Consider the following 56525-nt stretch of genomic DNA (forward strand, 5'->3'; position numbering starts at 1 on the left):
CCCCGCAAGGGCGGACGCCGTTTCGTCGGTCAGAAGCCGTTCGCGCCGCAGGGCGCCTCGCTCAGCGCGCGGCCTGGGAGGGCCGCGGCACCCGCGCGATGCCGGTCAGCCGGTTCTCCTCGCGGAGGGTGCGCAGCCTGTTGACCTCGGCGGTCCACCGGGCGCCCTCAGGTGTGGCCACACCCTTGCGCCGCCGGATGCGGTCGTCGTAGGCCTTCGCGCCGAAGGCGGCCCGCTGGGCCGCCTCCGCGGCGCGCAGCGCGTCGGTCAGGGCGCGGTCGAAGGCCAGCCCCGCCGCCCGCAGCTCGGTGGCGCCGGCCCGGGCGTCCTGAGCGCGCCGCAGCTCCTGCTCCGCCTCGCGGGCCTTGTCAAGCAGCCGCGTGAAGCTCTTCCCGACCTCCTGGTCGGCGTGGTGGCGGACCTCCGCCTCCCGGCTCACACTCGGACGGAAAAACGCCATCGCCTGCCCCTTCTCGGCCCATCGCCGGTGATCCGGCGTTCGTTGCTCGCCATAGCGTACGCCGCCCGCGGGTGAGGTCGGGCGGCGGCACGGCGTGGCGCCCTTTACAAAGTAAGCCGTCATGCGGATCATGCCACGTATGCCTGCGAAACGACCTCCCGTCCCCCTGTCCCTCGAGCGCATCATCAAAGCGGCCCTGCACATCGCCGACGGCCAGGGCCTGCGCCGCCTGACCATGCGGCGCCTCGGTGACGCCCTCCAGGTGGAAGCGATGGCGATATATCACCACCTGCCGCGCGGCAAGGAAGCCCTCATGGACGCGCTCGCCGAGCACGTCACCACCGTCACGGTGGAGCCGTCCGGCACCCCCGGGTGGCAGGAGCTCGCCCGCACCTGGGCGCACGCGGGCCGGGCGGCGCTGCTGGAGCATCCAGGCGTGCTCGCCCTGGCCCTGACCAAGCCTCCCCAGGGCACCGCTCTCATGGCGATCAGGGAGCAGGCCGAGCAGCTGGCCGCCGCGGGCCTGCGCGACTCGGCGCAGGCGGTGCGGTCCCTGCGGGCGTACGTGATGGGCAGCGTCGCCGTGGAGATCCAGCGCTCGGGATGGGCGGCCGGCCCGGACGACGACGAGGAGCCCGGCACGCTCCCGATGGCCTCCTCCCGCCCCGAGTCCCGGGAGGAGGCGGCCGCCGCCTTCGAGCGCGGCCTGGACGCCCTGATCAGGGGCCTGACGCAGACGTAACCCATCGTTTATCTGTTCGGCGGCGAGTCGTGCTTGGACCGTTATCATCGGTGGGGCACGCTTGTGTCGCAGGTCACAAGGCCGAACCAGCCCTTCGGGCCCCCCTCGGACCCCCTATTCAAGGATCTAAACCGTCCCAACGGGCTATGTCGCCCGCGTGTGACCCGCAGCACACTTAGTCTGTAGGTGTGCGGCACCGCACACGCCAACCACACAGCGCTCGTCCCCGTCCGCGGGGAATCGGGGAGTCGAACGGGGCACGATGCGCCGCGCCGATGAACCGGCCGAGCCCCAGATCGAGAGAGAAATCCGGAGGCACGCCGATGTGCCCGCATGAGCCGTCCTGTCCGAGCACCACCGCGCCGGACCGCGAAGCCGCCCGCACGATCGCAGCCCACCCTGAGCAGGGGTGGAGCCTGTTGTGCAACGGCATCGTGCTTTTCGAGGACACCGGGGAGCTCCTGCCCAACGGCGTGGTCATCGCACCACACCGTCCCACCGACCTTGCCATCAGCGCCGCCTGAGATCAGCGAAACCGGGGGCAGAGCCAGTTCGCCACCACCTCGCCCACCTGGGCGGGGTTTTTGCTGAGTTCGTGACCCTCGCCCGCGAGCACCACCAAGGACGCCGCGTCCGCCGCGTCGGGCACGCCGAAACGGTCGCGGTCGCCGCTGACCGCCAGCACGTCCACACCGGCACCACGCAGTTCCCCGGCCCGCGAACGCTCGGGCCTGGCCGGTGGATGCAGGGGAAATGCCAGCGCCACCACGGCCTCGGCTCCGGCCGCCAGAGCCGTGCGGCAGGCCACCCGCGCCCCGTTGCTCCGGCCGCCCTGCACCAGAGGCAGGCCCGCGAACCGCTCCTGGAGCGAGGCCACCAGCGCGAGCCACGCCCCGTCCTGCTTGACCGGTGACCCCGGCGCACGGGCGCCCGCCACCCTGAACGGCTGCAGGACCCGCGCGACCGTACCCCCGGTCGCGGTCACCGCGTCGCGCACGGCGAGCAGGTCGGCGGACTCCACTCCCCCCGCCGACCCGTGGGTGAGGACGAACAGGAACCGTGGATCGGGCGCCTGGTCCACCTCCACGATCGCCGGCCCGGCCGGGGTCACGATCCGCATGGCAGAAACCGTACCCGCGAACGACCTCTCTCCTTCTCCGGGGGGATGCCCGTGCCTGCTCATTGTGGGAGATTGGGAGCGTGCCGGACAACAGACTCCCCCGCGACGAGCTTCGCGCCACCGTTGAGGCGCGCCGCGACCTTGGCCCCGATTACGAGCCCGCCTTGATCGAATCGTTCCTGGAGAAGATCGACGCGACGATCGACGCCCGCGTGCGATCGGAGGTCGCCGCCCAGAACGGCTACCAGGGCTACCCGGGCGCGCAGGGCCACCCCGGCCCGCATCCAGGCCAGGGCAAGCCGCACAAGCACGGGGACGGCACGATCCCGATCGCGCTCGGATCGCTGGGCATCGGCATCCCGCTGACCGCGATCGCCGCCGGGGAGGCGGGACCCGCCGGGCTCTTCCTCGCCTGGACCGGCATCATCCTGGTCAACATCGCCGCCGCGTTCGGCCGCCGCCGCCGCTGAGCACCGCACTCCCCGCCCACCCCGGTTGAGCGCCATGCCCTCTGGCCCGCATGCCCGCCACCGGCACCTTCTTAAGACATCGCTTAATCACCCACGCCTCCCCTGCCAGGCGAATTAAGCGAATGCTTAGGAGGCGATTGACAGTGCTTCCCCTGCGGGAGTCCACTTGGCTGCCGACCACGAGCCAAGGGGGTGTCGCATGCAGGTTCCGGCACCATTGGAGTACGAGCGTGCCACCAGCGTCGACCACGCCATCGGGCTGCTGGAACGGTTAGGGGGCTCGGCACGGCTCCTCGCGGGCGGCCACAGCCTGCTGCCGATGATGAAGCTCCGGCTGGCCACCCCGGAGTACCTGATCGACATCAACGACCTCCACGGCGAGCTCGGGTACATCCGGGTCGAACCAGAGCAGATCCGTATCGGCGCGATGACCCGCCACCGCGAACTGCTGGAGTCCGACGAGCTCGCCGAGGCGTTCCCGATCTTCCGTGACGCCGAGCGCGTCATCGCCGACCCCGTCGTCCGCAACCGCGGCACCCTGGGCGGCTCGCTGTGCCAGGCCGACCCGTCGGAGGACCTGTCCGCGGTGTGCACCACCCTGGGGGCGAGCTGCGTGATCCGCGGCGGAACCGGCCAGCGGGTCGTGACGATGGAGGAGTTCCACCGCGGCCCCTACGAGACGGCGGTGGACGACGGCGAGATGCTGATCGAGATCCGCCTCCCGCTCCGGCCCAACGGCGCCAGCGCGTACGAGAAGGTCGAGCGCCGCGCGGGCGACTGGGCGATCGTCTCGGCGGGCGCCGCCGTCTGGCTGGACGGCGGGGTGATCACCGACGCCCGGGTGGGCCTGGCCGCGGTGGGCCCGAACACGACGGGGCTTCCGGCGGTCTCCGAGGCGCTGCGCGGCAGGCCGCCGTCCGAGGACCTCTACGAGCAGGCGGGCGTGCTCGCCGCGCAGAGCTGCAGCCCGGTCACCGACATGCGCGGCAGCGCCGACTACAAGCGCCATCTGGCCATGGAACTCACCAAGCGGGCGCTGCGCCGGTCCGTCGCCAGGATCGAGGAGAGGGTCTGATGCAGGTTTCGATGACCGTGAACGGCCAGGAGGTCACCAGGGAGATCGAGGGCCGCCTCCTGCTGGTCCACTTCCTGCGCGACGATCTCGGCCTGACCGGCACCCACTGGGGCTGCGACACCAGCAACTGCGGCACCTGCGTGGTGTGGCTCGACGGCGAGCCGGTCAAGTCGTGCACCGTGCTCGCCGCCATGGCCGGTGGCCACGAGGTACGCACGGTGGAGGACCTGGAACAGGACGGCGAGCTGGATCCGGTGCAGCGGGGGTTCATGGAGTGCCACGGGCTGCAGTGCGGATTCTGCACCCCGGGCATGATGATGACCGCGCGGGCCCTGCTCGACCGCAACCCCGACCCCTCCGAGGGAGAGATCCGCGAGGCGATCTCCGGCCAGATCTGCCGATGCACCGGCTACGCCACCATCGTCCGCTCCGTCCGCTGGGCCGCCGCCCACGAAGCCGGCTCGCGGGCCGCCGCCACCGGGACCACGCCATGACCACCACCGGGCACCGTCCCGCCACCGGGTTCGAGGACAACGACCAGAAGCCGGTCGGCCACGGCCGGATGCTACGCAAGGAGGATCCGAGGTTCATCCGGGGCATGGGCCGGTACTGCGACGACATCCAGCTGCCCGGCATGCTGCACCTGGCGATCCTCCGCTCCCCCGTCGCGCACGCCCGCATCCTGAGCATCGACACCAGCGCCGCCGAGGCGCACCCGAAGGTCAAGGCGGTCGTCACCGGAGCCGCCCTGGCCGAGAAGGGGCTGGCCTGGATGCCGACGCTGTCGGGCGACGTGCAGGCCGTGCTGGCGACCGACAAGGTGCGCTTCCAGGGGCAGGAGGTCGCGTTCGTCGTGGCGGAGGACCGCTACGCGGCGCGTGACGCCCTGGAGCTGATCGAGGTCGAGTACGACGTGCTCGACCCGGTGGTCGACGTCCGCAGGGCCCTCGACCCGGGCGCGCCGGTCATCCGCGACGACCTGGACGGCAAGCGGAACAACCACATCTTCGACTGGGAGACCGGGGACGAGGCCGCCACGGAGGCGGTGTTCGCCTCGGCCGACGTGGTGGTCAGCGAGGACATCGTCTACCCGCGCGTGCACCCGGCGCCGATGGAGACGTGCGGAAGCGTCGCCGACTACGACCGCGTCGAGGGCAGGCTCACGCTGTGGTCCACGACCCAGGCGCCCCACGCCCACCGCACGCTGTACGCGATCGTGGCGGGTCTGCCCGAGCACAAGATCAGGGTCATCTCCCCCGACCTCGGCGGTGGCTTCGGGGGCAAGGTCCCGATCTACCCAGGTTATGTCTGCTCGATCGTGGCCTCGATCGTCACCGGCAAGCCGGTGAAGTGGATGGAGGACCGCTCGGAGAACCTCATCAGCACCGGATTCGCCCGCGACTACATCATGCGCGGCGAGATCGCCGCCACCAGGGACGGCCGGATCCTGGCCGTCCGCACCAGCGTGCTGGCCGACCACGGCGCCTTCAACGGCGTCGCGGCCCCGGTGAAGTACCCGGCCGGCTTCTTCGGGGTGTTCACCGGCAGCTACGACCTGCAGGCGGCCTACTGCAAGATGACGGCCGTCTACACCAACAAGGCACCCGGCGGCGTCGCCTACGCCTGCTCCTTCCGCATCACCGAAGCGGTGTACCTCATCGAGCGCATCGTCGACTGCCTGGCCTACGAGCTGGAGATGGACCCGGTCGAGCTGCGGATCAAGAACTTCATCCAGGCCGACCAGTTCCCGTACCGCACCAAGACCGGCTGGGTGTACGACTCCGGCGACTACGAGCCGACCATGCGCAAGGCCATGGAGCTCGCCGGCTACGACGACCTGCGCAGGGAGCAGGCCGAAAGGCGTGCCCGGGGTGAGCTGATGGGCATCGGCATCTCGTTCTTCACCGAGGCGGTCGGTGCGGGCCCTCGCAAGGACATGGACATCCTGGGGCTCGGCATGGCCGACGGGTGCGAGCTGCGCGTGCACCCGACCGGCAAGGCCGTGGTCCGCCTGTCGGTGCAGAGCCAGGGGCAGGGGCACGAGACGACCTTCGCGCAGATCGTCGCCGAGGAGATCGGCATCCCGCCCGCCGACATCGACGTGGTGCACGGCGACACCGACCAGACGCCGTTCGGCCTCGGCACCTACGGCAGCCGCTCCACCCCGGTGTCGGGCGCCGCGGCGGCCCTGGTGGCCCGCAAGGTCCGCGACAAGGCGCGCATCATCGCCTCGGGGATGCTGGAGGTCTCCGTCGCGGACCTGGAGTGGCGGAAGGGGTCCTTCCACGTCAAGGGCGACCCGTCGGCGTCGGTCACGATCCAGGACATCGCGATGAGGGCGCACGGCGCGGGAGACCTGCCCGAGGGCGTCGAAGGCGGCCTGGAGGCGCAGATCTGCTACAACCCGGAGAACCTCACCTACCCGCACGGCGCCTACATCTGCGTCGTGGACATCGACCCGGGCACCGCCCAGGTCAAGGTGCGGCGGTTCGTGGCGGTGGACGACTGCGGCACCCGGATCAACCCGATGATCATCGAAGGCCAGGTGCACGGCGGCCTCACCGACGGCGTGGGGATGGCGCTGATGGAGATGATCGCCTTCGACGAGGACGGGAACTGCCTGGGCGGATCGCTCATGGACTACCTCATCCCGACCTCGCTGGAGGTGCCCGACTGGGAGACCGGGTTCACGGTGACCCCCTCGCCGCACCATCCGATCGGCGCGAAGGGGGTCGGCGAGTCGGCCACGGTCGGCTCCCCGCCGGCGATCGTCAACGCGGTCGTCGACGCCCTCAAGCCGTTCGGCGTCCGCCACGCCGACATGCCCCTCAGCCCCTCGCGAGTGTGGGACGCCATGCGCGGCGTGCCGCGGCCGCCGATCTGACCGGAGCGGAGTACCCATGGTTTCCGGCATCCCGGCACGAATGAGGGAACTGGTCGCCGACCGCGTTCCCTTCGTCCACGCGGTCGTGGTCCGCGCGCAGTTCCCGACGTCGGTCAGCGCCGGCGACGACGCCATCATCCTGCCCGACGGGTCCATCGAGGGTTTCGTCGGCGGGCAGTGCGCCGAGAACTCGGTGCGCACGGCGGCTCTGGGTGCGCTCGAGGACGGCCACACCGTGCTGCTGCGTGTGCTGCCGGAGGGCGAGCGGGAGTTCCCCGCGTCCCCGGGCGCCCAGGTCGTGGTGAACCCCTGCCTGTCCGGCGGGGCGCTGGAGATCTTCCTGCACCCGCTGCTGCCGCCGCCGGTGATCTGGGTCGTCGGCGACTCGCCGATCGCCGAGGCGCTGGCCGGGCTGGCCGGGCACCTCGACCTGGCCGTTCGCCGGGGGTCGGACGCCGAGGGCCCGGTGGGCGTGACCGCGGCCATCGTGTCCAGCCACGGTCGCGGCGAGGCCGCCGCGATCCGCGCCGCGCTGGATGCCGGTGTGGGGTTCATCGGCCTGGTGGCCGGTCGCCGGCGCGGTACGGCGGTGCTCGCGCAGATGGACCTGACCGAAGCCGAGCGCCGGCGGATCCACTCCCCGGCCGGGCTGGAGATCGGGGCCCGCACCGCATCGGAGATCGCCCTATCGATCCTGGCCCAGATCGTCGCCGCCATCCGCACCGAAGAGCTCACGGCGGCGGCCGCCGCGTGGAGGCCCGGCACCGCGGCCGGCGCGGGCGCGCAGGTGGTCGACCCGGTCTGCGGCATGACCGTGACCGTCTCGCCCGACACGCCGCACCTGCTCGTGGACGGCGAAGACGTGTGGTTCTGCGGCCCCGGTTGCCGTCAGCGTCACGCCGGGGCAGGGGGGCGGAAGGACAGGTGACCGTCATGAGCCCGGTCCGCACCCCGGGCGCCCGATACCGTCCGGGACGGCCCGACCAGCCCTCAGCACGCCGGCCCGACCAGCCCTCACCACGCCGGCCCGACCAGCCCTCACCACGCCGGTTCGAACGGCCCTCACCACGCCGGTTCGAACGGCCCTCACCACGCCGGGGCGCCAGGAGCGGCGGGGCGCGGTGAGCCAGGCCTTCGCCGACGCCGAGGACGTCCGGCTCCGCCTGGACCAGGTGGACTACCTGGTGGGCGAGGGCACGGCCGCGGCGCTGTTCTTCGCCCTGACCCTCGGCCGGCCGCTGCTGCTGGAGGGAGAGCCCGGGGTCGGCAAGACCAGCGCGGCCAAGGCGCTGGCCCGCGCGCTGGCCACTCCCCTGATCCGGCTGCAGTGCTACGAGGGGCTGACCTCGAGCGAGGCCCTCTACGAGTGGAACTACCAGCGGCAGCTGCTCGCCATCCGTCTCGCCGAGTCGCGGCGGGACAGGCTGGCCGACGCCGACCTGTTCACCGAGGAGTTCCTGCAGGAGCGCCCCATCCTGCGCGCGCTGCGGCACAGCGGGCCGGCGGCGCCGGTGCTGCTGATCGACGAGATCGACCGCGCCGACGACGAGTTCGAGGCCCTGCTGTTCGAGTTCCTCGGCGAGTCGTCGATCACGATCCCCGAGCTGGGCACCTTCACCGCGCGACGGCGGCCGATCGTGGTCCTGACCTCCAACCGCAGCAGGGACCTGCACGACGCGCTGCGGCGGCGATGCCTCTACCACTGGATCGACTTCCCCCCGCCCGAGCGGGCCGCGGAGATCCTGCGCCGTTCGGTCCCGGCCGCGAACGAGACGCTGATCCGGTCGGCCACCCGGTTCATCGGCCGTGTGCGCCGGCTCGACCTGGACAAGGCGCCGGGCATGGCCGAGACCATCGACTGGGTGGCGGCGCTGTCCGCCCTCGGCGCCACCGACCTGGTCCGCGAGCAGGTCGTCCTGACGCTGAGCGCCATCGCCAAGACGCCGGACGACCGCGACGCGATCGCGGGCGCGCTCGACGGCGCCGGCCATCCCCATGGCGCGACCGCCTAACGTACGGCACAGGGAGAGCGATCCATGAAGATTGACACCGAGTTCACCGTGAGCGTCCCGATCGACCGCGCCTGGGAGGTGCTCACCGATCTCGAGGGCATCGCACCGTGCATGCCGGGCGCGCGGCTGACCGGGGTGGACGGTGACGTCTACTCCGGCAAGGTGCGGGTCAAGGTCGGTCCGGTGGTCTCCGAGTACGCCGGCACGGTGCGGTTCGTGGAGAAGGACGACGCCGGCCACCGCGCCGTCATCGACGCCAAGGGGCGCGACTCCCGGGGGGCGGGCAACGCCTCGGCGTCCATCACGGCCGCGCTCCGGGCCGACGGCCCGCGCACGGTCGTCACCGTGGACACGGACCTGAGGATCTCCGGCAAGATCGCGCAGTTCGGCAGTGGGATGATCAAGGAGGTCTCGGAAAAGCTGCTCCACCAGTTCGTGGACTGCCTGGAGGCCAAACTCTCGGCCGAAGCCCCCGCCACCACGCCCCTCACCTCCCCCACCACCCCCCAGCCGGACAGGGCACAACCGGACACCCCCCAGCCGGACACCGTAGAAGAGGACGCCGGACAACCGACCGCCACACAACCGACCCCCACACAGCCGGACGCCGCACAGCCGACCGCCGCACAGCCCGACGCCGTACGGCCGCTGAAGGTGGTGCCCCGTGTGGCCGACGCCGAGCCGGTGGATCTGATGAGCCTGGCCGGTGCGTCCGTCTACAAGCGGGTGCTGCCGGTCGTGGCCGCCGTCATCGTGATCGTCGCCGTCGTCGTCTATCTCCTTGTCACCTAGCCGGCCCCTCCCAGCGGCGCTGCCGCCGGGCGTCGATCGGGCCGCCTTCGCCGTCGCGCTCGCGGCCCGGCTCCGGCGGCACGGCGTGCCGGTGGGCCTCACCGGGATCGAGGACTTCGTGCGGGCCCTGGAGGCGTCCCCTCCGGACTCCCCCTCGCGGCTGTACTGGGCCGCCCGGATCAGCCTGGTGCGGCGGCGCTCGGAGATCGACGTCTTCGACGAGGTCTTCGCGGCGGTGTTCGGCGGCCCGCGGGCCGGCACGGACCCGCGCCGCCGTCCGGCGGCGGCCGTGGCCGCGGGGGACGACGCCTTCGCCTCCCTGCCCGTGCCCTCGGCCGAACCCGAGCAGGACGGCGGGCTGCCCTGGGTGACCCTGCCCCCCGTGGTCTCCGGCACCGAGGGCCCCGACGGCTCCGCCACCGTGCCCGAGCGGCTGCCCAGCGACCTCCTCGGGCGGGCCGAGGTTCCGTTCCAGGAACTCGACGCCCGGGAGATGGACCTGCTCGGCGCGTGGCTGCGGGCCGCCGTCGCCGGCTGGCCCACCAGGCGCAGCCGCGGGCTCGCGGCGGATCCGGCGGGCGGCCGCGTCGCGCTGCGCGCCACCGTGCACCGATCGCGCCGGACCGGCTGGGAACCGGTCCACCTGGTACGGGAGCGGCCCGTCGACAAACCGCGGCGCGTGGTCATGCTCTGTGACGTCAGCCAGTCGATGCAGGCGCAGGCGCCGGCCTACTTCCACCTCATGCGGGCTCTGGCGCTGGTCGCCGGCGCGGAGGTGTTCGCCTTCGCCACGTCGCTGACGCGCGTGACCGCCGTACTGGCGCACAAGTCGGCGTCCGTCGCCATCGAGCAGGCCACGGCGAAGGTCACCGATCGGTTCGGCGGGACGCGGATAGCGTCCAGCGTCCGGGACCTGCTGTCCTCGCACCACGGAGGGGCCGTCCGGGGCGCCATCGTCATCGTCGGCTCCGACGGGTGGGACAGCGACCCGCCCGAGGCCCTGGCCGCCGCGATGGCCCGCCTGCGCCGGCGCGCCCACCGCGTGGTCTGGATGAACCCGAGGGCGGCCGCGCCCGGCTTCGAACCGCGCGTGGGCGCGATGGCCGCGGCCCTGCCGTACTGCGACCGGCTGCTGCCGGCGGACACCTTCCGTGCGCTGCGGCGGGTCATCGACGAGATCTCCCTGGACCGGGACCGCGCCCGCCGGCCCTCGCGACGCGGCCCTGGTGAACGGGGTCCTAGCTCCAGAGGGTGACGTGGACGGAGGGGCGGAAGCGGCCGGCGCCGACGCCCGGGCCGCGGAGCATGGCCTGCGTCGCACGGGGGGTGGTGACGAAGCGGACCAGCTCGGCCGCCGCCGGCAGCGCGTCGCGTCCGGGGAGGGTCGAGGTGAGCCATACCCCGTCGAACCGGAGCGAAGGACCGGCGACGCGGATGAGGCGGCCTTTGGCCAGATCCTGGGCGACCGCGAAGGAGATCGTCGGCGCCACGCCATGGTTGCGCTTGACCTCCTCCAGCGCCGCCGCGTGGCTCTGGAAGATCTGCTGCTGCTCCTCCGGCACGTTGATCCGGCGCAGCATGGTGGGCACCACACCGATGTTCGCCGCGGCCGACGGGCCGAGCAGCCAGGTCTGCTCGCGCAACCGGCCGACGCCGACGTCGAGCCCGGCGAGCGGGTGCTCCGGTCCTGAGACGACGATCATCTGGTAGTTGAGGAACGCGTTGCAGGTCAGCGAGTCGTCCAGGACGCCCGGATGGGGGCCGATCGCCACGTCCACGGCCCGGGAGTGCAGCAGCGTGCCGAACCTGCGCGGATCGTGCACGCTGAGCTCCACGTCGAGGTCGGCGGCCCTGCCGGCGAACAGCTCGATCAGGCCCGGCGCCGCGTGCTCGGCGAACAGGCTCGACGCGGCGATCCGCAGCAGCCGCCGGCCCTTGCCCGCCTGGCCGACCTCGATGATCGTGCGCTCCTGGAGGCTCAGCATCTCTCCCGCGCGGCTCGCGAGCCGCAGGCCGCCCGGAGTGAAGGCCAGCCCGGACGCGGTGCGACGGAAAAGCTGATCACCCAGTTCCTTGCGCAGCTGGCCGATGTGGAGGGACACGGCAGCCTCGGACACCTCGAGCTCCGCCGCGGCCTGCTTGACCGACCCGAGGCGCACCACGGCCGCGAACGCGCGAAGCTGAGTGGGGGTCATGGAGGAAACGCTACTTCACCACCTGGATTCGGCGGTGCCCGCTTGTCGCTCGCTGTTAAGATCATGGCTCCGTGAGCGGCTTTGGGTCGGAGCGTACATGAATGATCCCCACCCGATCGATGATGGCCGACCTGGAAAGCCGGTACCTCGCAGGCCGTACGGGTCGGAAGCTCCGTTGTCCGGACATGGGGTGTCGGACGACAAGAGCGTTCAGGTGACGATCGGCGCCAACGGGCTGGTCGAACGCGTCGAGATAGACCCGCGCACGCTGCGCCAAGGTTCCGAAGCGCTGGCTGAACTGACGCGTGATGCGATGCGGCACGCCCAGGAAGACTACTTTCGCCGGCTCGCCCAGACCACGGCCCCAGAGCATGCGGAGAAGGCACGGGCCGCCAAGGAACAGCTGCAGCGGAGGCTTGATGAGATCGACGCGCGATATTCCGAGCGCATGCAGGAGCTCCACGCGCTGCTCGACAGGCTGTCCAGAGACCGTTAAGTCATCGATCCCGTGCGTCGTATGCCGCGCGTCCGTCACCGCCGCATAAGGAGACCTGGAATGGCCCCCAACGTCCCCGGCCAATTGGTATGGGATCCGGAAACCCTTCTCATGGGCTGCGAGGCGATATCCTCCGCGGCTCGCAGCATCGAGGTCACGACGGAGATGGGTCACCTTTCCTGGCGGGATCCCAGCGTCAAACAGATCAGCAGTGGCGGCACTCTGGAGTTCCGCCCCATCGACCGGCCCGCCTCCCATGAGGAGTTCATCGCCCAGGACGTCGCCAACAGTCTCCACGACCTGATTCCGGTGCTGACGAACGCATTGAAGAACCTCGCCCAGCAGGCGCAGTTCGGCTCCGATGGACTCAGGCGGATGGTCCAAACCCAGGCGGCCGTAGAGGACGCCAATGTCGCCGCCGTGTTCGGAACCATCGAGAAGACCCTCGATCGACCGGAAGGTCAGCCGTCATGATAGATCTCACGGAGCATCCCGAACTGGCCGATGTCGTCCGGCGGTGGACGGCCGACGGAGAGATGAAGTTCCACTGGCCGAGCGACAACGAGGAGGCCTTCAGCTTCGCAGCCTACTACTGGACGGCGCAGGACTGGGACCTGAAGGACGTGGCACTCGAAGCGTTCTCCGGCGGGTACGGGATGAAGATTCCCGAAGGCATCCAAGTGGCCGTCCGGCGGATGAGCGCCGCGAACGAGGGCGCGGCGTTCGACGCCTTCCTGCGTTACTGGGACTCCGTTCCGCGCCGGAACGCCAAGGACATCATGGACTCGTCCGTGGCGATCCATGGTGTGCTCGAGCTGCTGAGCGAGGGCATCCGCACGTACAAGCGGTTCGCCCTGGAGAAACTCCAGGTACTCGAAGAGGCGCTGAGCGAGAACCAGCGATGGGCGTGGGCCTCTTGGGTGCCCTTCGCCGGACCTGACGATGAAGAGATAGACAGCAACGCCAGAGCGCTCATCCGTGCCTTCGATGCCGACATGGCGACCGCCCGGCCGAACGTCGCCAACCTCGCAAGCCGGGCGCTCCAGACCGTCACCAAGGAGAGAGCGGTCTTCGAGCAGATCGCCAAGCCCATCCCGCAGAATCTCACCTTCGACCAGTAGCGACCGGCCGGGTCCGCGCCCGCCGGCGTAGGTGGCGAGGCTCAGTCGCCGTCCGGGTCGTGGCCGCCCTCGGCCCTCTGCCCGGCGGGGGGCGGCTCGTCGCGGTGCAGGCGCTGCCGCACCTGCTCGGCGACGCCCTGGTCGGGATGGTCCAGGCCGTACGTCCACACCGCCTCGGCGTCCTCGTCGCGCCCGCGAAGGGGCAGGGTGCGGGCCAGGAGCTCGATGGCCAGCGCCGCGCTGTCGGTGTCCTCGCCGCCCTCGGCGGCCACGGCGAACTCCCCGCAGGCCATGTCGAGGTGGGCCATGCCGAGCAGCACGCGCAGCCGTCCGGAGTCGGCCACCTCCGGCACCTCGAGCGCCTCGATCAGCACGTCGGCGGCCTCTCCCGGCTCCCCCTCCGCGAGCAGGTACTCGGCGAGGTGCTGCGCCGCCAGGGAGGCGTTCTCGGGATCGCGGGTGGCCAGGGCCGCGCGCAGCTCCACCTCCGCCTCCCGGTCGTCTCCCTGCTGGACGGCGATGCGCGCGAGCGCCATGTGGGCCGCAGGAAGGTAGGCCGGGGTGCCGACGCCGATCACGGCCTGCCAGGCGGCACGGGCCTGGTCGAGCATGGACTCGCGCTCGAAACCGCGTGCCAGGTGGCAGGCGGCCTGGGCGGCGTACTCGGGGTGGCCGGTGGCGAGGGCCGTGCGGGCCGCCGCCCTGGCCCCCGCCATGTCCCCGCGCTGCTCCTGCACGACGGCCAGGCCAACGGCCGCCTGGGCGCGGTGGGCCTCCTGCTCGTCGGCGACGAGCTCGGCGAAGATCTCGGCCGCCGCGTCCAGCCGGCCGCTCTCGGCCAGCCTTCGCGCGTCGTCGATCCGCCGCCCGGACTCGACCTCGTGCGCCGCCATCGGGACCTCTTCTCCGCATAGGAAACTTCCCGAGCCGAGCGACGCGGGCGCGCCGTCGCGCGCGACATATTATGCCGATCCGGCCGGGGTCCGAGGGCCGTCGCCTAGTCTTCGTATGCCTCCAGCGGCGGGCAGGAGCAGACGAGGTTGCGATCGCCGTACGCCTGGTCGATGCGGCGCACCGGCGACCAGTACTTCCCCTCCCGCAGGGCCGGCACGGGGTAGGCCGCCTCGGTGCGCGTGTAGGGGTGCTTCCAGTCGTCGGCCACCAGGCAGTCGGCCGTGTGGGGGGCGTTGCGCAGCGGGTTGTCGGCCCTGTCGTAGGCCCCGGAGGCCACCTTGGCGATCTCGGCCCGGATGGCGATCATCGCGTCGCAGAACCGGTCGAGCTCGGCCAGGTCCTCGCTCTCGGTCGGCTCGATCATCAGCGTGCCCGCCACCGGGAACGACATGGTGGGCGCGTGGAAGCCGTAGTCGACCAGGCGCTTGGCGACGTCGTCGACCGTGACGCCGGTCTCCTTGGTGATCTGGCGCAGGTCGACGATGCACTCGTGGGCCACCAGGCCCTCGCGGCCGGTGTAGAGCACGGGATAGTGCGGGGCGAGCCGCCTGGCCAGGTAGTTGGCCGACAGGATCGCCTGCTCGGTGGCCGCCTTCAGGCCGTCGGCGCCCATCATCCTGACGTAGGCCCAGGAGATCGGCAGGATGCCCGCCGACCCGAAAGGCGCGGCCGCGACCGGGCCCACCGGGCCGTCCTCCAGGGGGTGCCCGGGCAGGTAGGGCGCCAGGTGCGAGCGGACCGCGACCGGGCCGACGCCGGGGCCGCCGCCGCCGTGCGGGATGCAGAACGTCTTGTGCAGGTTGAGGTGGGAGACGTCCGCTCCGAAACTCCCCGGCTTGGCCAGCCCGACGAGGGCGTTGAGGTTGGCCCCGTCGACGTACACCTGGCCCCCGGCCTCGTGGACCTGGTCGCAGATCGCGGTGATGGTCTCCTCGAACACGCCGTGGGTGGAGGGGTAGGTGACCATGATGGCCGCCAGCCGGTCACGGTGCTTCTCGATCTTGTCGCTGAGGTCGCCGACGTTGACGTTGCCCTCGTCGTCGCAGGCCACCACGACGACGCGCATACCGGCCATGACGGCGCTGGCGGCGTTGGTGCCGTGGGCCGAGGAGGGGATGAGGCAGACGTCGCGCTCGTTCTGGCCGTTGGCCCGGTGGTAGGCGCGGATGGCGAGCAGCCCGGCGAACTCGCCCTGCGAGCCCGCGTTGGGCTGCAGCGAGACGGCGTCGTAGCCGGTCACCTCGGCCAGCCAGCCCTCGAGGTCCTTGATCAGCTTCAGGTAGCCCTGGACCTGGTCGACCGGGGCGTAGGGGTGGATCCCGGCGAGCTCGGGCCAGGTGATCGGCTCCATCTCGGTCGTGGCGTTGAGCTTCATCGTGCAGGAGCCCAGCGGGATCATCGACCGGTCGAGCGCGATGTCCTTGTCCTGGAGCCTGCGCAGATAGCGCAGCATCGCGGTCTCGGACCGGTAGGAGTGGAACACCGGGTGGGTGAGGAAGGCGGTGGTGCGCAGCAACCCGGCGGGCAGCGCGTCGGAGGTGGCGGTGTCCAGGTCGTCCAGCACGATCTCGGTGAGGCCGAACGCCTCCCAGACGGCCGTCAGGTGGTCGGCGTTGGTCTTCTCGTCGCAGGTGACACCCACGTGGTCGGCGTCGGCGAGCCGCAGGTTCACGCCCTTGCCACGGGCCGCCGCGACGACGTCGGCCGCCCGTCCGGGGACGCGGACGAGGACGGTGTCGAAGAAGTCGTCGTGCACCACCTCGACCCCGGCGCCGCGCAGGCCCGCGGCGAGCACGGCGGCGTGGCGGTGCGTGCGCTGGGCGATCCGCTTGAGGCCTTCGGGACCGTGGTAGACGGCGTACATTCCGGCGATGACGGCGAGCAGCACCTGTGCGGTGCAGATGTTGCTGGTGGCCTTCTCGCGGCGGATGTGCTGCTCGCGGGTCTGCAGGGCCAGCCGGTAGGCGGGGCGGCCGTCGGCGTCCTGCGACACCCCCACCAGGCGGCCGGGCATCTGCCGCTGGAGCCCTTCGCGGACCGCCATGTACGCGGCGTGCGGGCCGCCGAACCCGAAGGGCACGCCGAAGCGCTGGGAGGAGCCGACGGCGATGTCGGCGCCCATGGACCCGGGAGCCTCGACCAGCGTCAGGGCGAGGAGGTCGGCGGCGGCGACCACCAGCGCGCCGCGCTCGTGGGCCTGGTCGGCGACCGCGCGGAAGTCCTTGATCTCGCCGCTCGCGCCGGGGTACTGCACCAGCACGCCGAACAGCTCGCCGTCGGGCAGCCCGCCGCCGAGGTCGGCCTCGACGAGTTCGATGCCGAGCGGCTCGGCGCGGGTGGCGAGCACCGCCTTGGTCTGGGGAAGCGTGTCGGCGTCCACGACGAACACCGGGGTCTTGGCACGGCCGGCGCGGCGGGCCAGCGTCATGGCCTCGGCCGCGGCGGTGGCCTCGTCCAGCAGCGAGGCGCCGGCGACGTCGAGCCCGGCAAGGTCGCTCACGACGGTCTGGAAGTTCAGGAGGGCCTCGAGGCGTCCCTGCGAGATCTCCGGCTGGTAGGGGGTGTAGGCGGTGTACCAGCCGGGGTTCTCCAGCAGGTTGCGGCGGATGACCGCGGGGGTGATCGTGTCGTGGTAGCCCAGGCCGATCATCGAGGTCAGCACCTCGTTGCGGGAGGCGAGCTCGCGTAGCTCGGCGATTGCCTCGGTCTCGCTCGCCGCCTCGGGAAGGTCGAGCGGGCCCTCCGCCCGGATCACCTCCGGTACCGCCAGGGCGATCAGGTCGGCGACCGACTCGTAGCCCACGGCCTCCAGCATGCGCGCCTGGTCGGCGTCCGCCGGTCCGATGTGCCGGGTGGCGAAGGGCGGTGCGGAAAGGTCGCGAAGCGGTGACCGATCGGTCATGGAGCCCTCCTGAAGGGGAATAGAGACCGGGCGCTGGACGCGCGCGTATGCCGGGTCTCCCCCTCTGTCAGCGCGACATCCTCATCGCGACCTGAGAGCTTCATCCCCATATAGAGGATTTGCACCGTCGGTGAGACACGCCTGGCGGACATGTCTACTTTCCAGAGTCGCCTCACCCGTGCGGTACGTGAGCCTGAGAGATTCCGGGGAGGTTGCTCCTTCGGCGCCCGGGTGCGCGCCGGCACCCACATGGAACGCGGAGCCGGTTCGTGCCTGGGACTCTCCCGCACAGGGTCGTAAGCCTTGGCCCAATCGTACCGTCCCGACCCCGGTAAGGGGTTACCCCTATCAGCCGGATTTGACGGTCTTTACCCCTGAGCTGCAATTTTGCCGCGATCCCGCCCCGTTCCTGCGGACTATGAAATGCCGCGGAACCCATCCCCGCCCCGGGAAGACGACGGGGTCACCCCGTCTTGCGGGCCTTCCTGCGCCGAGCCAGCTCGTCACCCGGGTGCTCCTCCATGGAGTCACTGTCGGCCGGCTCCACGCGTTCCCCCGGCAGCTCCGCGAGGGATCCCTCGACCTCACGCCACACACCGCCGAGAGCGATGCCGAACACGCCCTGGCCGCCCTCGAGCAGATCGATCACCTCGTCGGCCGAGGTGCACTCGTAGACGCTCACGCCGTCGCTCATCAGCGTGATCTGTGCCAGGTCGTTGACCCCGCGCTCGCGCAGGTGCTGCACCGCGGTGCGTATCTGCTGCAGCGACACCCCGGTGTCGAGCAGCCGCTTGACCACCTTGAGCACGAGGATGTCGCGGAAGCTGTAGAGCCGCTGGGATCCCGAGCCCTGCGCCGCCCGCACCGACGGCTCGACGAGCTGGGTGCGAGCCCAGTAGTCGAGCTGCCGGTACGTGATGCCGGCCGCCGAGCACGCCGTCGGGCCGCGGTATCCGACGTCGGCGGGCAGCGACGCCGGCCGCTCGTCGAACAACAGGCCCTGCTCACCCGCGCGCTCCCGCGCCGACTGGCGCTGGGCCGGATCATGCTGGCCGGCCGTCTTTCCCTCGCCGCTGCTGACCGCCACTGCGGACCTCCGGCTTTCTCTCATCCCACGGTCTGATCTGGGGGTTCGTGAATTACAACCGTGGTTTCCCTTGCACCGTAGGACTGGCGCGATCCGCAGTCAACGATCCCGCCCGGCGCGTCGTGAAGCGTAAATGCCCGATATGGCTAACCCGCACGACCGAAGTCCTCCGGTGTGATCGTGTCGAGGAACTCGCGGAACTTCTCCACCTCGTCCTCCTGGTCGTCGGGGATGATGACGCCGGCCTCGCGTACCACATCCTCACTGGCGAAGATGCTGGCCCCCGTGCGAAGGGCCAGCGCGATCGAGTCGGACGGGCGGGCGCTCACCTCGACCCCGTTGGAGAACACCAGGTCGGCGAAGAAGATGCCGTCACGCAGCGCCACGATGTTCACCGTCTGCAGCCGCACGCCGAGGGCCTCCACCACGTCTTTGAACAAGTCGTGAGTGAGCGGCCGGGGAGGCGGCTCCTCGGCCTGTGCCAGAGCAATGGCCGTGGCCTCGGTCATCCCAATCCAGATCGGCAGATAACGCTCACCCTTCGCCTCCTTGAGCAGGACGATGGGCTGGTTGGAGGGCATCTCGACGCGGACTCCCACGACCTCCATCTGCAACACAGGCTGCTCCGTCTCATTGGGTCACCGGGCCCGCTCCGGGCCTGTTCCCTTGCGGCTCTCGGCTAGCGGCGTGACCATCGCCGCAAAATTCAACGTAACATCCCGGCACCCCGAATTGTCCGGGCGGCTCCGTCACCGGCCCAGAATGCCCCTCAGACCACCCCGCACCAGGGCGGTGTGCAGCTCCAGGAGCAGCACGGAGAGCTCCCGGGCGGTCTCCTCGGCCTGATCGACGGCACCGGGGGCACGGCGGCGCAGCAGGGGCGCCACAGCCTGCTCGACGAGCCCCGCCTCGCGCTCCGCGGCGGCCTTGAGCACCCGCAGATGGCGGGGATGAAGGCCGAACCTCGCGAGCGCGCCGGAGGCCCTTGCGACGGTGAGGGCCTCGGCGTCGTACCACCGGGCGACGGGGGTCAGCAGCCCGTAGTCCTCGAGCTCGATCAGGGTCTCCTCGTCGAGCTCGGCGGCCCGCAGCAGCTCGGCGCGGCTCAGCCGGATCTCGGGGGCCGACGGCTCTGCCCCGACGGCACGGGGCCGCGGGACCCCGCCCGGGCCGTCGTGCCCGGCGGTGTCCAGGTGATCCTTGATCACCCGCAGCGGGAGGTAGCTGTCACGCTGGGCCGTGAGGATGTATCGCAGGCGGGCCACGTCGGCGTGGGTGAACTTGCGGTAGCCGGAGGGGGACCGCTGGGGCTCGATGAGCCCCTCGCCCTCCAGGAAGCGGATCTTGGAGACGGTGACGTCGGGGAAGTCGGCCCGGAGGACCTCGAGGACCTCCCCGATGCTCATGAACGCCCTGGCGGCCTGCGCGCTCATCACCGCTCCTCCTCACCCACGCGTGAGGAACACCAGCCGGAACTTGCCGATTTGCACTTCGTCACCGCCGGACAGCGGAAGCTCCTCGATGCGCTCCCGGTTGACGTAGGTGCCGTTGAGGCTGCCGACGTCCCTGGCGGTGAAGTAGTCCCCCCGCCGGTAGAACTCGGCGTGCCTGCGCGACACCGTCACATCGTCCAGGAAGATGTCGCTCTCGGGGTGACGACCCGCCGTGGTGAGGTCGCTGTCGAGCAGGAAACGGCTCCCGGCGTTCGGCCCCCGCATCACGACCAGAAGCGCCGTGCCGGGTGGCAGTTGCTCCACGGCCGTCCGGTCCGGAATGAGCGTCTGTCCTGTCGCGTCGCCGTCCATCGCCTCGATCCCGCTCAGGGAGATCGTGGAGGTGGTGTCCCCCGGCGTGTTCTCGACACGATTCAGCGGCGACCCGCACCGTGAGCAGAAACGGGCGTCGTCAGGGTTGGCATGACCGCACTGCGTGCAGTAGACGCTCGGCATCGATCGGCTCGGCCTCCTACCGCGAAGTCGCGGCGACGGTGCTGTGGGCGGCGTGCCTCGGTTCTTCGCTTCTCATGGTTGCTCAGACTGCGAATGCCGCAACTTACGCTGATGAGTCGCAAAGGTCAAGATGAGGGCAGCTCACGGGTTCGGACATGCTTGTGGTGGGGCTCGCTGGGGTCCTCGCTGAGGGGGGCTCGCGTGTTCCTGACGGCGCTCGCCCCTCGTTGCTTCGGACTCGGCTCGCCGCGCCGGTCCAAAGCTACCGCCCGCCGCGCCCTCCGGTCCATGCGGCGCGCCGTTCGAATGTGACCGGAAACGGCCGGTTCACGGCAGAACACGACCACCGGCGGGCGCTCAGGTGCCCACGGCCCGCTCGACGACGCGGGCCCAGCGCTCCAGCAGATCCTGGGCCACGTCGAGATCGTCGCCCTCGGCCCAGAGATGGGTCACCGCCTCGGTGGGGTCGGGGAGGATCAGGGCCCAGCCGCCGTCCTCCTCCACCACCCGCACGCCGTCGGTGGTGTCGAGCTGGTATCCGTCGGCGGCCTCGACGACCGACCGCATGACCGCCCCCTTGGCGGCCCACGGCGTCGGCACGGTGCGCTTGAGCATCTTGGCCTGCGGGATGCGGGCGTCGATCTGGCTGAGCGACAGCCGGGTGCGGGCCACCAGCCCGAGCAGGCGCAGGAAGGCGGCCAGGCCGTCGACGGTGGGGGCGAACTCCGGGACGATGAAACCGCCGCGCCCGTCGGCCGCGAAGATCAGCTCCGGGTCGGCCGCGGCGGAGGTCAGGGCGTCCAGAGCCGTGGAGGTCCACTGCACCTGGGCTCCGTGGAAGCGGCACACCTGCTCGGCGACGCGGGTGGTGGTCACCGGCAGCGCCACCCTGCCGCCGCGCCGCTCGGCCGCCACCAGGTCGAGCACGACCAGCTGGGCGCGCTCCTCACTGATCAGCTGGCCCATTTCGTCCACCAGGGAGATGCGCTCCCCCACCGGGTCGAAGCGCACGCCGAAAGCGGCCCTGGAGGACGCCACGAGCTCCGCCAGGCGCTGCAGGTCCCGGCGGCGCTCGGCGAGCGTCTCGGTCGGCGAGGCGTCGTCCAGGCGGTTGTTGACGGTCAGCACGTCGACCCCGACCCGGCCGAGCAGGCTGGGCAGTACCAGCGAGGAGGTGCCGCCGGCGCAGTCGATGACGACCTTCATCTCGGCGTCCCGCACGCCGGACATGTCGATCCAGCGCAGCAGCTCGCGCGTGTAGTCCTCGACGGCCCTGGCCGGGAAGCTCAGCTCCGCGATCTCGCCGGGGAAGGCGCGGCGGAACTCCTGCCGGGAGAAGACCCGTTCCAGCTTGCGCTGGGCGCCCTGCGACAGGTCGGCGCCGTTCTCGTCCATGAAGATGATGTCGACGCTCTGGGGGTCGCCCGGAGTGGTGCGCAGCGCGATGCCGCCAGAGGCGGTCTCGTTGGAGGTGTGGAAGCGTGCGACGGGCAGCGGGGCGGCCTCCAGGTCGAGCACGTTGATCGCGCTGGCGGTGAGCGCGCTGATGACCGCCCGCTTGAGCGCGCGGGCCGCCCGCGATGAGTCGCGCGAGGTGATGACCGACGCGCCCTTCTTCAGCGTGGTGGCGTAGGCGCTGGCGAGGCGCACGCACAGCTCGGGGGTGATCTCGACGTTGACCAGGCCGGAGACGCCGCGCGGGCCGAACAGGCTGCGCTGGCCGCGCGACTCCCAGATGACGCTGGTGTTGACCACCGCGCCCGCCTCGATGGTCTTGAACGGGTAGATCTTGACGCCGGAGGAGACGTAGGCCTCGGCCTCGATCACGCACTCGTCGCCGACGATGGCGTTCTCCTCGATGCGCGCGCCGGTCATCACGTCGGTGTTCTTGCCGATCACGCAGCCGCGCAGGTGGGCGCTCGGCCCGATGTAGACGTTGTCGTGGACGACGGCGCGGTGCAGGAACGCGCCCTCCTTCACCACGACGTTGTCGCCGAGGACGGTGAACTCGCGAAGCTCGGCGCCGGCCTCGACCTTGGCGTAGCCGCCGATGTAGAGCGGGCCCTTCAAGATGGCGTCGGGGTCGACCGAAGCGCCCTCGGCCACCCAGACCCCCGGCGAGAGCTCGAAACCGTCGGCGTCCAGCCTCACCCGCCCCGACAGGGCGTCCGCCTGGGCCTTCAGGTAGCTCTCGTGGGTGCCGATGTCCTCCCAGTAGCCGCCCGCCACGTAGCCGTACAGCGGCGCGCCCTGCGCCAGCAGCTTGGGGAACACATCGCCCGACCAGTCGACCGGCACGCCGGTGGCGACCTCGTCGAGGACCTCGGGCTCCATGACGTACACGCCGGTGTTGACCGTGTCGGAGAAGACCTGCCCCCAGGTGGGCTTCTCCAGGAAGCGCTGCACCCTGCCGTGCTCGTCGACGATGATGATCCCGAACTCCAGGGGGTTCGGGACGCGTTTGAGGCCGATGGTGACCAGGGCCCCGTTCTCCTCGTGGAAGCGGAGCATGTCGGTCAGGTCGATGTCGGTCAGCGCGTCCCCGGAGATCACCAGGAAACGCTCGTCGCGCAGCTTGTCGGCGGCGTTCTTCACGCTCCCCGCGGTGCCGAGCGGGATCTCCTCGGTGGCGTAGTGCAGGCTCATGCCCAGCTCGTCGCCGTCGCCGAAGTAGTTGCGCACCAGTGCGGCCAGGAACTGCACGGTCACGACGGTCTCGGTGAAGCCGTGACGTCTCAGCAGGCGGAGCACGTGCTCCATGATCGGCCGGTTGACTACGGGAAGCAGGGGTTTGGGCTGGTTGGCGGTCATCGGCCGCAGCCGAGTCCCCTCCCCGCCCGCCATCACGACGGCCTTCACAGATCACCCTCCGGATCTTTCGTCACGGTGGGCACACGGTCACGCTCGCGCGGGCGATCGCCGTGGAGACCCGCCGGGACGGACCCCACGATCGCTCATGCCCGGCTCGCCCCTCCGATGAGCCGACGCCCTTGAACCACGTACAGCGCCCCCGCCCACCAATACAGACCTGTTCCCCAGATGACGAAGGCCCATCCCATGATCTGGGCTACGTCGGCGTACCAGCCGTCGTGGGACGCGAGGAACAGCAGCGGGAAGGCGTAGAGAAGGTTGGCCGTCGCGGCCTTGCCGAGGAAGTGGACCGGCAGCGCCGAGCCCAGGCCGTGCCTCCGCAGGATGGGGACGCAAAGGAGCAGCACCACATCTCTGCCGATGATGAGGGCGGCCAGCCACCAGGGGATGACCTCGCGCAACGTCAGCCCGATCAGCGTAGCCAGGATGTAGAGCCGGTCGGCGAGCGGGTCGAGCAGCCTGCCGAGGTTGCTGGTCTGGTTCCACGCGCGTGCGATCTTGCCGTCGAGCCAGTCGGAGAACCCGGCCGTCATGAGCAGCGCCAGAGCCCACCCGTCGGCCTTGGGCCCGAGCACCAGCCACAGGAACACCGGCACCCCGAGCAGCCGCAGCAGGCTCAGCGCGTTCGGGACCGTCCAGATGCGGTCCTCCGCCGATTTCACCCATGACCCCCTTCGTGACCCTGGTGCCGACCCTACCGGTGCGCGGCTCCGGACGGCGGCGGGGACGAGCCCCATACGGGACGTATCGTTGGAGGACGAACCTCCGTGTCAGCCCATTAGGTGCGTCACAGGACTTCACCGGTAAAAACGGCATCCTGTCCTCAGTGGGGATGGCATCCTCCAGAGGGTCACGAGATCGGCCGGACGAGGAAGCGAGCGGACCATTTTGTTCTCGAGGGGCAATGGCAAGGCCAACGACGCGGCCCTTTTCTTCGGGCAGTTCATGCGGTCGCCCGGCACCACCGGAGCGGTCGCGCCCAGCTCGCGGCGGCTGGCGAAGGTGGTCGCCACACCGATCCCCGAGCGCGGGGACCCGGTGGTCGTCGAACTCGGCCCGGGAACGGGTGTGTTCACCGACGAGATCCAGCGGCGCCTGGGCGCGCGCGGAGATCATCTGGCCGTCGAGATCAACCCCCGGCTCGCCGCGCTCCTGGCCAACCGGCATCCTCGTGCCAAGATCATTGTCGCCGACGCCGTCGGCCTGCCCGCGTTGCTCACCGAGCACGGGCACGAGCAGGCCGACGTGGTGATCAGCGGGCTGCCGTGGGGGGCCTTCCCCGCCGGGCTGCAGGACAAGCTGCTCGGGGCGATTCGGGAGGTGCTCACGCCGGGCGGGGCGTTCACCACCTTCGCCTACGTCCACGCCCGCACGCTGCCGCCGGCCATGCGCTTCCGCCGCCGCCTGCTTGAGTCCTTCGAGGAGGTCGTGGTCAGCAGGACCGTCTGGGCCAACGTGCCGCCGGCCTTCGTCTACCACGCCAGGCGCCCGCGTCACTGACCGTCGCACGCTGACCGAACTTCGTTCTACCATTGCGCGGGCAACGGGAATGGAGTGATCACGGTGGACTTCACGCTTCCGGAGAGCGCTCAGGACGTCCAAAGGGGTATCGCGGACATCTGCTCGCGCTACGACATGGACTACTGGCAGCGGTGCGAGGCGGAAAAGCGCTGGCCGGAGGAGGTCTGGGCCGAGCTGGCCAAAGGCGGCTGGCTGGGCCTGGCCGTGCCCGAGGAGTACGGCGGAGGCGGTCAGGGGCTGCTGGAGCTCACCGTGGCCACCGAAACGCTGTCGGCCTCGGGCTCGGCCGGCGGATCGGCGTTCACCTACGTGCTCACCCCCGGCTTCGGCGCGATGACGCTCGCCCGGCACGGCTCGGCCGAGCAGAAGGCGGCGCTGCTGCCCAGGCTGGCCGCCGGTGAGGCCGAGACCTGCTTCGCGCTCACCGAGCCCGACGCCGGGTCCAACTCCCTGGCCATATCGACCTTCGCCCGCCGCGACGGCGGCGAGTACGTGATCAACGGTCAGAAGATCTGGATCACCGGCGTCCAGCGGGCCGCCTGGATGCTGCTGGTCGCCCGCACCATCCCGGCCGCCGAGGCGAGGCCGCGCGCCAACGGCCTCACCGTCTTCCTGGTCGACGTGCCCGCGGCGGTGGCGGCGGGCGGTCTGTCCTACCGCCCGATCCCGAAGATGGGGGCGAACACCACCCCCTCGAACATGGTCTTCCTCGACGATCTGCGGGTCCCCGCCACCAGCGTGCTGGGCCAGGTGGACCAGGGCGCGGCCGTGCTGTGGGACATCCTCAACCCCGAGCGGATCCTGCTGGGGGCCAGCGCCCTCGGGGCGGCGGAGGTGGCGCTGCGGGTCGCGGTCGCCTACGCCAAGGAACGCGAGGTCTTCGGCCGGCCGATCGGCGCCAACCAGGCCATCGCCTTCCCGCTCGCGCAGGTCAAGGCGAAGATCGAGCTGGCGAGGCTGATGCTCTACAAGGCGGCCTGGCTGTTCGACCGGCACCTGCCCTGCGGCACCGAGGCCAACATCGCCAAGCTCACGGCCTCGCAGGCGGCGTGGGAGGCGGCCGACCACGCCTTCCAGACCCACGGCGGGATGGCCTACTCCCTGGAGTACCCCGTGGCCCGGCTGCTGGCGGACGCCCGCATCGGCAAGGTCGCGCCCGTCACCGAGGAGCTCCTGCTCAACTACCTGGCTACGCAGGTGCTCGGCCTGCCCCGCAGCTTCTGAGCCCGGGGCGCCGGGCCTGCCCCGGCGCCTCCGGGATGGCGCCTCACTACGGGATGGCGGCCTCGACCAGCGCGTCCACCAGGCGGTTGTCGTTCCCGCGCTCAGGGTGCCACTGGACGCCCACGCAGAACCGGTGGCCCTGGAGCTCGACGGCCTCGACGATCTGGTCATCGGCCCAGGCGACGGCCAGCAGCCCCTCACCGAGCCGCTTGAGCCCCTGGTGGTGGGGGGTGGCCACCTCGATGCGGTCGCCCACCGCCTTGCCCACCTTGCTGGACACGCTGATCTGGATCACGTGCGGCGTGCTTGCGGCGTGCCGCTCGTGGTGGACGGCCTCGGGCAGCCAGGGGATCAGGGTGCCGCCCAGGGCGACGTTGAGCACATGCATGCCGCGGGCCACGCCGAGCACGGGAAGGCCCGCCTGGATCGCCGCCCGGGCCAGCGTGATCTCGAACCGGTCGCGCTGCGGCTGGGGCTCCTCGACCCGCTCGTCCCGCTCCTCGCCGTAGGCGCCGGGATCGACCTCCACACCGCCGGCCAGGATGAGCCCCGAGAGGCCACGGATGTAGCCGTCGATCGCTCCCATGGCGAGCGGGGGGATCAGCACCGCCGCGCCTCCGGCCTTGTCCACCGCCTTCGCGTAGGCGGGCGGCGAGAGCACGGCCTCGCGGACCCACGTGCCCCAGCGGGCGGCGTCGAAGTAGGTGGTGATACCGATCAGCGGTCGGGACATACGTTCTCCAGGGGCTCGCGCAAGGTCGTACCGCCATGTCGCGGCGGCACCCAGCCCATCAGCAGTGGTAGACCCATCATGGCGCACAACATTTCGGGTATGTCACGTATCCGGGTATCAGTCCCGTCACTTCCGCCCCATTTGCCCCATCAGCCACATGCGCCCCAGGGGCACCATCTCCCCTCCGGCGCCGCCTCGGGCGGCTCCCGGCCGGCTCCCCGGTCGCGGCGTCCATGGCCACGGCGGGCCGCCCGCAGATCTCGCAATTCATGATTCTTTGTCATTGCAGGAGAAATGACCTGGCGATCAAAAACCGGTCAATGCGAATGTGATTCTCTTTCATCTCCATTCGTCAGGGCCTTCACAGCCCCATTACGGAGAATCACGCACCACTTACGAAGAGTTCGCTTTCCCCTCACCTTGTGGTGAAACGGTTGTGACGCTCATGTGTGAATGGAAGACTTCAATTCGAGCGATCGGTTGAGCCGGGGCCGCCGGACGCTCGCGACCCGGACCGTCAGGGAGGTGGAACAACATGATCGGATGGTAAATCCGATCAATTAAGGGCGTCGACAAATGTCGTTGAATCCACGTCTGGTCAAGGAAAGTTTCTCTGCCATCCAACCCGTGATGGCCAAGGCCGTCGCGTACTTCTACGGTCGGCTGTTCGCCGAGAGCCCGCACCTTCGGAGCATGTTCCCTCCCGCGATGGACGTTCAGAGAGACCGCCTGTTCGGCGCGCTCACACGCATCGTCTGGAGCCTGGACAGCCCCGGCAGCCTCGGGTTCTACCTCGGGCAGCTGGGCAGGGACCACCGCAAGTACGGTGTGCTGGCCGAGCACTACACCGCGGTCGGCAACGCGCTGCTGGCGACGATCAAACGCTTCGCGGGCGACACCTGGACGACCGAGATCGAGGCCGCGTGGGTGGCCGCCTACACCGCCGCGGCCAACCTGATGATCGAGGCCGCCGAGGCCGACGCGGGCGTCTCCCCCGCATGGTGGCTGGCGGAGGTGGTCGACCACGAGCTGCACACGCCGGACATCGCGGTCATCACCCTGCGCCCCGGCACCCCGATGCCCTTCGTCGCCGGGCAGTACCTCAACGTGCAGGTCGCCCGATGGCCACGCGTGTGGCGCACCTTCTCCATCGCCAACGCCCCCCGGCCCGACAACACCATCCGGCTCCATGTGCGGGCGGTCAGCGGCGGGTGGGTCAGCACGACCCTGGTCTCGCACACCAGGATCGGCGACACCCTGCTCCTGGGCCCGCCGATGGGCACCATGGTCCCGCCGGATGGAGAGGAGATGCGCGACGTCCTCTGCGTCGCGGGCGGCACCGGGCTGGCGCCGATCAAGGCCATCGTCGAGCACATCATCGCCTCAGGGCGCCGGCCCAACATCCACCTGCTCGTCGGCGCGCGCACCTCCTCGGAGCTGTACGACCTGGGAGACCTGATCCGCATGGAGTCCACGTTCCCGTGGCTGCGCGTGCTGCCGGTGGTGTCCCACCAGCCCGCCTACGACGGCATGCGCGGCCTGCTGCCGGACGTCGTGCAACGCTTCCACTCCTGGGCCGGCCACGACGTCTACGTGTGCGGCCCCCCTGCCATGGTCCGCGAGACCGTGCGCAGGCTGCAGGGCGACGGCGTCCCCCCCGCGCGCATCCACTGTGACCCGGTGAACGGCGATTCTTGGCACGATCCTGGCGATCAATCAGAAATCCGAGGACGTTCCGGGCGAACTGATCACCCAAATACCGTGGAGTCCGGCGGCTGTCCCGGCAACGTGACACGATGATGCCGATCCGCGTGCAGCGGCAAGAACACGTTGACCGGGCCACCGCGCCGAGCCGGGGGGACAGGCGACGCGGCCCGGCGTCGCGAAAGGAAGAGCGATCATGCAGGGCACGCTGCTCGCCGTCGGTACGAGGCGGCTCTCTCCCTCCATCGCCCCGGCCCGCTCTGCCGCACCGGCGGTGCTCTGACTCCCATGGCCAAGCCGGTCACACTTGTGACGTTCGTGTTACCCAGCACGCTCGGGCACTGGGGTAGCGGGGCGACCGAGGTGCGGGTCTTCGCCGTGGCGGACTCCGACGAGGGCCGCCCCACGCTGGGCGCCGCGCTCCACACCCTGCGCCGCACCCATCCGATGCTGGAGAAGCGGCTGTGCGACGAGTACGGCGGGATCCGCCGGCACATCAGCATGTTCGTGTGCGGAGAGAACGCCCGCCGCCTCGGCGGGCTCTCGTGCGCCCTCCCTCCGGGCGCGGAGGTCTACGTCCTGCCCGCCCTGTGAGCTCCGCCTCGTGCCGGCCTAGGGGGCGACGCGACCGGCGGCGTTGAAGGCGGCGTAGGTGAGCGGCATCAGCTCGGCCCACAGCGCCTCCATCTTCTCGGCCACCATCTCGATCTCGCGCTGCGGGAACGACGGCACGGTGGCGCGCTCGTCCTTGGTCCGCAGGGACAGGAAGTGCATCAGCGAGCGGGCGTTGCACGTGGCGTACATCGAGGAGAACAGGCCGACCGGCAGCACCGCCCGCGCGACCTCCCTGGCGACCCCCGCCTCCAGCATCTCCTGGTAGCTCTCGTACGACCGCCGGTAGGACGTCTCCATGGCCTCGGCGACCAGCTTGTGCTGATCGTCGTCGCCCTCGACGAACCGGTAGCGCCCCGGCTTTCCCTCCTGCACGAGCTTGCGCGACCGCCCCGGCACATAGAACACCGGCTGCAACTCGCGATACCTCCCGCTCTCCTCGTTGTACGACCAGCCCACCCTGTGGCGGTGGAATTCGCGGAAGACGAGGATGGGGGCGCTGATGAAGAAGGTCATGGAGTTGTGCTCGAAAGGGCTGCCGTGCCGGTCGCGCATCAGGTAGTTGATCAGGCCCTTGGAGCGCTCCGCGTCCTGGCCGACCGCCTCCAGGGACTGCTCGCCCGCCGTGGAGACCCTGGCCGCCCACACCACATCGGAGTCGGCCGCGCTGTGCCTGACCAGCTCTACCGTCACGTCACTGAGAAATTCCATCGGCATCCCCTCGTTCGCCGCCGTACATCGTAGACGAGCGCTCAGGTGATGTCGCGGCGGATGGTGGTGACCGAGGCCACGGTCGCGAAGAGCGCGGCGTACCCGATCAGCAGCGCGGCCCCCGCCCAGGCCGGCAGGTAGCCGCCCCCGAGCGGTGAGGACACCCCGTAGACGGCCTGGGCCGCCCCTCCCGGCAGCCACTTGCCGACGCTCGGCAGCAGGGCGACCAGCAGGTTCTCAAGGACGTACACCCAGCCGATGCCGACCACGATGGCGGCCACCTGGTTGCGCAGCAGGGATCCCAGTGCGAGGCCGAGGATCGTGTAGAGGGCCATCGCGGCGACCGTTCCGGCGCAGACGCGCGCCACGTCGGCTCCGATGAGCGACAGGCTCGCCCCCTTGATCAGCATCGCGGGGACGCCGACGGCGAAGGCCAGGGCGATGCCGGCCAGGCCGAAGAACGTGCCCACGATCGCGCAGGCGACGAGCTTGGCGCCCACCACCCGTTGCCGGCGGGGCGTCACCAGGAAGGTGTGCGTGATCGTCTGGAAGCGGTACTCCCCCGTGATCAGCAGGGTGCCGATGACGAAGGCGAAAACCAGCCCGGAGCCCGCCTGGCTGAACAGGTTCCGCACCCCGTCCGGCTCGCTGAGGGAGGGCGCCCCCTGGCCTCCCGAGAGAATGCTCAGCGCGACCAGCCCGATCGCGGTGAAGCCCAGCGACAGCGCGAGCATGCCCCACACCATGCGGGTGGTGAAGACCTTCTGCAGCTCCGCCCTGACCAGCCGGATCATCGCGCGCCTCCCGAGGTCTCGGTCACGGCGGGCACGGCTTCCGCGGTGGCCACGCCGCCCCCGCCCTCAGGGGGCGCGTCCGCGGGTTCGCCGGTGAGCTCCAGGAAGACCCGTTCGAGATCGGATCGCCGCCGGACCAGCTCCGACAGCACGACCCCCTCGTCGAGCGCCGCCTGGCCCACCGTCTCGGGTGGGGCGCCGTGCACCAGCAGCACGCCGCTCTCGGGGGATTCGACCGTGGCGCCCGCCGCCTCCAGCCGGGCCCGCAGCCGCTGGACCTCCGCGCCGGCGACCCTGACGCCCCGGTCGCCGTCCGAGGTCAGCTCCGCCAGCGTGCCCTGCCGGATCATGCGGCCCTGGGCGATGATCACGACGTTGTCCACGGTCTGCTCGACCTCGGCAAGGACGTGGCTGGAGACGAGCACGGCGCACCCCTGGTCGTCGGCGAGGAACCGCAGGAAGCCGCGCAGCCACTGGATCCCGGCGGGGTCCAGGCCGTTGGCGGGCTCGTCGAGGATCAGGATCTTGGGCTTGCCGATCAGCGCGGTCGCCAGGGCGAGGCGCTGGCGCATGCCGAGGGAGAAGCCGGCCACCCGCTTGCCGGCGTCGCCGGCGAGGCCGACCTGGTCGAGTGACTCGTCTGCGCGGACGTCCGGCAGACCGGCGGCGGTGCACAGCACCCTCAGGTGGTTGCGTGCCGTACGGCCGGGGTGGAAGCTCGTCGCCTCCAGCACCGCGCCCACCTCGGTGAGCGGCGCGACCAGGTCGGCGTACCGGCGGCCGTTGACCAGCGCCTGGCCGGAGTCGGGGGTGACCAGGCCGAGCAGGGAGCGCAGCGTCGTGGTCTTACCGGCCCCGTTCGGGCCGAGGTAGCCCGTGACGGTACCGGCCGCGACGGTGAAGGACACGTCGTTCACGGCACGGACCGCCCCGAACGACTTGGTGAGGTTTCGGATCTCAATGGCAGCCATCACCCCTGATTATCGGGGTGATCCGATCTCCAGGACTAGCGATTTACCCGATATCCAAGCAATTGCCGCGCGGAACCGGCTAAAGCCGGTACACGCGGCGGGCGTTGCCGGAGCCGAGCATGTGGGCGACGCGGGCCGCGTCGGAGGCGTTCCACTCCCCCTGCTGCAGGCGGGCGGCGAGCGCGCGGGTCAGCCCGCGCCGGAAGTACAGGGCGCCGAGGAGGCACATCTCGGCGACGCCGTGGCAGTCGGAGCTGAACATCAGCTTGTGGAAGGGCACCAGCTCCAGCAGCTCGCCGATGATCGTGGCCGAGCCCGCCGCGGTGTAGGTCAGGGCCAGGCCCACGTCGACGTACACATGGGGGAAGACGCCGGCCAGGTAGGCCGCCTGCCGGTGGAACGGGTAGCAGTGCAGCAGGATCACCGGGACGCCCACCGGCCGCACCGCCCTGATGAAGCCGGTCATCAGGGCCGGGTCGGACCGGTGCAGGTCGATGCCCGGATCGCCGTAGCCGGTGTGGAACTGCAGGGGCAGGCCGCGGTCGCGGGCGATGTCCACGGCCGTCCACAGCAGGTGGCGCAGCAGGATCGGATCGTCGAGCCGCTCACCGGGCTCGGTCAGCCGCCGGCCGGCGGCGGCGATCACCGAGCCCCGGCTCGGCCGCGCCGGGTCGAAGTCCAGGCCGTACCGGTAGGCGACGATGGACTTGAGGCCGACGGCCCGGGACGCCCGGGCGGCGAGCCGCTCGGCGAGCGTGTGGATGTAGCCGACGGCGGTGAGCCCTTCCTGGGCGACCTCCTCCTCGACGTGCTCCAGCCGCACGATCTCGTCGGCGGCCGCGCCGCCGAGACGTCCCATCTCGGCGGCGGAGAGCAGCTCGCGGCCGCCCCGTCCCGCGTCGACCAGGAACGCCACCACTCCGGCCGCGCGCAGCAGCCGCTTGTTGGCCTCGGCGGGGCCGAGCTCGGTCCTGCGGGCGAGGTAGACCGCGGGGGGCGCGTGCGGGTCGAGCCCGAGCACCGGGGCGCACCATCGCCGGATCGCCGTGCCCACCGGGGTGTCGAAGTGGGTGGTGCCCGGGGGCGCCGGGGTGCCCGCCTCGGTGATCAGCATCTCGAACTGCGAGCGGGTGAGCTCGCCGCGGCGCACCCCGTGGCAGTGGTGGTCGACCAGCGGGGCGAGCAGCGCCGCCCGGACCGCGCCGGGGACCGAGGCCGGCAGTATGTCGTCCGGTTCCATCGGTCACCTCGCCCCGCTCGTCGGTTGTCGGATCGCGCCCGCCCACGATGCCGGGCGCCCCAGCCAGTGGACTCTAGGGGCCCGCCCGCACCTCGGCCGGGGCTTCGTCCCCGCCTTTACTCAACCCCGGCACAGCCTCAACACGTTGGCGACGATCGCGGCTCCCGCGCCGCCTTCCGCGGTGAGGATGGACTCGGGGTGGAACTGGACGGCGAACCGCCGGTTGGCGGTGTCCTCGATGGCCATGACCGCGCCGTCCGGCGTGAGCGCGGTGACCGTGAAGCCCTCCACCCCGGCCCGCTTGGCGTGCAGCGAGTGGTAGCGGGCGGCGGTGAACTCCTGCGGGAGCCCGTCCAGCAGCGCGCTCTCGCCCACCCGGCCGACCTGGCCGCGCTTGCCGTGCTCGGGGTGCGGCAGCAGCGACAGGGTGCCGCCCGCGTGCTCGACCATGGCCTGCAGCCCGAGGCAGACCCCGAAGACGGGCAGATCGCGCGCGTACAGCGCGTCCACGAGGGCCGAGCAGCCGAAGTCGGACGGCCATCCGGGGCCGGGCGAGAGCACCACCATGCTCGGCGCGACCTCGTCGAGCATCGTGAGCGGGAAGCCGTGGCGCAGGGTGACGACGTCGGCGCCGTGCTGGCGGAAGTAGTCGGCGAGGGTGTTGACGAAGGAGTCCTCGTGGTCCACCAGCAGGACCTTCATGCCCTGCCCCGGCCGCTCGGCCCGTGGCGCGCTCTCGGCCCGCGCCTGGGGGGCGCCGACGGCGGCGAGCGCTCCGAGCAGGGCGCTGGCCTTGAGCTCGGTCTCGCGCTCCTCGGCTTCGGGCTCGGAGTCGAACAGCAGCGTCGCGCCGGCGCGGACGGTCGCGACGCCCCCGCGGATCTGGGCGGTGCGCAGGGTGAGGCCGGTGTTCATGGACCCGTCGAACCCGAGGTAGCCGACGGCGCCGCCGTACCAGCGCCGGGCGGTCGCCTCGTGGTCCTCGATGAACTGCATCGCCCAGGTCTTGGGCGCGCCGGTGACGGTGACGGCCCACATGTGGGTGAGGAAGGCGTCCAGGGCGTCGAACTCGGGGCGAAGGCGGCCTTCGATGTGGTCGACGGTGTGGATGAGGCGGGAGTACATCTCGATCTGGCGGCGGCCGATGACCTGCACCGAGCCCGGGACGCAGACGCGCGACTTGTCGTTGCGGTCGACGTCGGTGCACATGGTCAGCTCGGACTCCTCCTTCACCGAGCTGAGCAGGGTGCGGATGGCCTCGGCGTCCTCGACGGGGTTGGTGCCGCGCGCGATCGTGCCGGAGATCGGGCAGGTCTCGACCCGGTCGCCCTGGACGCGGACGTACATCTCAGGGGAGGCGCCGACCAGGTGCTCGCCCTCTCCGAGGTTGAACAGGAACTCGTAGGGGGCGGGGTTGCTGTGGCGCAGGCCCCGGTAGAAGCTCGACGGGTCGTCGCAGGGGGCGTGGAAGACCTGCCCGGGGACCACCTCGAACAGGTCGCCGCGCCGGAACTTCTGCTTGGCGGCCTCCACGACCGCGGCGTACTCCCCCCTTACCGGGTCATCGGGGAGCCGGGCGGGGGCGGGGGTCAGCGGGACGGACTCCCCCGTGCGCTCGAGGCCACGGGTGGAGACGCCGTCGACGGTGAACTCGTACAGGTACTCCCGGCTGGTCTCCCGCTTGCGGTCGATCACCATGACGCGGTCGGGCAGGTGCAGGACCAGGTCGCGCTGGTCGTCCGCCCGGTCGAGCACCTGCCGGATCGGCTCGAACTGGAAGGCCAGGTCGTAGCCGAACGCCCCGTACAGGCCGAGGTGCTCGTCGTCGCCGGAGAACGCGGCGATGATCTCGCGGATGGCGGTGAAGACCGTGGGACGGCGGCTGCGCATCTCCTCGGGCAGGATGTCCTCGGACGCGGGGACGTGGACCTCGACGTGGTCCTCGGTCGGCTCCGTGGTGGTCTTGCCGGCGGCCAGCAGGCAGGAGGTCACGGCGGGCAGCACGACCCGGCCCCGCTCGTTGAGCGCCCGCGCGGAGATGTCACGGCCCCGGGCGACGATCTCCAGGACCGGGTCGATGTAGGCGAGGTGCCATCGGCTGTACCGGCCGGGGTACTCCATGCCGGAGGAGAGAACGCCGCCGCGACGCTCGCCGAGCGAGGAGACGACCTTCTCCAGCACGGTCTCAGGAACGTCGGCGGTCGTCACTTCGACATCGATGCCGCCAGCGGTGGTATATCCGCTCGTGTCCACCCTTGCCTTGCCCTTCTCGATCTTCGATTGGCCCCGGGTGGGCATGAAAAAGGCCGCCTCCCGGGGCGGCCGTCCGAATTGAATGCGAAACACGCGCCGCCTACAAGCAGCGCCACCACTGGGCAGAGGCGATCGTTCGCATGGCCAAATGGTATAGGCATCGCGGGCCCCGCCGCCACTTCTTCGGGCCAAGAGTCGGCCGCGAGATCGGGGGCCGGGTGACGTCGGTCACAGCGCCCGGCGGCTGATAGCACTAGCATGTTACCAGTGGGTAACGAACTGCTTACATCATCCGGGGTATGACTCCGCTTACAGCGAGGAGCGCTCATGGATCGGGTTCAGTTCCGGGTGGTCGTCCACAGGGACATGCAGGTCCCCATGCCGGACGGCGTCCTCCTGCTGGCCGACCGCTACATCCCGATCGGCGTGAGCAGGCCGCCGACCATCCTCATCCGCTCGCCGTACGGCCGGCGCGGCCTATTCGGACTGGCCTACGGCAGGGCCTTCGCGCGCCAGGGCTTCCAGGTGATCCTGCAGAGCTGCCGGGGCGGCTTCGGCTCGGGCGGTGAGCTGGCCCCGCTCGACGAGCAGGACGACGGCCTGGCGACGGTCGAGTGGATGCGCGCCCAGTCCTGGTACGGGGGCAGCTTCGCCATGCACGGCCCCAGCTACCTCGGTTACGCCCAGTGGGCGATCGCCCCGTACGTGGGCCCCGACCTCAAGGCCATGGCGACGCAGGTCACCGCGTCCCAGTTCCGGGACGCCGCCTACGTCGGAGGTTCCTTCGCGCTGGAGTCCACCCTGAGCTGGAGCACGCTGACCGCCCTGATGTCCGGCCCGCTCAGCGGTGCGGCGGTGTTCTTCGCGCCGCGCAGGACCCAGCGTGCCGTGCTGTCGGGCCGGCCGGTCGGCGAGCTGGACCGGCTGGCGGCCGGTCGCTCACTGCCGTTCTTCCAGGAGGTGCTCACCCACCACGCCGACCCCGCCGTCCCGTTCTGGAAGAAGAGGGACTTCTCCTCTGCCGTGGGCGAGGTGGACGCGGCCGTGACCATGACGGGCGGCTGGTACGACGTCTTCCTGCCGTGGCAGCTCAAGGACTACATCGCCATGCGCGCCGCGGGACGGCAGCCGTACCTCACGGTGGGGCCCTGGCACCACGCCGACGTGCGGCACGGGCGCCTGGCGAACCTCGACGCGCTGGCGTGGTTCCGCGCCCATCTGCTGGGCGACGCCTCCGGCCTGCGCGCGAGCCCCGTCCGCCTGTACGTCACCGGCGCGGGCGAGTGGCGCGACTTCGACGACTGGCCGGTGCCGGGCATGAAGCAACGCCGCTGGCACCTGCAGCCGGGGTTCGCCCTGGCGCCGGGCAACCCCGGCGAGTCCTTTCCCGACCGGTACCGCTACAACCCGGCCAGGCCCACCCCCGTGTCCGGCGGCCCGACGCTGCTCGGCAACTCCGCGCCCCGCGACAACCGGCGCCTGGAGGCGCGGTCCGACGTGCTCGTCTACACCGGTGAGACGCTCGGTGAGGACCTGGACCTGATCGGCCCGGTCGCCGCGGAGGTCTTCCTGCGCTCCAGCACGCAGCACACCGACCTGGTGGTCCGGGTGTGCGACGTGCATCCGGACGGCACCTCGCTCAACGTGTGCGAGGGCGTCAGGCGGCTGCAGCCCGGCGCGCCGCCCGTGGACTCCGAGGGCGTGCGCCGCGTCGAGGTCGAGCTGTGGCCGATCGCCCACCGCTTCCAGCGGGGCCACCGCGTACGGGTGCACGTGACCAGCGGCGCCTACCCGCGGCTGGCCCGCAACCTCGGCACCGGCGAGCCCCTCGGCACCGGCCGCACGGCGGTCGCGGCCGACCAGGAGATCTTTCACGACCCTGAGCATCCCTCGGCGATCGTCTTGCCGCACGCCTCGGGCTGACCGGTTCCTCGCGCCGGTCCACACTGTGATAAGTAGGTAGTTACCGAGGTGGGCCGTCCCGAGGAGGGGCCATGGAACCGACCAACACCGAGTTCGAGCTACGTGGGGTCAACCACCTGGCGCTGGTCTGCTCCGACATGAAGCAGACGGTCGAGTTCTACTCAGGCGTGCTGGGAATGCCCCTGATCAAGACGATCGAGCTGCCCATGGGATGGGGCCAGCACTTCTTCTTCGACTGCGGCGGAGGCAACGCCCTGGCGTTCTTCTGGTTCCCCGACGCGCCAGAGGCGATGCCGGGGATCTCGGCGCCCAAGGGCCTGCCCGACCGCGGCGAGCTGCTGTCGGCCGTCGGCTCCATGAACCACATCGCCATCGACGTCCCGCCCGAGCGCATCGAGGAGTACCGCGACAAGCTCATCGCCAAGGGCGTCGACGTCGGGGTCATCCTCAACCACGACGACAGCGAGTTCGGCGTCGCGCCCGAGATGCACGAGGGCGTGTTCATCCGGTCGCTCTACTTCAAGGATCCCGACGGCATCCTGGTGGAGTTCGCCGCCTGGACCCGCGCGATCGGCGAGACCTCCCGCGTGCGCCACGACCCCAGGACCGCGGCCGACCGCACCGTGTGACCCGCTCACTTGGAAAGCGGGTGTCGCCGCTCACGTGTGCGACCCCGCTCGCGTGAAAGCGGGTGCGACCCCGCTCGTGAAAGGACGCATGGATGCCCCGTCTTCGCCAGGTCCCCCGGCACGAGGTCACCGATCCGCTGACGCTGTTCTTCTACGACCGGCTGTTCGGGCCCGGCCGCGATCCCGTCGCCGAGCCCGGCACCGCGACCGGCTCCCCCGGGAACTGGTGGACGGTCTTCGCCCTCGATCCGGTGATCTTCAAGCACTGCGTGAAGGGCTTCCAGGCCTACCGCGAGGCCAAGCTCGACCCGGTGCTGCGCGAGCTCGGCCAGACCAGGGCCGGGTGGGCGCGGGGCAGCCGGTTCGTCTTCTCCCAGCACTGCAAGCAGATGCGCGCCCTCGGCGTGCCGGAGGACAAGGTCCAGGCGGTCGCCCACTGGCAGGTGAGCGACCTGTTCGACGAGGTGGAGCGGGCCGTCCTCGCCTACACCGACGGGCTGGTGCTCGACGGCGGGCGAGTGCATGACGAGATCTTCGAGACGCTGAAGCGGCACCTGCCCGATGAGCAGATCCTCGAGCTCACCTATTTCACCTGCCTTTACGAAATGCACGCCACGATGTCAAGGGCCCTGCGGCTCGAATTCGACGATCGGCCGGAACCCGTCGCCGAAGTGCCCGCACCGCAGGGGTACGGCGCCCGTGACATAGCCGATGAGCTGAGCTGAGCTCGCGCGTCGCGATGGGACGAGCGTGAACGGAGTCGCCGCTCGGCGCGCCGACAGGCCCGTTCGGCGATTGGTGAGACGCCGGCGCGGGTCGCGAAATTACGCTTCCGGACAACCGGATAACTAGCCCCATCAGGCTAGTTACGCCTCTCTTCTCCCTAGGAGAGTGTGTTGACCACGCCACCCAGCGAAGAGCGGCCGGCTCGCAGCGACCGCAGCCCGTGGAACTGGCTGCTGCTCGTGCCGATCGTGATTCCTTTGCTCACCCCCCTGTACAACGCGGAAGAGCCACGCCTGTTCGGGTTCCCGCTGTTCTACTGGCTGCAGCTCGCGTTCATCATCCTCGGCGTCACCGCCACCACGATCGTGTACCAGGTGGGCAAGAAGAGGAGCGGGCGATGAGCGAGCACCTCACCGAGATCATCGTCTTCACGATCCTGTTCGCCGTGGTCAGTGGCATGGGCTTCGTCGCGGCCCGCTGGCGCCGCCCCGACAACCTGGCGAGCCTCGACGAATGGGGCCTCGGCGGCCGCAAGTTCGGCTCGTGGGTCACCTGGTTCCTGGTCGGCGGCGACCTGTACACGGCGTACACCTTCGTGGCCGTCCCCGCGCTGCTGTACGGCGCCGGGGCGACGGGCTTCTTCGCCCTGCCGTACACGGTGATCACCTACCCGCTGGTGTTCCTCGTGCTGATCCGGCTCTGGTCGGTCGCCCATGTGCACGGCATGGTGACGCCCGCCGACTTCGTCCGCGCCCGCTTCGGCTCCCCCACCCTGGCCCTGCTGATCGCGATCACCGGCCTGGTGGCGACCATGCCGTACATCGCCCTGCAGCTGGTGGGCATCGAGGCCGTGCTGAAGACGATGGGGGTCACCGGCGACCTGCCGCTCATCATCGCCTTCGCCATCCTGGCGGCCTACACCTACCAGTCGGGCCTGCGCGCCCCCGCGCTGATCGCCTTCGTCAAGGACGCGCTGATCTACCTGGTGATCCTGGTGGCGATCATCTACATCCCGAGCCAGCTCGGCGGCTGGGGGTCGATCTTCGACGCCGCCAAGTCGAAGTTCGCCGCCACTCCCGCCGTGACCGACGGGACCCTGCTCAACGCCAACAACCAGCTGCAGTACATCACCTTGGCCTTCGGGTCGGCCATGGCGCTGTTCCTGTACCCGCACAGCGTCACCGGCGTCCTGGCGGCGCGCAACCGCGGGGTGATCAAGCGGAACATGTCCGCGCTGCCCGCCTACAGCCTGCTCCTCGGCCTGATCGCGCTGCTCGGCTACATGGCCATCGCCGCCGGCATCAAGCCCATCACCACCAACGGCAAGGCGGACGCCAACACGGTGGTCCCGCAGCTGTTCGACAAGGTGTTCCCCGACTGGTTCGCCGGGGTCACCTACGCCGCCATCGGCATCGGCGCGCTGGTCCCGGCCGCGATCATGTCCATCGCGGCCGCGAACCTGTTCACGCGCAACATCTACAAGGAGTACATCAAGCGCGACGCCACCGACGCCCAGGAGGCGGCGGTCAGCAAGATCGCCTCGCTGGTGGTGAAGATCGGCGCGGTGCTGGTCATCCTGCTGATCGACCCGCAGTTCTCCATCGACCTGCAGCTCATCGGCGGCGTCATCATCCTTCAGACGCTGCCCTCGGTGGCCCTCGGCCTGTACACCCGCTGGTTCCACCGGGCCGGCCTGATCGCCGGATGGGCCGCGGGCATGACGGCGGGCATGCTGATGCTCTACAACATCGCCAACCCGGCCATCAACCACGCCCACTTCGGCGGCTCGGCGTTCCCGCTGGCCAAGCTCGGCCTGGACACCAAGATCACCATCTACGCCGGGTTCCTGGCGCTCGCGGTCAACCTCATCGTCGCGGTCACCGGGACGATGATCGCCCGTGCGGGCAAGCTCGCCGACGGCGGCGACGCCACCAGCCCGACCGACTACCTCGCCGACGAGGGCGACCCCCGCGTCCAGAAGATCGAGCTCTCCGGCTCCCACTGACCGGCACTGTTCCGGCCCTCGCGGCCGGTGCCGGACGGCGGACCGCGCCCGGCGAGCCCTCCGGGGCCGCCGGGCGCGTTCAGCTTCGCTCGCTGTCGTCCTGAAGGTAGCCGGGGTTGGCGACCTGGAGCTTGCCGCGCACGGCGGCGACGAGCGCGTCCGCCAACGCGGGCCCCTCCTCCAGGCGTCCCTCCCGGATGGCCGCGGCGAGCCCGGCGTCACCGGTGACGCCCAGGGCCGCCAGCCGCCCGGCGTGCGCGGCCGCTTGCGCCGGTCCCAGCTCGATCTCCCGCTCCACCATGCCGAGCACGTTGATCGCGACCCGCGTGTGGAACGCGGTGCGGCCGTCGACCGCCGGCAGGACGTCGGACGACAGGAACTCGCGGACCGCCGCCACCAGTTCGGCCGCCGACGGGACGTCGTGGAGGGATCCGGCCGGGGCAGGGCCGTCTGATGCGGTCACAAGAAGGCTCCTCACCCGTTGACCCGGCAACCATCGTCCGATGAGATCGTCGCATGAGCTTCGCCGTTCCCGACAGCGTGCGCCCGATCCGCGACGCCGTCCACGCCTTCATGATCGAGCGCGTGGAGCCTGCGGAGAAGGTCGTCCACCAGGGAGGCGAACCGACCGCCGCCCTGCTCCGCGACCTGCAGCGGCAGGCCAAGAAGGAAGGGCTGTGGGCGCTCGGCCATCCCAAAGAGCTGGGGGGCGGCGGCCTGCCTTTCCTGGACTACGTCTACGTCAACGAGGTGCAGGGGCGCAGCGAGCTCGGCCAGCTGGCACTGGGCACCTTCACCCTGCAGGACTCGCTGATGCTGCACCGGTACGCGAACGCCGCCCAGCGCGAGCGGTTCCTGGTCCCGCTGGTGCAGGCCGAGATCTGGCCCAGCTTCGCGATGACCGAGCCGGAGGTGTCCAGCAGCGATCCGACCCAGTTGCGGACCACGGCGGTCCTGGACGGCGACGAATGGGTCATCAACGGGCACAAGTGGTTCACGACCGGGGCCGACCGTGCCGCCTACACGACGGTGATGTGCCGTACCGAGCCCGACGCGGCGCCGCACATGGCGTTCTCGATGATCCTGGTCCCCACCGACACGCCCGGGTACGTCATCGTGCGCGACACCCCGGTGCTGGGTATCGAGGGCGGGCACTGCGAGGTCCGTTACGAGGACGTACGCGTGCCCGCGCAGAACCTGCTCGGCCCGCGCGGGCAGGGGTTCGTCATCGCCCAGGAGCGGCTCGGGCCCGGCCGCATCTTCCACTGCATGCGCTGGCTCGGCCAGGCACAGCGCGCCTTCGACCTGATGTGCCGCAGGCTCCACGAGCGCACCGCCTTCGGCCGGCCGCTGGCCGACAAGCAGCTCATGCGCCGGCACGTCTTCGACTCCTACACCGAGATCCAGGCGGCCCGGCTGCTCACGCTGAACGCCGCGCACGCCATCGACCGGGGCGAGCAGGCCAGGGTGGAGATCGGGGCGGTCAAGGTGGTGGCCGCCCGCATGCTGCACAACGTGATCGACCGGGCGATCCAGGCCCACGGCGCGCTGGGCCTCACCCCTGACACGCCCCTCGACCGCATGTACCGGCACGCGCGGGCGGGGCGCGTGTACGACGGGCCGGACGAGGTGCACATCGACTCGGTCGGCCGCCGCATCCTCGGCGAGTACACGACCGGGGGCAACTGGGAGTTCGGCCTGCGATGACCGGCGCACCCGGCCTCGTCGAGGGGTTGCTGACGGAGGTCTTCGGCGCGGGCACGACCGTCACCGCGCGCGGCCGCCTGCCCGGCGGCGCCTCCAGGGAGACGTGGTCCATCGACGCGGTGACGCCGGCCGGTGTGTCACGAGCGCTGGTCCTGCGCCTCGACTCCCCCGGCGCCACGCTGGAAGCCGGGGCGGGACTGGCGCGCGAGGCGGCGCTGATGCGGGCCGCGGGCCGGGCCGGGGTGCCGGTCCCCGAGGTGCTCGCCGACGGGACCACCGGCGGCGCGGCGTACATCCTCATGGCCCGCGTCGAGGGCGAGACCATCCCCAGAAGGATCCTGCGGCGGTTCTCCGGGCTCGGCCCGCTGCTGACCGACCAGTGCGGGGAGATCCTCGCCGCGCTGCACCGGATGCCGCTCGACCCGTTCGCGCCCGGCCCGGTCTCCGCACCCGGCGTGAGCGGGCCCGAGCCGGCGCCCAGCGCGAGCGGGCCCGAGCCGGCGCCCAGCGCGAGCGGGCCCGAGCCGGCGCCCGGCGTGAGCGGGCCCGAGCCGGCGCCCGCGGCCGAGGACCCGCTGAGGACATGGCGCGATCTGCTGGACGCCACCGGGCAGCCGCATCCGGTGTTCGAGCTGGCCTTCAGGAGGCTGGCCGCGACCAGGCCGGATCCTGGCAGGACCACCGTCGTTCACGGGGACTTCCGCAACGGCAACCTCATCGTCGGGCCGGAGGGGATCAGGGCCGTGCTCGACTGGGAACTGGCCCACACCGGCGACCCGGTCGAGGACCTCGGCTGGCTGTGCGTGAAGGCGTGGCGCTTCGGGTCCGAGAAGCCGGTGGGCGGCTTCGGGGACTACGACCGGCTCGTCCAGGCGTACGAGAAGGCCGGCGGGCACCCGGTCGACCGGGACGCGCTGCGCTGGTGGGAGACGTTCGGCGTGCTGAAGTGGGGCGTCATCTGCGTGATGCAGGCCATGCGCCACCTGCGCGGCGGAGCCGGTTCCGTGGAGCTCGCCGCCATCGGCCGCAGGGTGTGCGAGACCGAATGGGACCTCCTCCACCATCTCGGCCTGCGGAACGGACCCTCCGGCGGTTGAGCCCCGCGCCGGCGGCGCGAGGACTCAGCCCCGGCGGGCGGCGGAGGTGCCCGCCATCGCGGCGACGATCACGTCGGCGAGGCCCTCGACCACCTGCCGCCGGTCGACCTCGTGGTGCTCCAGCCACCAGTCGCCCGTGGTCTGCACCATGCCGACGAACGCGTGACCGAGGATCTGCGCGCGCACCGGGTCGCCCACGGTGCCGTCCATGGCGATGACCGCGCCGAGCTCCTCGCCCAGGCTGCGCACGATGGCGGCCATGTGGGAGTGTGTGCGGCTGTCCTCGGCGCCGGCGCGGTGGAACAGGAAGCGGTAGAGGTTGAGGTTCGCCGAGATCATCTCGAGGTAGGTGCCGATCGTGGCCTCGGCCCGGGAGCGAAGGTCGCTGCGGGACTTGGCGAACTCCGGCCGCAGTTGTTTGATCAACCTGCGGATGTGCCGATCGGCCAGTGCCTGGTAGAGGCCGCTCTTGTCGCCGAAGTGCCGGTAGAGGATGGGCTTGGTGATGCCCGCCTCGGCGGCGATGGACACCATCGAGGCCTGCGGGCCCTCGCGCCGGATGACCCGGTCGGCCGCGTCGAGAAGCGCCCGCCGCCGGTCCGGATCTCGCCCGGCGTTCCCCGCCACGGTCGCCATGGGGAAAGCATAGGGGCACTTCGCCGTCACGTACCGCTGTCGCCGGATCGCGATCCCCGGTGAGCGGCCTCTTCCCCCAGGAGGCGCGATCACCGCAAAACTATGATCTATGCGGAAATACCGGCATAGCTGTTCCGGTAGTGTGCCGGTCGCGAGACGCGACGGAGGTGGAAGGTGGCCGAGCCTGGGGCCCCTGAGATGGCGGGCTACGAGGTGCTCGGGATCCTCGGGCAGGGCGGCTTCGGCGTGGTGTACCGCGCCCGGCAGCTCGCCGTCCGCCGCGAGGTGGCGCTCAAGATCGACAACCGCGTGCTCGTCTCCGAGCGTGACCGCCGGCGGTTCATGCGCGAGGTCAGCTCGGCGGGCGCCCTGTCGGGCCATCCGCACGTGGCCGACGTCTACGACGCCGGCGTGCTGGGCGACGGCAGGCCGTACATCGTCCTGGAGCTGTGCCCGGGCGGCTCGCTGGCCGACCGCCTGCGCGCCGAGGGCCGGCTGAGCCCGCGCGAGGTCAGGGACATCGGCGTGCGCATCGCCGACGCCCTGGCGGCGGCCCACGCGGCGGGCGTGCTGCACCGCGACGTCAAGCCGGCCAACATCCTCGTCAACGGCTACGGCATGGTGGCCCTGTCGGACTTCGGCCTGGCCACGACCGCGCAGGCGGAGGCGGAGATGTCGGTGACGCGCGAGTCGCTCACCCCGGCGTTCGGCCCGCCCGAGGCCTTCGAGCTCGCCGAGCCGAGCCCCGCCGGCGACGTGTACTCGCTGGCCGCCACGCTGTACGCCCTGCTCAACGGCAGGCCCCCGCGATTCCCCGAGGGCGGGGTGGTCAACATCGCCATGATCATGGCGATGCACCGGCGGCCGATCCCCGAGATCCCCGGAGTGCGGCCGGAGCTGACCGCCGTCCTCCGCGCCGCCATGGCCACCGACCCGGCCCGGCGCATCCCCTCCGCCGCCGCCCTGAGGGACGCGCTCTCGGCGGTCCCCGCCTCCGCCCTCTCCGGTTCCACCGAGCCCGGTTCCCCCGCCCCCGGTTCCGCCAGGCCGTCCCGGCATACCGGGCCGTCCACGCCCGCCATGCCGTCCACGCCCGCCATGCCGTCCACGCCCGCCATGCCATCCACGCCCGCCATGCCATCCACGCCCCCCATGCCGTCCAGGGCCACCGGACCGTCCAGGCTCAGCGGACCTGCCGGGCCGTCCAGGTCGTCGGGGCCGTCGCCCGAGCGGCGGGCCGGGCACGGCGTTCGGGGCGGGCAGCCGGTCCCGACGGGGCCCGGCGCGCGTGCCGCGGAGGTCACGCGGCCCCCTCAGGCGGGGCTGTTCGTGGCGGTGGCGGGCGTGTTCGCCCTGCTGCTGACGGTCGGGACCGTGATCATGCTGAGCGAGGGCCGCACCCCGTTGATCACCACCGTGACCGAGCAGCCGGACGTGAAGGAAGCCGACGCCGGGCCGGTGTCCGCCGCACCGTCCGCCGCCGTGCCCGACGTCCCCGCCGGGCAGGTCGCGACCACCACGGTGAACTGCCCGGCGGCGGAGGTCGCCGGCGCGAACGCCGCCTGCGGGAAGGAGGCCGAGTGCTGGGGCGGCATCGTCTCGATCTCCGGGTCGGTGACGGTCAAGAGGCGCGGCTGTGAGGAGACCCACTCCTGGGAGACGTTCGCCGTGGCCCCGCTGCCCGTGGACACCATCACCTACGACCTGAACGACCTCGAGGCGCACCCGGTGGTGAAGAAGCTCTGCTCGATGCCGGTCCTGATCCAGTCGAGGTCCGATGCGGCAAGGGCCATCGCCCCCAGCAAGTGGATGATGTCGGTGCTGCCGCCCAGCCCGGAGGCCTTCAAGGAAGGGGTCCGGATCTACCGCTGCGTGGGCGGCGTGATCGGCCAGGACCGGCCCGGCACCTACTTCAGGCCCTTGAACTGATCCCAGCCCGGCCCCCGGCTGATCCGGTCCGGCCCCCCGGTCGGCCCGGCCCGGCCCCCCCGGCTGATCCGGCCCTCCCTCGCCGCACGGACCGCGACACGCCGAGGGAACCAGGGAAATTCCTGGAACTCATGGGAACCATTGGTACGCTCCGGGCGTGAGTGATTCGCTGGACGATCTCGAGGAGCGCATCACCGCGCTCCGTGGACGGATCCGGCAGGCCGTGCGAGCCCGCGAGACCGTCCTCGCCCGGTCGCTGCGCGCCGAGCTCAGAAGGGCCGAGCAGGCGTGGGACCAGGCGCTGGCCGCGCACGAGCCGGCGCGGGAGCACGACGAGCCGGATCCTTCGCCCGGCTCCCTGCTCCCGGTCCGCGAGCAGGTCCACCAGGCGCTCACCCTGCTCGGCGTGCCCGCCGCCGCCAAGATGATCGTGGCGGTCCACGAGGCCCTGCGTGCCGGATCGCTCAAGGGCACCCAGCTCACGAGCCTGCGCAGGGACGAGGAGCGTTCCTTCCGCACCTCGCCGTTCGCCCGGCCCTACTACCTGTGCGCCGCGCTCACCGATCGCCTCTCGGCCTCCCGGGGGCTGCTGGCGGTCAGCACCTGGCCGCTGGAACGGCGGGTCATCGGCCCGCTGAGCCCGCGCGTCGACTTCCTGACCACCGCCATCCGCGTGGCCGAGCACATCATCCGGCAGGCCGAGACCGGCGAGCAGGCGCCGCCCAGCGCGCAGCGGCTGCTGTCGCGGTTCGCGCAGAACATCCCCGGAGCCGCACCGGAGACCCGGGCCTACGCCACGCATGACCTCGACGATCGCTCCCCGCGAAGTGCGGGTGCGGGCCAGGGCCCGCACGACCGCGGGTTCGGCGCGGGCTTCGCCGTGCCGGATCCCGCCGTAGTGGTGCGGGCGGCCCAGGCGGAGCTGGAGGTCCATGCCCGCGCCGACGCCACCGCCCGTGCGGAGATCGCCGATCGCGCCCGAGACCGGCTCCGTGACACCGAGCGCCTGTTCGGCGGCGCGGTGCTGGCCTGGCCCGGAAAGAGGCGTCGTGCTGAGCCCGGTCCATGGAGGTCCCGCGCGGGAAGCCGCGCCGGGGCCGGCACGCGAGCCCGGGGCGGGAGCCGTACCGAGCCGGGTGTGCTCGGGCACGGCCGAGAGAGAGGCCTGAGGTGGACCGACTCGACCGGCTACGCGGCGCGGTGCCGCCGCGCCCCCACGACGCGCGGGCCATCGCCGCCCTGGCGGCCAACCCCGGATGCGCGCGCCGCGCCGTGCTGGACGCCGCCGGCATCGACAAGGACGCCACCGCGACCCATCTCGGCTTTCCCGCGCCCTTCGGCCAATCGCCGTTCGCCATCACCCGGGGCAACGCCTTCGAGTCGCTGGTCAAGGAGAGCGGCTGCGCCGAGTTGCTGAGGTTGCTGCGCGAGATCCTCGGCCTGCCGATCCCGCTCGCGGCTTACACCGACCTCGGCGACATCGGCGGGAACCCCTCGGCGCACCTTCGCCACTCCCACACCCGGAAGCTGATCGAGCGGGCGGCCTGCGACCGCGGCGACGCCGGAACGCTCTACGACCATCCGCTGCTGCGGCTGGACATCGCCGGGCACACCTCCTACCTGGAGCCCGATGTCGTCGCCTTCCGGCTGGGCGAGCGGTTCCACATCGTGGAGATCAAGTCGTTCGCCATCGTCGACGGGCAGGCCGAGCCGGAGAAGGTCGCCGCGGCCGCCCGCCAGGCCGCCGTGTACGTGCTGGCGCTGAGGAACCTCATGGAGGAGCTCGGCCACGATCCGCGGCGGGTGTCCCATGACGTCGTGCTGGTGTGCCCGGAGAACTTCGCGAACCGGCCGACCGCGACGCTGGTGGACGTGCGCAGGGAGCTCGCCGTCCTGCGCAGGCAGCTCGCCCGCATGACCCGGGTCGGCGCCATCGTGGACGCCCTCGAGCCCGATCTCACCTTCGACCTGGCGCCGGACGCCGACGGGGTGGCGACCCGCCCGGTGACGGAGCTGCGTGAGGCGGTGCGCGGGGTCGACGCCCGGTACGCGCCCGACTGCCTGTCGACGTGCGACCTGTGCTTCTTCTGCCGGGACGAGGCGGCGGCCGGGGGCTCCACCGACCTGCTGGGCCGGCAGGTCCGCGACGCGCTCGGCGGGGTGGCCACCGTGTCCGAGGCGCTGGGCCTCGCCGACGGGTCCCTCACCCCGGCCGAGGGCCAGGAGGAGATCGCCCGCCTGCTCCGCCTGGCCGACCGCATCTACGCGGAGGTGTCGTGAGCACGCTGGCCGCCCTGGCGCGCCTGCGCGCCCTCCAGACGGGCAGGGCCCAGCGGCTGGCGACGGTGCGCCACTGCCACCTGTCCGAGCGGCCCATGGTGTTCATCCCGCTCCGGCTGGCGGGCGAGGCCGCCGCGCCGCTGGCGGCCATGGCCGGCACCGATCCCCGCCACCCCCGCCTGCTCGTGGTGCCCCAGCCGCGCGACCGTGACCTGCGGTTCGCCTTCACCGCCGAGCTCGCCGAGGTCATCCTTCCCTACGTCGAAGGGCTGCAGAAGGCGACGGAGACGGTCGAGCGGCGTGGCAGCGAGCCCTACGAGCGCTGCGTCGACGCCCCGCAGCTCATCGTCCCCAACCGCGGCTCTGTGGCGTTCGTCCACATGCTCGGGCGCTCGACCCGGTTCCGCCGCGCCGAGGGCCCGTACGCCGTCCATCCGTCGGTGCCGGTGCTCGGCCGCTGGCTGACCTTCCTCGCCCAGCGGGCGCAGTACCCCGGTTCCGCGATGCTGCTCGCCGCGACCGAGGCGCTGTCCCTGCACTGGGCCACCGGGCAGAGCATGCTGGAGGACGCGAATCTGGCGTCCCTGGTGAGCTGGATCGACCCGCCGCCGGGCATGACCGGAGCCGCCGCCGCCAGGGAGGCGGAGGATCCCCTGCTCTGGACGCCCGCCGGACCGGCCACCGACCCGGGCTTCGACACCGAGGTCCTCGCGCCGGCCATCCGGGCGTACGAGGACACGCTCACCGAGCACGCGGCCGCCCGGGTCGGGGAGGCGGTGCGCTCCCAGCTCGAACCGACCTGGCGGCTGATGTGGCGGGCCATCGGCCTGCTCGGCGCCCTGCCCGCCGGGCCCGGCACCGCGGCGCGCTGGGAGGGCGACCGGGCGTCCTTCACCAACTTCGCCGCACAGCTCGCCGAGGGCGGTCCGCCCCAGCCGAAGCGGGACGGCGCGGTCGGCGCCGCCTCGCGGCTGGCGCGCATGGAACGTGCGCAGGCCTCCTACGACGCCCAGCGCGCCTACGACGACCCCTTGGTCATGGCGGGATACCGCCTGACCGGCGAGGCCTTCACCGGAACGGTCCTGGCCACCGAGCCCGATCGCACCGAGGGCGAGGGCAGGGGGCGCAAGCTCCGGCCGCTGCTCACCGTGCGCACCTCCGACCCCGTACGGCTGGCGCCGGGCACCCGGCTCGGCACGCCCGAGCGGCGCGGCCAGCAGGCCGAGGTGGTCGAGATCGCCGGTGAGCACGTCACGCTGAAGATCGTCAAGGGGATGGGCCGCGGCAGGACCGCCACGCCCGGCGCCGTGCCCGAGGTCGGCGAACGCGTGTCGTACGCCTCGCTCACTGAGGAGTTCCAGCCACCGCCCGGCCTGCCCGCTCCCGAGGACACCCCGTGGACGCACGGCGGTCCCCCGGTGGAGTACGTCCCCGCCGACGAGGAACCCGAGGAGGAGTGGTCATGATCTCGCCAGGTCGTGCCCCCGGCCCGCGCCCTATGCGGGGCCCGGGCCCTATGCGGGGCCCGGGCCGGGGCGGGCGGTGCGGGCCATGACCGGGGAGGCCGTGTCCCCCGCCGCGGAGGCGGCGGGCGTGGTGGACGCCGTGCTCGCCGACCTGCCCCGGCATCGGGGCGTGGTCGTCGACTCGCCCCCGGGGGCCGGCAAGTCCACCCTGGTGGTGCGGGCGGCCGGGCACCTGGCCGCGACCGGCGAACCACTGATGATCATCGCTCAGACCAACGAGCAGGTGGACGACCTGATCGTGCGGCTGGCGGCCGAGCATCCCGATCTGCCCATCGGCCGGCTCTCCGCCGCCGACTACACCGTGCCGCACCGGATCGCCGGCAAGGCCGCCATCGGCACCAAGCTGCCCGATCTGGGGGACCCGGCCGTGGTTGTCGCCACCGCCGACAAGTGGGCCTGGGTCGGCGACCGCAAATGGCCGTGGGCGATCGTGGACGAGGCCTACCAGATGCGCTCGGACAAGCTGCTGCGCATCGCGGGGTTGTTCGAACGGGCGCTGTTCGTCGGCGACCCCGGGCAGCTCGACCCCTTCTCGATCGTGGACGGCGACCGCTGGGCGGGCCTTTCGTGGGATCCGCTCCAGAGCGCGGTGGCCGTGCTGCTGCGCCACAACCCCGACCTGCCGGTCCACCGGCTCCCGGTCTCCTGGAGGCTGCCCGCCTCGGCCGCACCCGTCGTCTCTGAGGCGTTCTATCCCTTCACCGGGTTCAAGTCGGGCACCGGGCCCGGGGAGCGGCGCCTGGAGTTCTCGGCGGGCGGGATGCGCACGGCCTACGATCGCGCGCTGGAGGAGGCGGCCGAGTCCGGCTGGGCGCTGTACGAGCTTCCGAGCCGGCACACGGTGCGCACCGACGCCGAGGCCGTCCAGGCGGTGGCGGTGCTGGCCGCGCGGCTGCTGCAACGCGCGCCCGTCGCGCTCTCCGAGCGCGGCGAGCAGCCGGTCTCCCCCGACCGCATCGCGATCGGCGCGGCGCATCGCGACCAGGTGGCGGCGATCCAGGCCGCCGGGCTGCCGGAGGGGGTGACCGTGGACACCGCCAACCGCCTCCAGGGCCGGGAGTACGACGTCACGATCATCCTGCACCCGCTGTCGGGGCGCAGGGACGCCACCGCCTTCCACCTGGAGTCGGGACGGCTGTGCGTGCTCACCTCACGGCACCGGCACGCCTGCGTCGTCGTCGCCCGCGCCGGGATCCCCGAACTGCTCGACGCCCATCCGTCCGCCGACACCGTGCAGCTCAACGTGCCGGTGAAGTTCCCCGACGGCTGGGAGGCCAACCAGGCCGTGCTGGCCCACCTCGCCAAGCACAGCGTCCAGGCGGCTCCGCTCCGCTGACCAGGGCGTGCAGGCGCGCGCTCCGCTGACCAGGGCGTGCAGGCGCGCGCTCAGCCCCAGATCTCCTCGGCGGTCTCGACGATCAGGCGGAGCTTGGCGAACTGCTCCTCCCGCGTGAGCGAGTTGCCCTCGACGGTGGAGGAGAAGCCGCACTGCGGCGACAGGCACAGCTGGTCGATGTCCACATATTTGGCGGCCGCGTCGACCCGCCGCTTGAGGTCGTCCTTGGATTCGAGCGTCCCGCGCTTGGTGGTGACCAGGCCGAGGACCACCGCCTTGCCCTTGGGCACGAAGCGCAGCGGCTCGAACCCGCCGGAGCGCTCGTCGTCGAACTCCAGGAAGAACCCGTCCACGGCCAGCTCGCCGAACAGGGCCTCGGCCACGAAGTCGTAGCCGCCCGAGGCGACCCAGGAGGAGCGGAAGTTGCCCCGGCACATGTGCGTGGTCACCGACAGCCCTTCGGGCTTGTTCGCCAGGGCGTCGTTGATCTGCTTGATGTACCGCAGGTGCAGGTGCTCGGCGTCGTCACCGCGGTCGGCGATCTCGGCGCGCTGACCCGGGTCGTTGAGGTAGGCGAGGCTGGTGTCGTCGAACTGCAGGTAGGTGCACCCGAGCTCGGCCAGCCGCCGCACCTCCTCGGCGTAGGCCGCGCTGAGGTCGCTCCAGAACTGCTCCATGTCGGGGTAGAGGCCCGGATCGATGGACGCCCGGCCGCCCCGGTAGTGCACCATGTTCGGCGAGGGGATGGTGAGCTTCGGCGTGGTGGTGGTCACCTGGTCGCGCAGGAAGGCGAAGTCCGCACCGAAGATCGTCTCGTCGAGGGTCACGCGATCGTGCACGCGCATCGCCGCGGGGGCGAACTCGATGACGCCCTCCTCGTTGCGGAAGCGTACGTTGATGCGCTCGTCCGCCTGGCCGATGCCGCCGAGCCGGTAGATGAAGTCCATGTGCCACGACGCCCGGCGGAACTCGCCGTCGGTCGCGGATCGCAGGCCCACCTCCTCCTGGGCGCGCACCACCTCGCGGATCGCGTCGTCCTCGATCTCTCTCAACCGCTCGGCGGGCAGGGTGCCGGCGGCGAAGCTCTCACGGGCCTCGAGCAGCGCGGGGGGACGGAGCAGGCTGCCGACGTGGTCGGCGCGGAACGGGGGCTTGAGCCGCATGGCGATCCTCCAGAAGATCGGTACGACTTACGTCCTATCAGCTTTTGGCTGATTTCGCCCTATCGGCGGAGCGGCACCGCCGGTCGTCCCGATCCCGGGAGGGGGAGGGCGTCAGGACACGCCGGGTTGTCGCTCGCCCCTGATGACCGCGGCGCGGCCTTCCCACTGGCCGGCCGTCGCGCGGCTCTCCCGCCGGGTAACCGTCACCGCGCGGCGTTCTTCGCGGGCCGCCGCCGCCCTGGCCCGTCGGCGTCTCCCGCGGCCCGCCCTCACCGGGTCGTTCCATCGCAGACCGGCGGTCGCCCAGGCGTCCCGCGGCTCCTCGGCCGCACCGAACTCGGGCTCGGGACTCGTGGTCGAGGCCAGCAGCGCCAGGCAGATCAGCGTCATCACCGCGACCAGTATCAGGGCGAGTCCCGTGAGCATCAGAACGGCCAGCAGCGTGTAGGCCGTGCCGATGAGCGCCATCATCGCCCATCCTCCTCTTCTGTTAGTCGCGGTGGGACACGTGCCCCGGAAAGGCGTGCTCACACTTATCCATGAGCAGCTGAAAGTACTGATTCTCCTGCATACGCGCGGTGCATTCGCCACCAACGGGTGCGAAGGGATCAATGTGGTCGGGTACGCTCCCCGAGCCGGCTCACGTGCCCGACATCGCGTCCAGGCGGCGCAGGATGACGCCCTCGCGCAGGGCCCACGGGCAGATCTCCAGCTCGCGGATGCCGAACAGGTCCATCGTGGCGTCGGCCAGGACCGCCCCCGCCAGAAGCTGCGGCGCCCGGCCCGCGGACACACCGGGCAGCTCGGCGCGCTCGGCGTTGCTCATCGTGGCCAGGCGTCCGGCCCACTGGGACACGTCCTCGTGGCTCAGCACCCGCTTGACGTACGACCCCTCACTCGACGGAGCGGCGCCCGCGATGCGGGCGAGCTGCCGGAACGTCTTGGAGGTGGCCACCATGTGGTCCGCACGGCCGTACTTCACCACATCACCGACCACCCTGCCGATCTCGGCGCGCACCTGCCGACGCATGTTCCGCACCTCCTTGGCGGGGGGCGGGTCGGCGGTGAACCACTGGCGGGTCATCCGCCCGGCGCCCAGGGGCAGCGAGATCGCCACGTCGGGCGCCTCCTCGATGCCCGAGGCGATCTCCAGGGAGCCGCCGCCGATGTCCAGCACCAGCAGCCGCCCGGACGACCAGCCGAACCAGCGCCGCACCGCGAGGAACGTCAGCCGCGCCTCCTCCTGACCGGAGAGCACCTGGACGTCCACGTCGGTGGCGGAGCGCAGACGGGCGAGGACCTCCTCGCCGTTGACGGCCTCCCGCACCGCCGAGGTCGCGAAGGCCATGACGTCCTCCACGCCCTTGTCCTCGGCGATGCGCAGGGATTCCTCGGTGAACCGCCGCAGCTCACGCTCCCCTTCGGGGGACAGCTTGTCGCCGTCGTGCAGGTGCTCGGCCAGCCGCAGCTCGACCTTGTGCGAGTACGCCGGCAGCGGCTGAGCGCCCCTGTGGGCGTCCACCACCAGAAGGTGGACAGTGTTGGAACCGATGTCGAGGACGCCAAGTCGCATGTGCAGACGCTACTACCTGAGAATCACCGGAAATGAGCCGCGGGTACCGGCTTGAGTAGGGACTACTCATGCGGCGGCCGGTGAGGCGGGGGAATCTGGGCAGCGTCCTGCTGCGTCGCCCGCGCCATCGGCGAAGCCCTCGCCTGACGGGCGGTGCCGATCAGCGGGCCACGCCGGTCCGTGACCACGATGGTGGTCACGGCCCGGCGTGGCGAAGAGATGCGGCGCGTCAGTCGGCGGCGCCGACGGCCGCCGTCTCCTTGGCGGGGCTGCCGCCGGGCCCGGAGGAGCCGGCGGGGGCCTCGATGGCGCCGCGCAGCGGGATCTCCTTGATGAAGGCCGCGAGCAGCGGCACCAGGACGGCGAAGAAGATGGCCCAGAAGAACACGCTGGAGATGGACGACGCCAGCGACTCCAGCAGGCCGGTCCGCACCTGCGCGGGCAGCCGGGACAGGGACGCGGGGTCCAGGCTGCCGGAGCCCCCCTCGGCCACCCGCGCGCCCTGCGGGCCGAGCTTCTCGGTGAGCTCGGACGTGAGCCGGTTGTTGAAGATCGCCCCGAAGAGGGACACGCCGAACGACCCGCCGATGGACCGGAAGAACGTGGAGGCGCTGCTGGCCACGCCGAGGTCCTTCTGCTCGACGCTGTTCTGGGCGATCAGCATCGTGGTCTGCATGAGCCCGCCCATGCCGAGGCCAAGGACCGCGATGTACACGCCGGTCACCCAGGGGGCGGTGTGGACGTCCTGGAGGGACAGCAGCCACGTGGCGAACGCCATGAGCGCGCCGCCGGCGATGGGGAAGATCTTGTACTTGCCGGTCCTGGTGATCGCCTGCCCGACGAAGAGCGAGACCACCATGGCCGCCGCCATCATCGGAAGCAGCAGAAGGCCGGAGTTGGTCGCGGAGGCGCCCTGGACGGTCTGCTGGAACAGCGGCAGGAAGTTGATCACGCCGAACATCGCGAAGCCGAGCAGGAAGCCGATCAGCGAGATCAGCGTGAAGTTGCGATCGGCGAACACATGCAGCGGCATGATCGGCTCGGCGACCCGGCGCTCCACGAAAACGAAGATCACCAGGGTGACGACGGCGAGCGCCGCGAGGGCGAGGATCTGCCAGGAGCCCCACGCGTACTGGCTGCCGCCCCAGGTGGTGATGAGCACGAGCGCGGTGATGCCCACGGCCAGCAGGCCGGCGCCCAGCCAGTCGATGCGGTGCTCGGTGCGGTACTTCGGCAGGTGCAGCCTGAAGACCAGCAGGACGAACGCCACGGCGCCGATGGGCAGGTTGACGTAGAAGGCCCAGCGCCAGTTCAGGTGGTCGGTGATGAAGCCGCCGACCAGCGGGCCCGCGATCATGGCGAGCGACATCATCGCGGCCATGATGCCCTGGTAGCGGCCACGCTCGCGCGGCGGCACCAGGTCGCCGATGATCGCCATGGCGTTGACCATCAGGCCGCCGGCCCCGAGGCCCTGGACGGCACGGAAGGCGATGAGCTCGCCCATGCCCCCGGACGGGCCGCCGAACAGGTCGGAGCCCGCCATGCCGCACAGCACCGAGCCGACCATGAAGATGGCGATCGACGCGAGGAAGATCGTCTTACGGCCGTACAGGTCGCCGATCTTGCCCCAGATCGGCGTCGACACCGTGGTCCCAAGGACGTACGCCGTGACCACCCACGACAGGTGCGCCAGGCCCCCCAGCTCACCGACGATGCGCGGCATGGCGGTGCCGACGATCATGTTGTCCAGCATGGCCAGGATCATCGCCAGCATCAGCCCCGGCAGAACGACCATGACCTCCCGCCGACGACCTGGCACAGGCTCGGCCGCGGTCTCCGTCATTGTTTGGATCCCCCTTGAACGAGCATTACTTACTTGCCGACCGGCTAGTGATTATACTGACAAGGTAGATTCCTTACTTGTCGGCCGTCAAGTTGGCTAGGGATCCCGGGAGCGACTGAGGAGCCATGAGGGAACACACCGACACACGAACGCGTATCCAGGAGATCGCCTTGAAGCTCTTCACCGAGCAGGGCTACGAGGCGACCTCACTACGGGAGATCGCCGAAGCCGTCGGGGTGACCAAGGCCGCGCTGTATTACCACTTCAGGACCAAGGACGACATCATCGCCAGCCTGACCGAGGACCGGCGGGCCGCGGCGGAGCGCCTGATCAAGTGGAGCCAGGACCAGCCTCGTACGATCGAGACGAGGCGGGAGTTCGTGCGGCGCTACGCCGATGACCTCTACGGCAGCCGCAACCACGAGTACATGAGGTTCCTGGAGCGCAACCAGACGGCCCTGCGCGACCACCCCAAGGTCGAGAGGATGCGCAATCTCATGACCAGCCTCGTCGGGGTCCTTTGGGACGAGGAGGACTCCACCGCGCAGCGCCTCAGGGCCTCGATGGCGATCTTCACGTTGCACGCCAGCTGGTTCCTGCTCAAGGACGATGACCTCAGCGACCAGGAGCGCAAGGACGCGGCCCTGGAGGTCGCCCTTGAGCTCATCGAACCAAAGCCCACCGACGGCTGACCACCCGTCCCGTACCACTCCCGCCCCACCCCGCGGCGCCCCTCATCCCGCACCGGCCCACCACCGCGCTCCGGGGCCGGGTCGGCAGAAGGCCGGGCCCGCCGAGAAGGGACGGGCTACTTCACCGCTCCGTTGAGGAAGACATCGACGATCTCGTCGAGGCCGGCGGGGTCGGCGTCGCCGGATACACGCGCGCGATTGAACACATACCGGTCTCCGGACCGCGGAACGCCCCCGGGCCATACCGGTCTCCGGACCGCGGGACGCACGGGGACCGTACCGGTCTCCGGACCGCGGGACGCACGGGGACCGTACCGGTCTCCGGACCGCGGGACGCACGGGGACCGTACCGGTCTCCGGACCGCGGGACGCACGGGGACCGTACCGGCCGGATATCGACCCTGCCGGGATGTGGGTAAGGTCGGCTGGCTGGGAATTCATCGTCGAAGGAGGGTCACGGGTGAGCATCTCCGGCTACGGCCGAGCGGCGAGGTGGCCACGACTGAGCACGCGCTCATGGTTCGCCGGCACCCTGGCCATCCTCGGTCTGCTGCTGACCGTGTCCGC

Annotated in this window: 53 protein-coding genes and 1 riboswitch (1 of these 54 running past the window's edge); of the genes, 30 read left to right on the plus strand and 23 right to left on the minus strand. The window is 71.1% G+C overall.

From position 1 onward, the window contains the following. Positions 1-61: 61 nt before the first annotated feature. Entirely contained in the window at positions 62-460 is a 399-nt protein-coding gene (locus ABD810_RS39775) for a hypothetical protein (RefSeq protein WP_344953290.1), read from the minus strand. A 139-nt stretch (positions 461-599) separates the two neighbouring features. Between ABD810_RS39775 and ABD810_RS39780 the strand changes: the two genes are divergently transcribed. Then, entirely contained in the window at positions 600-1202 is a 603-nt protein-coding gene (locus tag ABD810_RS39780) for a TetR/AcrR family transcriptional regulator C-terminal domain-containing protein (RefSeq protein ID WP_344953293.1), read from the plus strand. 323 nt (positions 1203-1525) lie between these two features. Further along, complete coding sequence (locus ABD810_RS39785) at positions 1526-1726, plus strand: DUF5999 family protein (RefSeq protein WP_344953296.1); 201 nt, start codon at positions 1526-1528, stop codon at positions 1724-1726. Between the two features lie 2 nt (positions 1727-1728). Here ABD810_RS39785 and ABD810_RS39790 read toward each other — a convergent pair whose 3' ends face one another. Further along, positions 1729-2322 (minus strand): alpha/beta hydrolase family protein, encoded by a 594-nt coding sequence (locus tag ABD810_RS39790; protein ID WP_344953299.1) that lies wholly within the window; start codon positions 2320-2322, stop codon positions 1729-1731. Positions 2323-2402: 80 nt separating this feature from the next. On the opposite strand from ABD810_RS39790, the gene ABD810_RS39795 reads away from it, so the two are divergent. The 8 genes from ABD810_RS39795 (at position 2403) to ABD810_RS39830 (ending at position 10810) form a co-directional block, all read left to right on the plus strand. Beyond that, on the plus strand, positions 2403-2792 hold the full coding sequence (locus ABD810_RS39795) for a hypothetical protein (RefSeq protein WP_344953301.1): 390 nt from the start codon (positions 2403-2405) through the stop codon (positions 2790-2792). A 199-nt stretch (positions 2793-2991) separates the two neighbouring features. After that, positions 2992-3867: an FAD binding domain-containing protein gene (locus ABD810_RS39800; RefSeq protein ID WP_344953304.1), complete on the plus strand. Its 876-nt coding sequence runs from the start codon at positions 2992-2994 to the stop codon at positions 3865-3867. Further along, the gene (locus tag ABD810_RS39805) at positions 3867-4361 is read left to right on the plus strand and encodes a (2Fe-2S)-binding protein (RefSeq protein WP_344953307.1); all 495 of its coding nucleotides are present in this window, start codon (positions 3867-3869) and stop codon (positions 4359-4361) included. Before ABD810_RS39800 ends, ABD810_RS39805 begins: the two co-directional genes overlap by 1 nt. Continuing rightward, positions 4358-6751 carry an aerobic carbon-monoxide dehydrogenase large subunit gene (locus ABD810_RS39810; RefSeq protein WP_344953310.1) on the plus strand — a complete coding sequence of 798 codons (2394 nt, stop codon included), beginning with the start codon at positions 4358-4360 and terminating at the stop codon, positions 6749-6751. The genes ABD810_RS39805 and ABD810_RS39810 overlap by 4 nt, the downstream gene beginning before the upstream one ends. A gap of 16 nt (positions 6752-6767) precedes the next feature. Continuing rightward, positions 6768-7679 (plus strand): XdhC family protein, encoded by a 912-nt coding sequence (locus tag ABD810_RS39815; protein ID WP_344953313.1) that lies wholly within the window; start codon positions 6768-6770, stop codon positions 7677-7679. Positions 7680-7872: 193 nt separating this feature from the next. Continuing rightward, on the plus strand, positions 7873-8763 hold the full coding sequence (locus tag ABD810_RS39820; RefSeq protein ID WP_344953316.1) for an AAA family ATPase: 891 nt from the start codon (positions 7873-7875) through the stop codon (positions 8761-8763). A 24-nt stretch (positions 8764-8787) separates the two neighbouring features. After that, a complete protein-coding gene (locus ABD810_RS39825; RefSeq protein ID WP_344953319.1) occupies positions 8788-9555 on the plus strand; it encodes an SRPBCC family protein in 768 nt (255 codons plus the stop codon). Continuing rightward, positions 9545-10810, plus strand: coding sequence for a vWA domain-containing protein (locus tag ABD810_RS39830; RefSeq protein ID WP_344953322.1), 1266 nt, complete (start codon positions 9545-9547; stop codon positions 10808-10810). The genes ABD810_RS39825 and ABD810_RS39830 overlap by 11 nt, the downstream gene beginning before the upstream one ends. Here ABD810_RS39830 and ABD810_RS39835 read toward each other — a convergent pair. Further along, positions 10794-11750, minus strand: coding sequence for a LysR family transcriptional regulator (locus tag ABD810_RS39835; protein WP_344953325.1), 957 nt, complete (start codon positions 11748-11750; stop codon positions 10794-10796). The genes ABD810_RS39830 and ABD810_RS39835 overlap by 17 nt on opposite strands. 190 nt (positions 11751-11940) lie before the next feature. On the opposite strand from ABD810_RS39835, the gene ABD810_RS39840 reads away from it, so the two are divergent. Genes ABD810_RS39840 through ABD810_RS39850 form a run of 3 tightly spaced genes read left to right on the plus strand, consistent with a single transcriptional unit; the run spans position 11941 to position 13367 of the window. After that, entirely contained in the window at positions 11941-12246 is a 306-nt protein-coding gene (locus tag ABD810_RS39840; protein ID WP_344953328.1) for a YbaB/EbfC family nucleoid-associated protein, read from the plus strand. Positions 12247-12306: 60 nt separating this feature from the next. Beyond that, the gene (locus ABD810_RS39845) at positions 12307-12720 is read left to right on the plus strand and encodes a hypothetical protein (RefSeq protein ID WP_344953331.1); all 414 of its coding nucleotides are present in this window, start codon (positions 12307-12309) and stop codon (positions 12718-12720) included. Beyond that, on the plus strand, positions 12717-13367 hold the full coding sequence (locus ABD810_RS39850; RefSeq protein WP_344953334.1) for a hypothetical protein: 651 nt from the start codon (positions 12717-12719) through the stop codon (positions 13365-13367). Before ABD810_RS39845 ends, ABD810_RS39850 begins: the two co-directional genes overlap by 4 nt. A gap of 41 nt (positions 13368-13408) precedes the next feature. Here ABD810_RS39850 and ABD810_RS39855 read toward each other — a convergent pair whose 3' ends face one another. The 8 genes from ABD810_RS39855 to clsA form a co-directional block, all read right to left on the minus strand. Further along, entirely contained in the window at positions 13409-14260 is an 852-nt protein-coding gene (locus ABD810_RS39855) for a tetratricopeptide repeat protein (RefSeq protein WP_344953337.1), read from the minus strand. A gap of 104 nt (positions 14261-14364) precedes the next feature. After that, a complete protein-coding gene (gene gcvP / locus ABD810_RS39860; protein WP_344953340.1) occupies positions 14365-17223 on the minus strand; it encodes an aminomethyl-transferring glycine dehydrogenase in 2859 nt (952 codons plus the stop codon). A gap of 171 nt (positions 17224-17394) precedes the next feature. After that, a riboswitch (glycine riboswitch) is annotated at positions 17395-17520 on the minus strand. 166 nt (positions 17521-17686) lie between these two features. Further along, positions 17687-18310, minus strand: coding sequence for a MerR family transcriptional regulator (locus tag ABD810_RS39865; protein WP_344953343.1), 624 nt, complete (start codon positions 18308-18310; stop codon positions 17687-17689). A gap of 146 nt (positions 18311-18456) precedes the next feature. Further along, a complete protein-coding gene (locus ABD810_RS39870; protein ID WP_262840304.1) occupies positions 18457-18927 on the minus strand; it encodes a bifunctional nuclease family protein in 471 nt (156 codons plus the stop codon). A gap of 132 nt (positions 18928-19059) precedes the next feature. Further along, positions 19060-19743 (minus strand): transcriptional regulator FtsR, encoded by a 684-nt coding sequence (gene ftsR / locus ABD810_RS39875; RefSeq protein WP_344953348.1) that lies wholly within the window; start codon positions 19741-19743, stop codon positions 19060-19062. 12 nt (positions 19744-19755) lie between these two features. Beyond that, positions 19756-20259, minus strand: coding sequence for an FHA domain-containing protein (locus ABD810_RS39880; protein ID WP_344953351.1), 504 nt, complete (start codon positions 20257-20259; stop codon positions 19756-19758). Between the two features lie 357 nt (positions 20260-20616). Further along, positions 20617-23118 carry a sugar phosphate nucleotidyltransferase gene (locus tag ABD810_RS39885; protein WP_344953355.1) on the minus strand — a complete coding sequence of 834 codons (2502 nt, stop codon included), beginning with the start codon at positions 23116-23118 and terminating at the stop codon, positions 20617-20619. A 95-nt stretch (positions 23119-23213) separates the two neighbouring features. Then, positions 23214-23792: a cardiolipin synthase ClsA gene (clsA, locus tag ABD810_RS39890; RefSeq protein WP_344953360.1), complete on the minus strand. Its 579-nt coding sequence runs from the start codon at positions 23790-23792 to the stop codon at positions 23214-23216. Between the two features lie 226 nt (positions 23793-24018). Between clsA and ABD810_RS39895 the strand changes: the two genes are divergently transcribed. Beyond that, positions 24019-24630 carry a class I SAM-dependent methyltransferase gene (locus tag ABD810_RS39895; RefSeq protein WP_344953365.1) on the plus strand — a complete coding sequence of 204 codons (612 nt, stop codon included), beginning with the start codon at positions 24019-24021 and terminating at the stop codon, positions 24628-24630. A gap of 63 nt (positions 24631-24693) precedes the next feature. Further along, positions 24694-25875 carry an acyl-CoA dehydrogenase family protein gene (locus ABD810_RS39900; protein WP_344953371.1) on the plus strand — a complete coding sequence of 394 codons (1182 nt, stop codon included), beginning with the start codon at positions 24694-24696 and terminating at the stop codon, positions 25873-25875. 46 nt (positions 25876-25921) lie between these two features. Here ABD810_RS39900 and ABD810_RS39905 read toward each other — a convergent pair whose 3' ends face one another. Beyond that, positions 25922-26608 carry a gamma-glutamyl-gamma-aminobutyrate hydrolase family protein gene (locus tag ABD810_RS39905; RefSeq protein WP_344953376.1) on the minus strand — a complete coding sequence of 229 codons (687 nt, stop codon included), beginning with the start codon at positions 26606-26608 and terminating at the stop codon, positions 25922-25924. 630 nt (positions 26609-27238) lie between these two features. Here ABD810_RS39905 and ABD810_RS39910 point away from each other — a divergent pair. After that, complete coding sequence (locus ABD810_RS39910; protein ID WP_344953381.1) at positions 27239-28408, plus strand: globin domain-containing protein; 1170 nt, start codon at positions 27239-27241, stop codon at positions 28406-28408. Between the two features lie 192 nt (positions 28409-28600). Beyond that, positions 28601-28906: a ubiquitin family protein gene (locus ABD810_RS39915; protein WP_344953384.1), complete on the plus strand. Its 306-nt coding sequence runs from the start codon at positions 28601-28603 to the stop codon at positions 28904-28906. 18 nt (positions 28907-28924) lie between these two features. Here ABD810_RS39915 and thyX read toward each other — a convergent pair whose 3' ends face one another. The 5 genes from thyX to ABD810_RS39940 form a co-directional block, all read right to left on the minus strand. Continuing rightward, positions 28925-29635 (minus strand): FAD-dependent thymidylate synthase, encoded by a 711-nt coding sequence (gene thyX, locus ABD810_RS39920; RefSeq protein ID WP_344953386.1) that lies wholly within the window; start codon positions 29633-29635, stop codon positions 28925-28927. 41 nt (positions 29636-29676) lie between these two features. Beyond that, a complete protein-coding gene (locus ABD810_RS39925) occupies positions 29677-30429 on the minus strand; it encodes an ABC transporter permease (protein WP_344953389.1) in 753 nt (250 codons plus the stop codon). Next, positions 30426-31400: an ABC transporter ATP-binding protein gene (locus ABD810_RS39930; protein WP_344953393.1), complete on the minus strand. Its 975-nt coding sequence runs from the start codon at positions 31398-31400 to the stop codon at positions 30426-30428. Before ABD810_RS39930 ends, ABD810_RS39925 begins: the two co-directional genes overlap by 4 nt. A 79-nt stretch (positions 31401-31479) precedes the next feature. Then, a complete protein-coding gene (locus tag ABD810_RS39935) occupies positions 31480-32640 on the minus strand; it encodes an amidohydrolase family protein (RefSeq protein WP_344953396.1) in 1161 nt (386 codons plus the stop codon). Positions 32641-32760: 120 nt separating this feature from the next. Further along, positions 32761-34938, minus strand: coding sequence for an anthranilate synthase component I (locus tag ABD810_RS39940; protein WP_425567053.1), 2178 nt, complete (start codon positions 34936-34938; stop codon positions 32761-32763). A 282-nt stretch (positions 34939-35220) separates the two neighbouring features. Between ABD810_RS39940 and ABD810_RS39945 the strand changes: the two genes are divergently transcribed. The 5 genes from ABD810_RS39945 (at position 35221) to mctP (ending at position 40176) form a co-directional block, all read left to right on the plus strand. Then, positions 35221-36816, plus strand: a complete 1596-nt coding sequence (locus ABD810_RS39945) for a CocE/NonD family hydrolase (RefSeq protein WP_344953399.1) — start codon at positions 35221-35223, stop codon at positions 36814-36816. A 71-nt stretch (positions 36817-36887) separates the two neighbouring features. Next, positions 36888-37445: a VOC family protein gene (locus ABD810_RS39950; RefSeq protein WP_344953402.1), complete on the plus strand. Its 558-nt coding sequence runs from the start codon at positions 36888-36890 to the stop codon at positions 37443-37445. Positions 37446-37537: 92 nt separating this feature from the next. Then, positions 37538-38170, plus strand: coding sequence for a carboxymuconolactone decarboxylase family protein (locus ABD810_RS39955; RefSeq protein ID WP_344953405.1), 633 nt, complete (start codon positions 37538-37540; stop codon positions 38168-38170). A 168-nt stretch (positions 38171-38338) separates the two neighbouring features. Then, positions 38339-38572, plus strand: a complete 234-nt coding sequence (locus ABD810_RS39960) for a DUF3311 domain-containing protein (protein WP_344953408.1) — start codon at positions 38339-38341, stop codon at positions 38570-38572. Then, positions 38569-40176, plus strand: a complete 1608-nt coding sequence (mctP, locus tag ABD810_RS39965; RefSeq protein WP_344953411.1) for a monocarboxylate uptake permease MctP — start codon at positions 38569-38571, stop codon at positions 40174-40176. The genes ABD810_RS39960 and mctP overlap by 4 nt, the downstream gene beginning before the upstream one ends. 79 nt (positions 40177-40255) lie before the next feature. Here mctP and ABD810_RS39970 read toward each other — a convergent pair whose 3' ends face one another. Further along, a complete protein-coding gene (locus tag ABD810_RS39970) occupies positions 40256-40639 on the minus strand; it encodes a DUF6285 domain-containing protein (RefSeq protein WP_344953414.1) in 384 nt (127 codons plus the stop codon). 53 nt (positions 40640-40692) lie between these two features. Here ABD810_RS39970 and ABD810_RS39975 point away from each other — a divergent pair, with 53 nt between their 5' ends. Together ABD810_RS39975 and ABD810_RS39980 are read left to right on the plus strand one after the other, a co-directional pair. Continuing rightward, positions 40693-41883 carry an acyl-CoA dehydrogenase family protein gene (locus ABD810_RS39975; protein ID WP_344953417.1) on the plus strand — a complete coding sequence of 397 codons (1191 nt, stop codon included), beginning with the start codon at positions 40693-40695 and terminating at the stop codon, positions 41881-41883. Further along, positions 41880-42980, plus strand: coding sequence for a phosphotransferase family protein (locus ABD810_RS39980; protein WP_344953420.1), 1101 nt, complete (start codon positions 41880-41882; stop codon positions 42978-42980). The genes ABD810_RS39975 and ABD810_RS39980 overlap by 4 nt, the downstream gene beginning before the upstream one ends. A gap of 24 nt (positions 42981-43004) precedes the next feature. On the opposite strand, the gene ABD810_RS39985 is transcribed toward ABD810_RS39980, so the two are convergent. After that, a complete protein-coding gene (locus tag ABD810_RS39985) occupies positions 43005-43616 on the minus strand; it encodes a TetR family transcriptional regulator (protein WP_344953423.1) in 612 nt (203 codons plus the stop codon). Between the two features lie 174 nt (positions 43617-43790). Between ABD810_RS39985 and ABD810_RS39990 the strand changes: the two genes are divergently transcribed. The 4 genes from ABD810_RS39990 to ABD810_RS40005 all read left to right on the plus strand — a co-directional run bounded on the left by ABD810_RS39990 (position 43791) and on the right by ABD810_RS40005 (position 50687). Next, positions 43791-45545: a serine/threonine-protein kinase gene (locus ABD810_RS39990; protein ID WP_344953426.1), complete on the plus strand. Its 1755-nt coding sequence runs from the start codon at positions 43791-43793 to the stop codon at positions 45543-45545. A gap of 1272 nt (positions 45546-46817) precedes the next feature. Next, complete coding sequence (locus tag ABD810_RS39995; RefSeq protein WP_344953429.1) at positions 46818-47825, plus strand: hypothetical protein; 1008 nt, start codon at positions 46818-46820, stop codon at positions 47823-47825. Beyond that, complete coding sequence (locus ABD810_RS40000) at positions 47822-49291, plus strand: hypothetical protein (RefSeq protein ID WP_344953432.1); 1470 nt, start codon at positions 47822-47824, stop codon at positions 49289-49291. The genes ABD810_RS39995 and ABD810_RS40000 overlap by 4 nt, the downstream gene beginning before the upstream one ends. Positions 49292-49376: 85 nt before the next feature. Beyond that, the gene (locus ABD810_RS40005; RefSeq protein ID WP_344953435.1) at positions 49377-50687 is read left to right on the plus strand and encodes an AAA family ATPase; all 1311 of its coding nucleotides are present in this window, start codon (positions 49377-49379) and stop codon (positions 50685-50687) included. Between the two features lie 50 nt (positions 50688-50737). Here ABD810_RS40005 and ABD810_RS40010 read toward each other — a convergent pair whose 3' ends face one another. From ABD810_RS40010 to ABD810_RS40025, 4 genes are all read right to left on the minus strand, one after another. Beyond that, entirely contained in the window at positions 50738-51850 is a 1113-nt protein-coding gene (locus tag ABD810_RS40010; RefSeq protein WP_344953438.1) for a 5-methyltetrahydropteroyltriglutamate--homocysteine S-methyltransferase, read from the minus strand. Between the two features lie 111 nt (positions 51851-51961). Beyond that, positions 51962-52321, minus strand: a complete 360-nt coding sequence (locus ABD810_RS40015) for a hypothetical protein (RefSeq protein WP_344953441.1) — start codon at positions 52319-52321, stop codon at positions 51962-51964. Between the two features lie 169 nt (positions 52322-52490). After that, the gene (locus ABD810_RS40020; RefSeq protein WP_344953444.1) at positions 52491-53423 is read right to left on the minus strand and encodes a Ppx/GppA family phosphatase; all 933 of its coding nucleotides are present in this window, start codon (positions 53421-53423) and stop codon (positions 52491-52493) included. A 229-nt stretch (positions 53424-53652) separates the two neighbouring features. Continuing rightward, positions 53653-55266, minus strand: coding sequence for an MDR family MFS transporter (locus tag ABD810_RS40025; protein ID WP_344953447.1), 1614 nt, complete (start codon positions 55264-55266; stop codon positions 53653-53655). Between the two features lie 125 nt (positions 55267-55391). On the opposite strand from ABD810_RS40025, the gene ABD810_RS40030 reads away from it, so the two are divergent. Beyond that, entirely contained in the window at positions 55392-55958 is a 567-nt protein-coding gene (locus tag ABD810_RS40030; protein WP_344953450.1) for a TetR/AcrR family transcriptional regulator, read from the plus strand. 460 nt (positions 55959-56418) lie between these two features. Continuing rightward, positions 56419-56525: the beginning of a sensor histidine kinase gene (locus ABD810_RS40035; RefSeq protein ID WP_344953453.1), read on the plus strand. It continues 1570 nt past the right edge of the window; only the first 107 of its 1677 coding nucleotides appear in the window; the start codon lies at positions 56419-56421; its stop codon lies beyond the right edge, outside the window.

This window comes from Sphaerisporangium flaviroseum (genome assembly GCF_039537005.1).
GTDB lineage: Bacteria > Actinomycetota > Actinomycetes > Streptosporangiales > Streptosporangiaceae > Sphaerisporangium > Sphaerisporangium flaviroseum.

What these genes read in the sequence shown, in the direction of transcription:
- ABD810_RS39775 (WP_344953290.1), bottom strand. Translation starts at nt 460, where the DNA reads ATGGCGTTTTTCCGTCCGAGTGTGAGCCGGGAGGCGGAGGTCCGCCAC.
- ABD810_RS39780 (WP_344953293.1), top strand. Translation starts at nt 600, where the DNA reads ATGCCTGCGAAACGACCTCCCGTCCCCCTGTCCCTCGAGCGCATCATC.
- ABD810_RS39785 (WP_344953296.1), top strand. Translation starts at nt 1,526, where the DNA reads ATGTGCCCGCATGAGCCGTCCTGTCCGAGCACCACCGCGCCGGACCGC.
- ABD810_RS39790 (WP_344953299.1), bottom strand. Translation starts at nt 2,322, where the DNA reads ATGCGGATCGTGACCCCGGCCGGGCCGGCGATCGTGGAGGTGGACCAG.
- ABD810_RS39800 (WP_344953304.1), top strand. Translation starts at nt 2,992, where the DNA reads ATGCAGGTTCCGGCACCATTGGAGTACGAGCGTGCCACCAGCGTCGAC.
- ABD810_RS39805 (WP_344953307.1), top strand. Translation starts at nt 3,867, where the DNA reads ATGCAGGTTTCGATGACCGTGAACGGCCAGGAGGTCACCAGGGAGATC.
- ABD810_RS39810 (WP_344953310.1), top strand. Translation starts at nt 4,358, where the DNA reads ATGACCACCACCGGGCACCGTCCCGCCACCGGGTTCGAGGACAACGAC.
- ABD810_RS39815 (WP_344953313.1), top strand. Translation starts at nt 6,768, where the DNA reads ATGGTTTCCGGCATCCCGGCACGAATGAGGGAACTGGTCGCCGACCGC.
- ABD810_RS39825 (WP_344953319.1), top strand. Translation starts at nt 8,788, where the DNA reads ATGAAGATTGACACCGAGTTCACCGTGAGCGTCCCGATCGACCGCGCC.
- ABD810_RS39835 (WP_344953325.1), bottom strand. Translation starts at nt 11,750, where the DNA reads ATGACCCCCACTCAGCTTCGCGCGTTCGCGGCCGTGGTGCGCCTCGGG.
- ABD810_RS39845 (WP_344953331.1), top strand. Translation starts at nt 12,307, where the DNA reads ATGGCCCCCAACGTCCCCGGCCAATTGGTATGGGATCCGGAAACCCTT.
- ABD810_RS39850 (WP_344953334.1), top strand. Translation starts at nt 12,717, where the DNA reads ATGATAGATCTCACGGAGCATCCCGAACTGGCCGATGTCGTCCGGCGG.
- ABD810_RS39855 (WP_344953337.1), bottom strand. Translation starts at nt 14,260, where the DNA reads ATGGCGGCGCACGAGGTCGAGTCCGGGCGGCGGATCGACGACGCGCGA.
- gcvP (WP_344953340.1), bottom strand. Translation starts at nt 17,223, where the DNA reads ATGACCGATCGGTCACCGCTTCGCGACCTTTCCGCACCGCCCTTCGCC.
- ftsR (WP_344953348.1), bottom strand. Translation starts at nt 19,743, where the DNA reads ATGAGCGCGCAGGCCGCCAGGGCGTTCATGAGCATCGGGGAGGTCCTC.
- ABD810_RS39880 (WP_344953351.1), bottom strand. Translation starts at nt 20,259, where the DNA reads ATGCCGAGCGTCTACTGCACGCAGTGCGGTCATGCCAACCCTGACGAC.
- ABD810_RS39905 (WP_344953376.1), bottom strand. Translation starts at nt 26,608, where the DNA reads ATGTCCCGACCGCTGATCGGTATCACCACCTACTTCGACGCCGCCCGC.
- ABD810_RS39910 (WP_344953381.1), top strand. Translation starts at nt 27,239, where the DNA reads ATGGCCAAGGCCGTCGCGTACTTCTACGGTCGGCTGTTCGCCGAGAGC.
- ABD810_RS39915 (WP_344953384.1), top strand. Translation starts at nt 28,601, where the DNA reads ATGGCCAAGCCGGTCACACTTGTGACGTTCGTGTTACCCAGCACGCTC.
- thyX (WP_344953386.1), bottom strand. Translation starts at nt 29,635, where the DNA reads ATGGAATTTCTCAGTGACGTGACGGTAGAGCTGGTCAGGCACAGCGCG.
- ABD810_RS39925 (WP_344953389.1), bottom strand. Translation starts at nt 30,429, where the DNA reads ATGATCCGGCTGGTCAGGGCGGAGCTGCAGAAGGTCTTCACCACCCGC.
- ABD810_RS39930 (WP_344953393.1), bottom strand. Translation starts at nt 31,400, where the DNA reads ATGGCTGCCATTGAGATCCGAAACCTCACCAAGTCGTTCGGGGCGGTC.
- ABD810_RS39935 (WP_344953396.1), bottom strand. Translation starts at nt 32,640, where the DNA reads ATGGAACCGGACGACATACTGCCGGCCTCGGTCCCCGGCGCGGTCCGG.
- ABD810_RS39940 (WP_425567053.1), bottom strand. Translation starts at nt 34,938, where the DNA reads ATGCCCACCCGGGGCCAATCGAAGATCGAGAAGGGCAAGGCAAGGGTG.
- ABD810_RS39945 (WP_344953399.1), top strand. Translation starts at nt 35,221, where the DNA reads ATGGATCGGGTTCAGTTCCGGGTGGTCGTCCACAGGGACATGCAGGTC.
- ABD810_RS39950 (WP_344953402.1), top strand. Translation starts at nt 36,888, where the DNA reads ATGGAACCGACCAACACCGAGTTCGAGCTACGTGGGGTCAACCACCTG.
- ABD810_RS39955 (WP_344953405.1), top strand. Translation starts at nt 37,538, where the DNA reads ATGCCCCGTCTTCGCCAGGTCCCCCGGCACGAGGTCACCGATCCGCTG.
- mctP (WP_344953411.1), top strand. Translation starts at nt 38,569, where the DNA reads ATGAGCGAGCACCTCACCGAGATCATCGTCTTCACGATCCTGTTCGCC.
- ABD810_RS39975 (WP_344953417.1), top strand. Translation starts at nt 40,693, where the DNA reads ATGAGCTTCGCCGTTCCCGACAGCGTGCGCCCGATCCGCGACGCCGTC.
- ABD810_RS39980 (WP_344953420.1), top strand. Translation starts at nt 41,880, where the DNA reads ATGACCGGCGCACCCGGCCTCGTCGAGGGGTTGCTGACGGAGGTCTTC.
- ABD810_RS39985 (WP_344953423.1), bottom strand. Translation starts at nt 43,616, where the DNA reads ATGGCGACCGTGGCGGGGAACGCCGGGCGAGATCCGGACCGGCGGCGG.
- ABD810_RS40005 (WP_344953435.1), top strand. Translation starts at nt 49,377, where the DNA reads ATGACCGGGGAGGCCGTGTCCCCCGCCGCGGAGGCGGCGGGCGTGGTG.
- ABD810_RS40010 (WP_344953438.1), bottom strand. Translation starts at nt 51,850, where the DNA reads ATGCGGCTCAAGCCCCCGTTCCGCGCCGACCACGTCGGCAGCCTGCTC.
- ABD810_RS40015 (WP_344953441.1), bottom strand. Translation starts at nt 52,321, where the DNA reads ATGATGGCGCTCATCGGCACGGCCTACACGCTGCTGGCCGTTCTGATG.
- ABD810_RS40020 (WP_344953444.1), bottom strand. Translation starts at nt 53,423, where the DNA reads ATGCGACTTGGCGTCCTCGACATCGGTTCCAACACTGTCCACCTTCTG.
- ABD810_RS40025 (WP_344953447.1), bottom strand. Translation starts at nt 55,266, where the DNA reads ATGACGGAGACCGCGGCCGAGCCTGTGCCAGGTCGTCGGCGGGAGGTC.
- ABD810_RS40030 (WP_344953450.1), top strand. Translation starts at nt 55,392, where the DNA reads ATGAGGGAACACACCGACACACGAACGCGTATCCAGGAGATCGCCTTG.